At 71.8% G+C, this 57095-nt stretch carries 50 protein-coding genes, 1 pseudogene and 4 riboswitches (2 of these 55 cut by a window edge); of the genes and pseudogenes, 25 read left to right on the top strand and 26 right to left on the bottom strand.

From position 1 onward, the window contains the following. The 3 genes in view from DEJ43_RS28030 to DEJ43_RS28020 are tightly spaced (at most 18 nt apart) and all read right to left on the bottom strand, a layout consistent with a single transcriptional unit that may run on beyond the window. Positions 1–1127: the 5' portion of a bifunctional 2-methylcitrate synthase/citrate synthase gene (locus DEJ43_RS28030; RefSeq protein ID WP_015036765.1), read on the bottom strand. 7 nt of this gene lie to the left of the window's left edge; only the first 1127 of its 1134 coding nucleotides appear in the window; it begins with the start codon at positions 1125–1127; its stop codon lies beyond the left edge, outside the window. Between the two features lie 18 nt (positions 1128–1145). Further along, positions 1146–2051 (bottom strand): methylisocitrate lyase, encoded by a 906-nt coding sequence (gene prpB, locus DEJ43_RS28025; protein ID WP_015036764.1) that lies wholly within the window; start codon positions 2049–2051, stop codon positions 1146–1148. Continuing rightward, the gene (locus DEJ43_RS28020) at positions 2051–3571 is read right to left on the bottom strand and encodes an MmgE/PrpD family protein (protein ID WP_015036763.1); all 1521 of its coding nucleotides are present in this window, start codon (positions 3569–3571) and stop codon (positions 2051–2053) included. The genes prpB and DEJ43_RS28020 overlap by 1 nt, the downstream gene beginning before the upstream one ends. 183 nt (positions 3572–3754) lie before the next feature. On the opposite strand from DEJ43_RS28020, the gene DEJ43_RS28015 reads away from it, so the two are divergent. The 5 genes from DEJ43_RS28015 to folP all read left to right on the top strand — a co-directional run bounded on the left by DEJ43_RS28015 (position 3755) and on the right by folP (position 10806). Next, complete coding sequence (locus tag DEJ43_RS28015; protein WP_015036762.1) at positions 3755–5185, top strand: short-chain fatty acyl-CoA regulator family protein; 1431 nt, start codon at positions 3755–3757, stop codon at positions 5183–5185. A gap of 103 nt (positions 5186–5288) precedes the next feature. Beyond that, a riboswitch (cobalamin riboswitch) is annotated at positions 5289–5512 on the top strand. A 168-nt stretch (positions 5513–5680) separates the two neighbouring features. Beyond that, positions 5681–8005 carry a 5-methyltetrahydropteroyltriglutamate--homocysteine S-methyltransferase gene (gene metE, locus DEJ43_RS28010; protein ID WP_015036761.1) on the top strand — a complete coding sequence of 775 codons (2325 nt, stop codon included), beginning with the start codon at positions 5681–5683 and terminating at the stop codon, positions 8003–8005. A 110-nt stretch (positions 8006–8115) separates the two neighbouring features. Continuing rightward, positions 8116–8451: a hypothetical protein gene (locus DEJ43_RS28005; RefSeq protein WP_041662982.1), complete on the top strand. Its 336-nt coding sequence runs from the start codon at positions 8116–8118 to the stop codon at positions 8449–8451. A 79-nt stretch (positions 8452–8530) separates the two neighbouring features. After that, positions 8531–9913: an aldolase/citrate lyase/malate synthase family protein gene (locus tag DEJ43_RS28000; protein WP_015036759.1), complete on the top strand. Its 1383-nt coding sequence runs from the start codon at positions 8531–8533 to the stop codon at positions 9911–9913. A gap of 50 nt (positions 9914–9963) precedes the next feature. Beyond that, positions 9964–10806, top strand: a complete 843-nt coding sequence (gene folP / locus DEJ43_RS27995) for a dihydropteroate synthase (protein ID WP_041664258.1) — start codon at positions 9964–9966, stop codon at positions 10804–10806. Between the two features lie 113 nt (positions 10807–10919). On the opposite strand, the gene DEJ43_RS27990 is transcribed toward folP, so the two are convergent. The 5 genes from DEJ43_RS27990 to DEJ43_RS27970 are packed head-to-tail and all read right to left on the bottom strand — an operon-like array spanning position 10920 to position 16327. Next, on the bottom strand, positions 10920–11705 hold the full coding sequence (locus tag DEJ43_RS27990) for an enoyl-CoA hydratase (protein ID WP_015036757.1): 786 nt from the start codon (positions 11703–11705) through the stop codon (positions 10920–10922). Further along, on the bottom strand, positions 11702–12619 hold the full coding sequence (gene mmsB / locus DEJ43_RS27985; protein WP_015036756.1) for a 3-hydroxyisobutyrate dehydrogenase: 918 nt from the start codon (positions 12617–12619) through the stop codon (positions 11702–11704). Before mmsB ends, DEJ43_RS27990 begins: the two co-directional genes overlap by 4 nt. Then, positions 12616–13683 carry an enoyl-CoA hydratase/isomerase family protein gene (locus DEJ43_RS27980; RefSeq protein ID WP_015036755.1) on the bottom strand — a complete coding sequence of 356 codons (1068 nt, stop codon included), beginning with the start codon at positions 13681–13683 and terminating at the stop codon, positions 12616–12618. The genes mmsB and DEJ43_RS27980 overlap by 4 nt, the downstream gene beginning before the upstream one ends. Continuing rightward, positions 13680–14831 (bottom strand): acyl-CoA dehydrogenase family protein, encoded by a 1152-nt coding sequence (locus DEJ43_RS27975; protein WP_015036754.1) that lies wholly within the window; start codon positions 14829–14831, stop codon positions 13680–13682. Before DEJ43_RS27975 ends, DEJ43_RS27980 begins: the two co-directional genes overlap by 4 nt. After that, entirely contained in the window at positions 14828–16327 is a 1500-nt protein-coding gene (locus tag DEJ43_RS27970; RefSeq protein WP_015036753.1) for a CoA-acylating methylmalonate-semialdehyde dehydrogenase, read from the bottom strand. Before DEJ43_RS27970 ends, DEJ43_RS27975 begins: the two co-directional genes overlap by 4 nt. Positions 16328–16557: 230 nt before the next feature. Then, positions 16558–16737, bottom strand: a riboswitch (cobalamin riboswitch). A gap of 111 nt (positions 16738–16848) precedes the next feature. Here DEJ43_RS27970 and DEJ43_RS27965 point away from each other — a divergent pair. After that, positions 16849–17763: an ABC transporter substrate-binding protein gene (locus tag DEJ43_RS27965; protein WP_015036752.1), complete on the top strand. Its 915-nt coding sequence runs from the start codon at positions 16849–16851 to the stop codon at positions 17761–17763. Positions 17764–17771: 8 nt separating this feature from the next. Here DEJ43_RS27965 and DEJ43_RS27960 read toward each other — a convergent pair whose 3' ends face one another. Further along, positions 17772–19178 (bottom strand): short-chain fatty acyl-CoA regulator family protein, encoded by a 1407-nt coding sequence (locus DEJ43_RS27960; protein WP_015036751.1) that lies wholly within the window; start codon positions 19176–19178, stop codon positions 17772–17774. A 378-nt stretch (positions 19179–19556) separates the two neighbouring features. Between DEJ43_RS27960 and aceA the strand changes: the two genes are divergently transcribed. The 4 genes from aceA (at position 19557) to cobF (ending at position 24481) form a co-directional block, all read left to right on the top strand. Next, positions 19557–20846, top strand: coding sequence for an isocitrate lyase (aceA, locus tag DEJ43_RS27955; RefSeq protein ID WP_150253474.1), 1290 nt, complete (start codon positions 19557–19559; stop codon positions 20844–20846). A 95-nt stretch (positions 20847–20941) separates the two neighbouring features. Further along, entirely contained in the window at positions 20942–22540 is a 1599-nt protein-coding gene (aceB, locus tag DEJ43_RS27950; RefSeq protein WP_015036749.1) for a malate synthase A, read from the top strand. Next, on the top strand, positions 22537–23430 hold the full coding sequence (locus tag DEJ43_RS27945) for a 3-hydroxybutyryl-CoA dehydrogenase (protein ID WP_015036748.1): 894 nt from the start codon (positions 22537–22539) through the stop codon (positions 23428–23430). Before aceB ends, DEJ43_RS27945 begins: the two co-directional genes overlap by 4 nt. A gap of 268 nt (positions 23431–23698) precedes the next feature. Beyond that, entirely contained in the window at positions 23699–24481 is a 783-nt protein-coding gene (gene cobF, locus DEJ43_RS27940; RefSeq protein WP_015036747.1) for a precorrin-6A synthase (deacetylating), read from the top strand. A gap of 44 nt (positions 24482–24525) precedes the next feature. Here the strand turns inward: cobF and DEJ43_RS27935 are convergent, their stop codons facing one another. Next, positions 24526–24852, bottom strand: a complete 327-nt coding sequence (locus DEJ43_RS27935; protein ID WP_145953719.1) for a hypothetical protein — start codon at positions 24850–24852, stop codon at positions 24526–24528. Positions 24853–25037: 185 nt separating this feature from the next. After that, positions 25038–26450, bottom strand: coding sequence for a prenyltransferase/squalene oxidase repeat-containing protein (locus tag DEJ43_RS27930; protein ID WP_015036745.1), 1413 nt, complete (start codon positions 26448–26450; stop codon positions 25038–25040). Positions 26451–26585: 135 nt separating this feature from the next. Continuing rightward, positions 26586–26661, bottom strand: a riboswitch (cobalamin riboswitch). A gap of 115 nt (positions 26662–26776) precedes the next feature. Further along, positions 26777–26912: riboswitch (cobalamin riboswitch) on the top strand. A 109-nt stretch (positions 26913–27021) separates the two neighbouring features. Here DEJ43_RS27930 and DEJ43_RS37850 point away from each other — a divergent pair. The 11 genes from DEJ43_RS37850 to DEJ43_RS38855 all read left to right on the top strand — a co-directional run bounded on the left by DEJ43_RS37850 (position 27022) and on the right by DEJ43_RS38855 (position 38618). Next, positions 27022–29841: a prenyltransferase/squalene oxidase repeat-containing protein gene (locus DEJ43_RS37850; protein WP_015036744.1), complete on the top strand. Its 2820-nt coding sequence runs from the start codon at positions 27022–27024 to the stop codon at positions 29839–29841. Continuing rightward, positions 29838–30794 (top strand): hypothetical protein, encoded by a 957-nt coding sequence (locus DEJ43_RS27920; protein WP_015036743.1) that lies wholly within the window; start codon positions 29838–29840, stop codon positions 30792–30794. The genes DEJ43_RS37850 and DEJ43_RS27920 overlap by 4 nt, the downstream gene beginning before the upstream one ends. A 4-nt stretch (positions 30795–30798) precedes the next feature. Further along, complete coding sequence (locus DEJ43_RS27915; protein ID WP_015036742.1) at positions 30799–31983, top strand: energy-coupling factor transporter transmembrane component T; 1185 nt, start codon at positions 30799–30801, stop codon at positions 31981–31983. Further along, on the top strand, positions 31980–33635 hold the full coding sequence (locus tag DEJ43_RS27910; protein ID WP_015036741.1) for an ABC transporter ATP-binding protein: 1656 nt from the start codon (positions 31980–31982) through the stop codon (positions 33633–33635). The genes DEJ43_RS27915 and DEJ43_RS27910 overlap by 4 nt, the downstream gene beginning before the upstream one ends. After that, complete coding sequence (locus DEJ43_RS27905) at positions 33632–34456, top strand: ECF transporter S component (RefSeq protein WP_015036740.1); 825 nt, start codon at positions 33632–33634, stop codon at positions 34454–34456. The genes DEJ43_RS27910 and DEJ43_RS27905 overlap by 4 nt, the downstream gene beginning before the upstream one ends. A 40-nt stretch (positions 34457–34496) precedes the next feature. Next, on the top strand, positions 34497–34988 hold the full coding sequence (locus DEJ43_RS27900; protein WP_015036739.1) for a DUF4430 domain-containing protein: 492 nt from the start codon (positions 34497–34499) through the stop codon (positions 34986–34988). A gap of 470 nt (positions 34989–35458) precedes the next feature. Then, entirely contained in the window at positions 35459–37012 is a 1554-nt protein-coding gene (locus DEJ43_RS27895; RefSeq protein WP_015036738.1) for a prenyltransferase/squalene oxidase repeat-containing protein, read from the top strand. A gap of 160 nt (positions 37013–37172) precedes the next feature. Next, on the top strand, positions 37173–37709 hold the full coding sequence (locus DEJ43_RS27890) for a hypothetical protein (RefSeq protein ID WP_015036737.1): 537 nt from the start codon (positions 37173–37175) through the stop codon (positions 37707–37709). Positions 37710–37910: 201 nt separating this feature from the next. After that, on the top strand, positions 37911–38039 hold the full coding sequence (locus DEJ43_RS38865) for an adenine nucleotide alpha hydrolase family protein (RefSeq protein WP_459170939.1): 129 nt from the start codon (positions 37911–37913) through the stop codon (positions 38037–38039). 172 nt (positions 38040–38211) lie between these two features. Next, the gene (locus DEJ43_RS38860; protein WP_459170942.1) at positions 38212–38328 is read left to right on the top strand and encodes a hypothetical protein; all 117 of its coding nucleotides are present in this window, start codon (positions 38212–38214) and stop codon (positions 38326–38328) included. A gap of 89 nt (positions 38329–38417) precedes the next feature. After that, positions 38418–38618 carry a hypothetical protein gene (locus DEJ43_RS38855; RefSeq protein ID WP_015036734.1) on the top strand — a complete coding sequence of 67 codons (201 nt, stop codon included), beginning with the start codon at positions 38418–38420 and terminating at the stop codon, positions 38616–38618. 283 nt (positions 38619–38901) lie between these two features. Here the strand turns inward: DEJ43_RS38855 and DEJ43_RS27880 are convergent, their stop codons facing one another. Together DEJ43_RS27880 and DEJ43_RS27875 are read right to left on the bottom strand one after the other, a co-directional pair. After that, a complete protein-coding gene (locus DEJ43_RS27880; protein ID WP_015036733.1) occupies positions 38902–40230 on the bottom strand; it encodes a class I SAM-dependent RNA methyltransferase in 1329 nt (442 codons plus the stop codon). A 105-nt stretch (positions 40231–40335) separates the two neighbouring features. Next, on the bottom strand, positions 40336–42387 hold the full coding sequence (locus DEJ43_RS27875) for an APC family permease (RefSeq protein ID WP_041662978.1): 2052 nt from the start codon (positions 42385–42387) through the stop codon (positions 40336–40338). A gap of 234 nt (positions 42388–42621) precedes the next feature. Between DEJ43_RS27875 and DEJ43_RS27870 the strand changes: the two genes are divergently transcribed. Continuing rightward, a complete protein-coding gene (locus DEJ43_RS27870) occupies positions 42622–43290 on the top strand; it encodes a potassium channel family protein (protein ID WP_015036731.1) in 669 nt (222 codons plus the stop codon). Continuing rightward, positions 43290–43974 (top strand): annotated as a pseudogene (locus DEJ43_RS27865) (potassium channel family protein). Before DEJ43_RS27870 ends, DEJ43_RS27865 begins: the two are co-directional and overlap by 1 nt. 157 nt (positions 43975–44131) lie before the next feature. Here DEJ43_RS27865 and DEJ43_RS27860 read toward each other — a convergent pair. From DEJ43_RS27860 to DEJ43_RS27825, 8 genes are all read right to left on the bottom strand, one after another. Then, on the bottom strand, positions 44132–44869 hold the full coding sequence (locus DEJ43_RS27860; protein ID WP_015036729.1) for a DUF3159 domain-containing protein: 738 nt from the start codon (positions 44867–44869) through the stop codon (positions 44132–44134). 3 nt (positions 44870–44872) lie between these two features. After that, entirely contained in the window at positions 44873–45271 is a 399-nt protein-coding gene (locus tag DEJ43_RS27855; protein WP_015036728.1) for an OB-fold nucleic acid binding domain-containing protein, read from the bottom strand. A 57-nt stretch (positions 45272–45328) separates the two neighbouring features. Further along, a complete protein-coding gene (locus DEJ43_RS27850) occupies positions 45329–46015 on the bottom strand; it encodes a response regulator (protein WP_015036727.1) in 687 nt (228 codons plus the stop codon). Positions 46016–46297: 282 nt separating this feature from the next. After that, positions 46298–48841, bottom strand: coding sequence for a sensor histidine kinase (locus DEJ43_RS27845; protein WP_015036726.1), 2544 nt, complete (start codon positions 48839–48841; stop codon positions 46298–46300). Positions 48842–48997: 156 nt separating this feature from the next. Further along, positions 48998–49666, bottom strand: coding sequence for an ABC transporter ATP-binding protein (locus tag DEJ43_RS27840; RefSeq protein WP_202491729.1), 669 nt, complete (start codon positions 49664–49666; stop codon positions 48998–49000). A gap of 285 nt (positions 49667–49951) precedes the next feature. Further along, entirely contained in the window at positions 49952–50716 is a 765-nt protein-coding gene (locus DEJ43_RS27835) for a DUF3710 domain-containing protein (RefSeq protein WP_015036724.1), read from the bottom strand. Position 50717: 1 nt separating this feature from the next. After that, on the bottom strand, positions 50718–51230 hold the full coding sequence (dut, locus tag DEJ43_RS27830) for a dUTP diphosphatase (protein ID WP_015036723.1): 513 nt from the start codon (positions 51228–51230) through the stop codon (positions 50718–50720). Then, complete coding sequence (locus DEJ43_RS27825) at positions 51230–51814, bottom strand: PaaI family thioesterase (RefSeq protein WP_015036722.1); 585 nt, start codon at positions 51812–51814, stop codon at positions 51230–51232. The genes dut and DEJ43_RS27825 overlap by 1 nt, the downstream gene beginning before the upstream one ends. Before the next feature lie 58 nt (positions 51815–51872). Between DEJ43_RS27825 and DEJ43_RS27820 the strand changes: the two genes are divergently transcribed. Next, positions 51873–52403 carry a DUF3093 domain-containing protein gene (locus tag DEJ43_RS27820; RefSeq protein WP_015036721.1) on the top strand — a complete coding sequence of 177 codons (531 nt, stop codon included), beginning with the start codon at positions 51873–51875 and terminating at the stop codon, positions 52401–52403. A 17-nt stretch (positions 52404–52420) separates the two neighbouring features. Here DEJ43_RS27820 and DEJ43_RS27815 read toward each other — a convergent pair whose 3' ends face one another. The 4 genes from DEJ43_RS27815 to DEJ43_RS27800 form a co-directional block, all read right to left on the bottom strand. Beyond that, entirely contained in the window at positions 52421–53470 is a 1050-nt protein-coding gene (locus tag DEJ43_RS27815) for a hypothetical protein (RefSeq protein WP_015036720.1), read from the bottom strand. 11 nt (positions 53471–53481) lie between these two features. Continuing rightward, positions 53482–53778 carry a DUF4193 domain-containing protein gene (locus tag DEJ43_RS27810; RefSeq protein WP_003955561.1) on the bottom strand — a complete coding sequence of 99 codons (297 nt, stop codon included), beginning with the start codon at positions 53776–53778 and terminating at the stop codon, positions 53482–53484. Between the two features lie 396 nt (positions 53779–54174). Then, positions 54175–55413 (bottom strand): sensor histidine kinase, encoded by a 1239-nt coding sequence (locus tag DEJ43_RS27805; RefSeq protein WP_015036719.1) that lies wholly within the window; start codon positions 55411–55413, stop codon positions 54175–54177. A 4-nt stretch (positions 55414–55417) separates the two neighbouring features. Then, positions 55418–56071, bottom strand: coding sequence for a response regulator transcription factor (locus tag DEJ43_RS27800; protein ID WP_030146958.1), 654 nt, complete (start codon positions 56069–56071; stop codon positions 55418–55420). Between the two features lie 374 nt (positions 56072–56445). Here DEJ43_RS27800 and DEJ43_RS37580 point away from each other — a divergent pair, with 374 nt between their 5' ends. Continuing rightward, positions 56446–56619: a hypothetical protein gene (locus DEJ43_RS37580; RefSeq protein ID WP_015036717.1), complete on the top strand. Its 174-nt coding sequence runs from the start codon at positions 56446–56448 to the stop codon at positions 56617–56619. 203 nt (positions 56620–56822) lie between these two features. Here DEJ43_RS37580 and DEJ43_RS27795 read toward each other — a convergent pair whose 3' ends face one another. After that, positions 56823–57095 carry the 3' end of an inositol monophosphatase family protein gene (locus tag DEJ43_RS27795; RefSeq protein ID WP_015036716.1) on the bottom strand. 528 nt of this gene lie beyond the right edge of the window, so the window shows 273 of its 801 coding nt (coding positions 529–801); its start codon lies off the right edge, out of view; it ends in the stop codon at positions 56823–56825.

The raw sequence follows: 57095 nt of genomic DNA, 5'->3' as shown, positions 1-57095 counted from the left end.
CCGGGGAGGGGCCGCTGTTCAGGACCGTTGTACGCACCGAGAGGGCGGATCAGGGCGTTGTGTTCGAGTTGTTCGGTGATGTGGGCCGTCCAGCCGGTGATGCGGCTCATCACGAAGATGGGGGTGAAGGTGGGGATGTCAAAGCCCATGAGGTGGTAGGCGAGGCCGGCGGGGTAGTCGAGGTTCGGGTGGATGCCCTTGCGGCTGATCATGGCGTGGCGCAGCGAGGCGTGGAGGGTGGCGAGCCGGGTCACGTCGGGGTCGGCGGCGCGGGCGACGAGGCGGTCGGTGGCCTCCTGCATGATCGGGACCCGGGAGTCGCCGTTCTTGTAGACACGGTGTCCGAAGCCCATGATCTTGCGCTTGGTCGCCAACGCGTCGTCCAGCCACTCCCCCGCCTTCTCCGGGTCGCCGATCTCGTTCAGCATGTGCATCACGGCCTCGTTGGCGCCGCCGTGCAGCGGGCCCTTGAGGGCGCCGATGGCCGCGGTGACCGCGCTGTAGAGGTCGGAGAGGGTGGAGGTAACCACCCTGGCGGTGAAGGTGGAGGCGTTGAAGCTGTGCTCGGCGTAGAGGATGAGGGAGATCTCGAAGCAGCGGACCACCGCCGGATCGGGTACCGCGCCGAAGCACATGTGGAAGAAGTTCTCGGCATAACCGAGGGACGCGTCGGGCTGGAGCGGGGCGAGGCCGTGGCGGCGCCGGTGGTCGGCGGCGACGACGGTCGGGAGCTTGGCCAGCAGTGAGAGGGACTTGGTGCGGTTGGCGGCGATGCTGCCGTCGTCCTCGGTGGGGTCCTCCGAGCCGAAGAAGCTGACGGCCGTGCGCAGCACGTCCATCGGGTGGCAGGTCTCGGGCAGGCGGGCGAGTACTTCGGCGGTGGTGCGGTCCAGGGGGCGCAGGGCGCGCTCCTGCGCCTGGAAGGCGCGCAACTGTTCCGCGTCGGGCAGTTCGCCGTGCCACAGGAGGTGGGCGACTTCCTCGAAGGTGCAGCGGGCGGCGAGGTCCTGGACGGGGTAGCCGCGGTAGGTGAGGGAGTGGGTCTCCTGGATGACGGTGGAGATGGCGGTGGTGTCGACGACAACACCGGAGAGACCTCGGTGGATCTCGGGTGCGGTGGCGGTCATGGTGGCCTCCGGTGCGGGTCAGTTGCCGGGCGGAAGGGTGAAGTCGAAGACGGCTGAATCGAAGGTGCTGTAGTCCTCGTAGCCGAGCACCTCGTACAGGCGGGAGCGGGTCTGCATGCGGGGCAGCAGGGACTCCTGGGTGCCCTCGGCCGCGAGGGTGCGCAGGCCGTCCTCGACGGCTCCCATGGCGAGACGGAAGAAGGTGACGGGGTAGAGCGCGATGTTGTAGCCGAGGTTCTCGAGGGTGGCCGTGTCGAGGAGCCTGCTCTTGCCGAATTCGGTCATGTTGGCGAGCAGGGGTACGTCGATGGCCTTGCGGAAGGCTTCGAACTCGGACTCGTCGGCGAGGGCTTCGGGGAAGATCGCGTCGGCGCCGGCGTCCACGTAGGCCTTGGCCCGGTCGATGGCGGCGTCGAGTCCCTCGATCGAGCGGGCGTCGGTGCGGGCCATGAGGAGGAAGTCCGGGTCGCGGCGGGCGTCGACGGCGGCGCGGAGCCGCCGGACCATGTCCCCGGCGGATACGACGGTCTTCCCGTCGAGGTGACCGCAGCGCTTGGGATTGATCTGGTCCTCCAGGTGGAGGCCGGCCAGTCCCGCGTCCTCCATGATCTGGACGGTGCGGGCCGCGTTCATCGGCTCGCCGAAGCCGGTGTCGGCGTCGATGAGGACCGGGAGGTCGGTGACTCGGGTGATCTGCTGGGCGCGTGCGGCGATCTCGGTGGAGGTGGTGAGGCCGATGTCGGGCAGGCCCAGGTCGGCGGCGAGCACGGCGCCGGAGAGGTACGCGGCGTCGAAACCGGTCTCCTGGATGAGGCGGGCCGAGTACGGGTTGATCGCGCCCGGGATCGACAGCAGCCGTCCGGAGGCCAGCTGTTCGCGGAAGCGGCGGCGGCGGGACGCGGGTGTGGTGTGGGTGTGCAGCATCAGAACAGGCCCTTCGGGAGGGTCGCGTCGTACGCGGCGACCGCGTCGGTGTCGACGACCGGGAAGAGGCTCGCGAGCGCGTCGGTGTCCAGCTCCGCGAGCCGGGCGGCGGACCGGAGGAACGAGTCCTGGTCGGCGGGCGTGACGATGCCGTCGGTGAGGGTGCGGAACTTCGCGGTGTAGCCGGCCCGGTCGAAGGGGCGGGCGCCGGCGGGGTGCGCGTCGGCGACGGCGAGTTCGTCCTCGATCACGGTGCCGCCGTCGAGGGTGATCACGGCGCGGCCGCCGAACGCCCGGCGGGCCGGATCGGGGTCGTGGTAGCGGCGGGTCCAGGCCGGGTCCTCGACCGTGGTGATCTTCTGCCACAGGGCGACGGTGGCCGGGCACTGGGCGCGCTCGGGGGCGTAGGAGCGCTCGTGGTGCCAGCCGCCGTCCTCCAGGGCGACGGCGAAGATGTACGGCACCGAGTGGTCGAGGGTCTCGCGGCTGGCGGTGGGGTCGTACTTCTGCGGGTCGCCGGAACCGGAGCCGATGACGTGGTGCGTGTGGTGGCTGGTGTGGAGCACGATCGAGCGGACCTTGTCCAGCGGCCCGGCCTCCTCCCGCAGTCCCCGGGCCAGGTCGATGATCGCCTGGGCCTGGTACTCGGCGGAGTGCTCCTTGGTGTACGTGTCGAGGATCGCGCGGCGCGCTTCGCCGGGCTCGGGCAGCGTCACGGTGTAGGAGGCCTCGGGGCCGTCGAGCATCCAGGCGAGGAAGCCGTCCTCACCCTCGTAGATCGGCGAGGGCGACCCCTCGCCGCGCATGGCCCGGTCCACGGCCTCGATCGCGGCCTTCCCGGCGAAGGCCGGGGCGAACGCCTTCCAGCTGGAGATCTCGCCCTTGCGGGACTGCCGGGTCGCGGTCGTGGTGTGCACGGCCTGCTGGATGGCCTGGTACACGGTCTCGGTGTCCAGGCGCAGCATCGCTCCGATGCCGCCGGCGGTGGCGGCGCTGAGGTGGGCGACGTGGTCGATGCGGTGGGCGTGCAGGCAGATGCCCTTGACCAGGGCGACGTGGATCTCGTAGGCGGCGGTGATGCCGCGCAGGAGGTCGGCGCCGGAGCGACCGGTGTGCTGGGCGACGGCCAGCAGCGGGGGGATGTTGTCGCCGGGGTGGGAGTAGTCGGCGGCCAGGTAGGTGTCGTGGAAGTCCAGCTCGCGTACGGCGGTGCCGTTGGCCCAGGCGGCCCACTCCGGCGAGAGCGTGGTCCCGGCAGGGAGGCCGAAGGCCGAGGCGCCGGGGGCCGCCGGGTGGCCGACGGCCTGGGCGCGGGCGACGGCGACCGGGCGGCGGCGCAGCGAGGCCACGGCGACCGAGGCGTTGTCGATGATCCGGTTGATCACCATCTCCGACGCCTCGGCGTCGAGGTCCGGCGCTTCCTGGGTGCCAGTGGCGACGACGGCCAGCTTCCAGGCGAGCTGCTCCTCGCGGGGCAGGCGGTCGGCGCTGGGGTGGACGCGTACCTGGTGGTCGATCACGGGACTCCTCGCGGCGTGCGGTGGGAACGGCGTACGTCGGCGAGTCTTCCCCGCCGGAGGGGCGTGATCGAGGGCGCCACTGTGCGGAATCCGTCCACGCCACGGCTGCGAAACTGCGAATCTTGCAAAATCTGCGGATGCTACCTTCACAGACAGGGGGGAACGGAGAGGAGTCTGATCCGCATGGGACGGCCAGCCGGTCCGAAGATCTACGCGCACGCGAAACTGCGCAGGCTGCGCCGCGAGCGCGGCATGAACCAGGTCGAGCTCGCGCGTGCCCTGGGCCTGTCCACCAGCTACCTCAACCAGATCGAGCACAGTCAGCGCCCGCTGACCGCGCCCGTGCTGCTGCGGATCGCCGAGGTGTTCGGCGTCGACCCGGAGTTCTTCTCCGAGGCCGAGGAGGAGCGGCTGGCCACGGACCTGCGGGCTGCCCTCGGGGACGAGGCCTGCGGCGCCCCGATAGCGCAGGACGAGATCGCCGACGTGGCCCGCGACCATCCCGAGGTGGCCCGCGCCCTCGTCACCCTCCATCAGCGCTACCGGGACGCCTCCGAGCGGGTGGCGGCCCTTGCCTCGCCCGAGGACACCGCGGGGCTGCTGCCCGCCGAACCCCACGACGAGGTACGGGATTTCTTCTACGCCCACCACAACCACTTCGCCGCCCTGGAGACGGAGGCCGAGGCGATCGCCGAGGCCCTCGGCATCGGCCGCGCGGGCCGCGCGGCGGACGCCCTCACGAAACGTCTCGCGGTCGGGCACGGCATCAAGGTGCTCCGGTCGGGCCCGGAGCGGTCGGCCGACGCCCGGCGCTTCGACGCGGACAGCGGCGTGCTCCTGATCTCTCCCTGGCTCAGTGAAGGGCAGAGCGCCTTCCAACTCGCCACACAGCTGGCGTTTCTGGAGCACGGGGCGCTCCTCGACCAACTGGTCGACACGGCCGCGCTCACCTCACCCCAGGCGGAGGGCCTGGCACGCATCGGCCTCGCCAACTACTTCGCCGGCGCGGTCCTCATGCCCTACACCGCCTTCCACACGGCAGCCGAAGAGCTCCGCTACGACATCGAGTTGCTCCAGGCACGCTTCGGCGTCGGATTCGAGACGGTCTGCCACCGGCTGAGCACGCTCCAGCGCACCGGCCGCCGCGGGGTGCCCTTCTCCTTCCTGCGGGCCGACCGGGCGGGCAACATCTCCAAGCGGCAGTCCGCCACCGACTTCCACTTCTCACGCCTCGGCGGCACCTGCCCGCTGTGGACCGTGTACGAGGCGTTCTCGGCGCCCGGCCGGATCCTCACCCAGGTGGCGGAGATGCCGGACGGCAAGAAGTACTTCTGGATCGCCCGGACGGTGACCCGGGGAGGGTTCGGCCACCACGCGCCGCGCGCCGACTTCGCCGTCGCGCTGGGCTGCGAGCTGCGCCACGCGCCACGCCTGGTCTACGCGGAGGGAATCGCGCTGACCGACCCCCGCGCCGTCACCCCGATCGGCCTGGGCTGCCGGATCTGCGAACGGCAGGACTGCGCCCAGCGCGCCCGGCCGCCCGCCGGCGGTGTCCTCGCGGTCGACCCCGACCGGCGCGCCCTGGTGCCCTACCCGGTGGTGTCCGAGCACTGAAACCGTGCGGTACGCCGACCGGCGTCCCTCTTCACCTCCACCGCCTGTCTCATTTCTGGGTCCGTATGGTGGACAAGGGTCGCCGCTGGGCGATTCGGCACCCTAGTCTGGCCGGGCAGCTGGTTCGCCCCGTCCGCCAGGCGGGATGCGTCGTAAGAGGGAACCCGGTGGGAATCCGGGACTGCCCCGCAGCGGTGAGCGGGAACGACCGCCGTCATACGCACTGGGCCCGGACGGGTCTGGGAAGCGACGGCCAGTAGGTGTCCTCCGGTCGATCCGGAGAGCGTGCCCGCGAGTCCGAAGACCTGCCCGTTGCCCGCACGCGGACGATTCCGCGCGCGGACATTCCGGTGACCTCGTGGGCGGGTCGGCGTACACAGCGAGCGGCATGCACGGAGTCTTCCCGTGACGTGATCCGCGCGTTCTGTCGTTCCCTTCGCGTCCGCGTCTCGTCATCCGGGATGTTTCTGGACACATCTCGCGAAGGAGAGTTCCGTGACAGCGAAGCCCGCAGCCGCGGCAGCACGAGCCACCGTGTACGGCTACCCCCGCCAGGGTCAGAACCGCGAACTGAAGAAGGCCATCGAGGGCTACTGGAAGGGCCGCGTCACCGCAGACGCCCTCCGGGCCACCGCCGCCGACCTGCGTCGTTCGAACTGGCAGCAGCTGGCCGACGCCGGCATCCACGAAGTTCCGACCGGTGACTTCTCGTACTACGACCATGTCCTGGACACCAGTGTCATGGTCGGCGCTGTCCCCGCACGCCACCGTGCCGCCGTCGAGGCGGACGCGCTCGACGGCTACTTCGCCATGGCCCGCGGCACCCAGGACGTCGCGCCGCTGGAGATGACCAAGTGGTTCGACACCAACTACCACTACCTGGTCCCCGAACTCGGCCCGGACACCGTCTTCACGGCCGACTCCACCAAGCAGGTCGCCGAGCTGAAGGAAGCCCTCACCCTCGGCCTGAGCGCCCGCCCGGTCCTCGTCGGACCCGTCACCTACCTCCTCCTCGCCAAACCCGCCCCCGGCGTCGCCGACGACTTCGACCCGCTCACCCTCCTCGACCGACTGCTCCCGGTCTACGCCGAGGTCCTCGCCGACCTGCGCGCGGCGGGCGCCGAGTGGGTCCAGCTGGACGAGCCCGCCCTCGTCCAGGACCGCACCCCGGCCGAACTGAACGCCGCCACCCGCGCCTACCGCGACCTCGGAGCGCTCGCCGACCGGCCCAAGCTGCTCGTCGCCTCCTACTTCGACCGGCTCGGCGACGCCCTCCAGGTGCTCGCCTCGGCCCCCGTGGACGGTCTCGCCCTCGACTTCACCGAGCGCGCCGCCGCCAACCTCGACGACCTCGCCGCGGTCGGCGGACTGCCCGGCAAGCGCCTGGTCGCGGGCGTCGTCAACGGCCGCAACATCTGGATCAACGACTACCAGAAGTCCCTGGCCACCCTCGCCACCCTGCTCGGTCTCGCCGACCGGGTCGACGTGGCCGCGTCCTGCTCGCTCCTGCACGTCCCGCTGGACGCGGCCGCCGAGGGCGACATCGACCCGCAGGTCCGGCGCTGGCTCGCCTTCGCCCGGCAGAAGACCACCGAGGTCGTCACCCTCGCCAAGGGTCTGGCGAACGGCACCGACGCGATCAGCGCCGAACTGGCCGCCAACCGGGCCGACCTCGCCTCCCGCGCGAGCTCCGCCCTCACCCGCGACCCGGCCGTACGCGCCCGCACCGCCGCGATCACCGACGCGGACGGCCGCCGCTCCCAGCCGTACGCCGAGCGGGCCGCCGCCCAGCGCGCGCACCTCGGTCTGCCGCTGCTGCCGACCACCACGATCGGCTCGTTCCCGCAGACCGACGAACTCCGCGTGGCCCGCGCCGACCTGCGCGCCGGGCGCATCGACACGGCCGGCTACGAGGAGCGGATCAAGGACGAGATCCGCGAGGTCCTCTCCTTCCAGGAGAAGACCGGGATCGACGTCCTCGTCCACGGCGAACCCGAACGCAACGACATGGTGCAGTACTTCGCCGAGCAGCTCACCGGCTACGTCGCCACCCAGCACGGCTGGGTCCAGTCCTACGGCACCCGCTACGTCCGGCCCCCGGTCCTCGCCGGGGACATCTCCCGCCCCGAACCGATGACGGTGCGCTGGACCACGTACGCCCAGGCGCAGACCAGCAAGCCGGTCAAGGGCATGCTCACCGGCCCGGTCACCATGCTCGCCTGGTCGTTCGTCCGCGACGACCAGCCGCTCGGCGACACGGCCCGCCAGGTGGCACTGGCTCTGCGCGACGAGGTGAACGACCTGGAGGCGGCGGGCACCTCGGTCATCCAGGTCGACGAGCCCGCGCTCCGGGAGACCCTCCCGCTGCGCGCCGCCGACCACGCCGCCTACCTCGACTGGGCGACGGAGTCCTTCCGGCTCTCCACCAGCGGCGTCCGGCCCGACACCCAGATCCACACCCACATGTGCTACGCCGAGTTCGGCGACATCGTCCAGGCCATCGACGACCTCGACGCCGACGTCATCAGCCTCGAAGCCGCCCGCTCCCACATGCAGGTTGCCGGTGAACTCGCCGAGCACGGCTACCCGCGCGAGGCCGGTCCGGGCGTCTGGGACATCCACTCCCCCCGCGTCCCCAGCACGCAGGAGGCCGCCGCGCTGCTCCGCAAGGGCCTGGAGGCCATCCCCGCCGAGCGGCTCTGGGTCAACCCCGACTGCGGACTCAAGACCCGCGGCTGGACCGAGACCCGCGCCTCCCTGGAGAACCTCGTCACCGCCGCCCGCGAGGTCAGGGCAGGACTGACCACCGGCAACGGCTGACACCCCCGCAAGCCCGGACCGGACGCCTCGCCGTCCGGCCCGGGCAACCCGGCCGGACCGCAGCGACACGGCCTGGCCATCACGAAACGCGGGTGACGAAGGGTGCTCACGTGGCGAAGCCGAAACCCCGGCACATCACCGTCGACGGGCAGCCCATGGTGGCGCTGACACCCCAGGAATATGCCGCCCTCCTGTCCATGCGCCGTCAGGTCGGGGCGCTGGGATCCCGGCTGCGTATCGTCCGCGAGACGCTCCAGGTCACGAACGACCTGTTGTCGGCGCTGGTCACCGCACTCGAAGCGGAGCGCGTCACCGGGTGCGGGCCGGCCGCGGACGCTGGGCGTCCGGTGACCGCGCTGCTCTCATCGGCACCCGCCCTCATCGCGCGCGCCCATCGTGTGGCCGGGAAGAGCCGCGACCGTGCGGGGCCGCGGAGGAGGCGGTGACGGCCTGGACCCAGCGGCGAGACCGTTGCGGCGCGTCCTGGTATCCCGCGAAAGCGGCCTGATGACGGAGAAACACAGCATGTCCACCCCTGATACGAGCCAACACGTCGGGGTCCCCGGCCCCCCTGGTGACCACCACATCGAGATCCTGACCCCCGAGGCGCTGGACTTCGTGGCGCGGCTGGACGCCGAGTTCGCACGCCGTCGCCGCGAGATCCTCACGGCGCGCGGTCACCGTTCCGACAGCCTGGCCTCAGGTCGTCAGCTGGACTTCCCGCGTGCCACCTCGGCCGTCCGCGACGATCCGCACTGGCGGGTGGCGCCGCTGGCGCAGGGCCTGACCGGCCGGCAAAGGGAGTTCACGGGGCCGCCGAACGCCGAAGCGGCGGCGCACGCCCTCGCCTCCGGTGCCGACGTGTGGATCGCCGACTTCACGGAGGTCCCCTCCCCGCTTCGGGAGAACATCCTCGCCGGGCAGCGCACCCTCCTCGACGTCTGCCGACGCCGCACCGCCCCCACCCTCGTCGTCCGCCCCCGAGGCTGGCACCTGGAGGAGGAACGCTTCAGGGGCGACGGACCTCCTGTCTCCGCCTCGCTCGTCGACTTCGGCCTGTACTTCTTCCACTGCGCGCGGCTCCTGACCTCCGCTGGTTCCGTCCCCTGCTTCCACCTGGCCGGGCTGGAGAACCGGTTCGAGGCGCGCCTGTGGAACGACGTGTTCCTCCTGGCCCAGGACCTCCTCGGCATCCCGCGCGGCACGGTCCGGGCCACCGTCGTCATCGACACGGTCACGGCCGCGTTCGAGATGGAGGAGATCCTCTACGAACTGCGCGAGCACAGCTCCGGACTCGCCATCGATCCCTGGCACTACCTCTTCAGCGTGATCGGTGCCTTCGGCCACCGGACCCCCTTCCTGCTCCCGGACGGGTCCGATACCCCCCTGGCCGCGCCCTTCATGCGGTCGTACGCCGCGCTCATCGTCCGCACCTGCGAGCGCAGGAACGCCCGCGCAACGGGTGATCTCACCGAGATCACCCCTGTGACCGACGACGCGCCGGTGCGCGCCGCCGACCTGCTGGCCGTACGCCCGCCGGGTCCGGCGCAAGCACCCTCGCGGCAGCAGCTCCGGTCCGCCGTGGCCCTCGCGCTGCGGCACACCGAGACCTGGCTGCGCGGACGGGGGACGGCTGTTCCCGGCAGGCGGCTCACGGAAACCGCCACCGCCGAACTCACCCGTGCCCGGCTGTGGCAGTGGCGCAGACAGCGTCTGGTCTCCCCGTCCGACCTCCACGCCCTCATCGACGTCGCATCCGCCGCGATGGCCCGCGAACACCCCGGCGCGCTGGTCGCCGCGGCCCGGGAGGTCCTCGAAAGGACCCTCCTGGAGGACGAACTGCCGCCTCTGCTGACTCCGGACACGTACCGGCGGAGCCTGATCTGCCCTACGGGGGACTCGGCGTGAGCCCGCTCCAGGCCCGGACGGGCGTACCTCGGCAGCACGAGGACGAAGGCATGGGCATCGTCGCCGGATTGCCTCGATGGGATCGGTGCGCCGTCATGGGGGTGGTGAACGTGACCCCCGACTCCTTCTCCGACGGTGGCCGCTGGTTCGACCCGGCAGCGGCGGTGAAGCACGGGGTGGATCTTGTCGCAGACGGCGCCGACCTGGTCGACGTCGGTGGCGAGTCGACTCGGCCCGGTGCCTCCCGGGTCGATGAGGAGGAAGAGCTGCGGCGCGTCGTGCCCGTCGTGCGCGCGCTCGCGGCCGAAGGGGTGCTCGTGTCCGTCGACACCATGCGTGCGTCGGTCGCCGCACGGGCGATCGACGCCGGCGCGGTCCTCGTCAATGACGTCAGCGGGGGTCTGGCGGACCCCGGAATGGTCCCCGCCGTCGCTGCCGGCGGCGTCCCCTTCGTCGTCATGCACTGGCGCGGTTTCAGCCGCGACATGAACCGACGAGCGGTGTACGGGGACGTGGTGCGCGAGGTCGTCGCGGAACTCGACGCCCGGGTGGAGGCCGTGGTGGCCGCGGGCGTTCCCCGGGAGCGGCTGGTGGTGGATCCGGGGCTGGGGTTCGCCAAGCAGCCGGAGCATGATCTCCGTCTGGTCGCGGGACTGGCCGAGCTCCGTGCGCTGGGCTACCCAGTCCTGGTCGCAGGGTCACGCAAGAGGTTCCTGGGCCACATCCTGGCCGGCGCGGACGGCACACCTCCCCACGCCCATGACCGGGACGCCGCGACGGCCGCCCTCTCCGCGATCGTCGCCCACCGGGGTGCCTGGGCCGTCAGGGTCCATGACGTACGCGCCACGGCGGATGCGGTCAGGGTCGCGCACGCGCTCGCGTCCGCCTCCTGACGGGCGGCCGAGTCCGTCTCCTGACCGACACTCACGGCCGCCCCCGGCCCGGCAGCCACGTGCGCCGCCGGCGGCCGCTTCCTCTCCGTGGCGCGAGGAAGCGGCCGGGCGGGTCAGCGGTGGGTGAAGTCCGGGGCCCTCTTGTCGACGAAGGCCGACATGCCCTCCTTCTGATCGGCGGTGGCGAACACCGCGTGGAACAGGCGGCGTTCGAAGCGGACTCCTTCCGCGAGGGTGGTCTCGAAGGCGCGGTTCACGGCCTCCTTGGCCATCATCGCGACTGGCTTCGACATCCCTGCCACGGTCGCCGCGACCGCGAGGGCCTCGGGAAGGAGGTCGTCGGCCGGGACGATACGAGAGACGAGGCCCGCACGTTCCGCTTCTGCGGCGTCCATCGTCCGGCCCGTCAGGCACAGCTCCATGGCCTTGGCCTTGCCGACGGCGCGGGTGAGGCGCTGGGAGCCGCCGATGCCAGGGATGACGCCCAGCTTGATCTCCGGTTGCCCGAAGACCGCCGTGTCGGAGGCCAGCAGGATGTCGCAGAGCATGGCGAGTTCGCAGCCGCCGCCTAGGGCGTAGCCGGAGACGGCGGCGACGGTGGGGGTGCGGAGGTTCCCAAGCCGGTCCCAGGCGGTGAACCAGTCGGTGAGGTACATGTCCATGTACCCCTGCGGCTGCATCTCCTTGATGTCCGCGCCGGCCGCGAAAGCCTTCGCGGAGCCGGTGAGGACGACGCAGCCGATGTCCGGGTCCCGGTCGAGGGCCTCGGTGGCGGCCACGACCTCTTCCATGACCTGGAGGTTCAGGGCGTTGAGCGCCTTGGGCCGGTTGAGGGTGAGCAGTGCGGTGCGGTCGCCCGTACGCTCGACGGTGATCGTCTCGTAGTCGGTCGTGGTCATGCGGGGGTCGTTCCCTTCGGTGCTTCGGCGGCGGCGCGCAGGGCATGGACGATCCCGGAGAAGTCCTGGGCCGCTCCCGAACCCTCGGCGAAGGCGGTGTACATCTCGGCTGCTCGCAGGCCGAGCCCGGCGTCGATGCCGCCCGCGCGCAGGGCGTTCGCGGCGAGCCCGAGGTCCTTGGCCATGAGCGGTGCGGCGAAGCCGGGGCGGTAGTCGCGGTTGGCGGGACTGGTCGGTACGGGGCCGGGGACGGGGCAGTTGGCGGTGAGGGCCCAGCACTGGCCGGAGGCGGTGGAGGCGACGTCGTAGAGCGCCTGGTGGGAGAGGCCGAGGCTCTCGCCGAGGACGAAGGCCTCGCTCACGGCGATCATCGAGATGCCGAGGATCATGTTGTTGCAGATCTTGGCGGCCTGCCCGGCGCCCGCGCCACCACAGTGCACGGCCCGCTTGCCCATGGCCGCGAGCAGCGGTTCGGCCTCGTGGAACTCGGCTTCTCCGCCGCCCGCCATGAAGGTGAGGGTGGCGGCCTCGGCTCCGACGACGCCGCCGGAGACGGGGGCGTCGAGGGCACGGTGCCCGGCGGCTGTGGTGGCGGCGTGGGCGGCGCGCGCGTCGGTGACGTCGATGGTGGAGCAGTCGACGAACAGGGTTCCGGGACGGGCGGCCGCGAGGAGGCCCTCGTCCTGGTAGAGGGCGAGGACATGGCGGCCCGCGGGCAGCATCGTGATCACGACGTCCGCTCCGGCGGCCGCCTCCCGAGCCGAGCCGGTGGCCTCCACTCCGGCAGCGGTGGCGGTCGCCAGGGCCTCGGGGACGAGGTCGAAGCCGCGCACGCGGTGGCCGGCGGCGGCGAGGTTGGCGGCCATGGGGCCGCCCATGTGGCCGAGGCCGATGAAGCCGATGACGGTGGTCACCAGGGCACCTCCTGAAGCGGGTCGGGGGAAGGGAGCCGCAGCTCGCGGTCGGCCGCGAGCGGGGTGAAGTAGCGGGCCACGTCCTCGTCGGTGACGCCCGTCAGACGGGCCGGGGACCAGTGGGGGTCGCGGTCCTTGTCGATGACCTGGGCCCGGATGCCCTCGACCAGGTCGGGCGAGGTCAGGGCCGCGCACGAGACGCGGTACTCCTGTTCCAGTACGCGCTCCAGCGGTCCGAGCGAGCGGGCGCGGCGCACCGAGGTGAGCGTCACCTTGAGCGCGGTCGGTGATTTGGCGGTCAGGGTGGTGGCGGCCTCCTTGGCGGCCGGCACCCCGCTCGCGACGAGCCGGTCGATGATCTCCTCGACGGTGCCGGCGGCGTAGCAGTGGTCGATCCACCCACGGTGGGCGGCCAGTTCACCGCCGGGTGCCTGTCCGACGTGCGCGGCCAGGACGTCGTGCACGGAGGTCCGGGCGAGGTCTTCCATCAGCCGGTCGAGCCGTTCGGACGGTACGAAGTGGTCGGCGAGACCGCACAGCAGGGCGTCGGCGGCGCCGACGGCCGTGCCGGTCAGGGCGAGGTGGGTGCCGAGTTCGCCGGGTGCCAGCGCGAGGAGGTAGGTGCCGCCGACGTCGGGGACGAAGCCGATGCCGGTCTCGGGCATGGCGACGCGGGAGCGTTCGGTGACGATCCGCACGGTGCCGTGGGCGGAGACGCCGACGCCGCCGCCCATGACGATGCCGTCCATGAGGGCGACGTACGGTTTGGGGTAGCGGGCGATGAGGGCGTTGAGCCGGTACTCGTCGCGCCAGAAGTCCGCCGAGGCCGTACCGCCGTTCCGTGCGTCCTCGTGGATGGCGCGGATGTCGCCGCCCGCGCACAGGCCGCGCTCCCCCGCGCCGGAGATCACCACCGCCTCGACGGCGGGATCGTCCCGCCAGGCGGTGAGCGCCTCCTCGATGCGCAGCACCATGGCATGGGTGAGCGCGTTCAGTGCCCGGGGCCGGTTGAGGATCAGGCGGCCGGTGCGGCCCTCGGTGCCGACGAGGACGTCGTCGGTCATCGGAGGCTCTCCGTCAGGCCGCGGGCGACGATGACGTTCATGATCTCGTTGGTTCCTTCCAGGATCCGGTGGACGCGCAGGTCCCGGACGATCTTCTCGATGCCGTACTCGCTCAGGTAGCCGTAGCCGCCGTGGAGCTGGAGCGCCCGGTCGGCGACCGAGAAGCCGGTGTCGGTGGCGAACCGCTTGGCCATGGCGCAGAGTTGCACCGCGGCCGGGTCGCCGCGGTCGAGGGCGTCGGCGGCCTGGCGTACCAGGGCGCGGGCGGCGGTGAGTTCGGTGGCCATGTCGGCGAGGCGGAACTGGAGGGCCTGGGCGTCGAGCAGCGGGGCGCCGAAGGCCTCGCGGTCGGCGAGGTGGGTGAGGCTGCGGTCGAGGGCGCTCTGGGCGCCGCCGAGGGAGCAGGCCGCGATGCCGAGGCGGCCGCCGTTGAGGCCGTGCATGGCGATGCGGAAGCCCTCGCCCTCGGCGCCGAGGCGCCGGTCGGCGGGGATCCGCACGCCGTCGAGAACCACCTGGCGGGTGGGCTGGGCGTTCCAGCCCATCTTGCGTTCGTTCGCGCCGAAGGAGACGCCCGGGTCGCCGCGTTCGACGACGAAGGCGGAGATCCCGCCGGGGCCGCCTCCGCCGGTGCGGGCCAGCACGATGTACACGTCGGAGGTGCCCGCTCCGGAGATGAACTGCTTCACTCCGGTCAGGACGTAGTGGTCGCCATCCCGTTCGGCGCGGGTGCGCAGGGCGGCGGCGTCCGATCCGGCTCCCGGTTCGGTGAGGCAGTAGCTGCCCAGGGTGTCGGCGGCACAGAGGTCCGGGAGCCAGCGGGCACGCTGTGCGGGGCTTCCGTACCGGTCGATCATCCAGGCGACCATGTTGTGGATGGAGAGGTAGCCGGCGATGGAGGGGCAGCCGGTCGCCAGGGTCTCGAAGACGAGGACGCCGTCGGCCCGGGTCAGCCCGGAGCCGCCGTGCTCCTCCCGTACGTACACTCCGCCGAGACCGAGCGCGGCGGCCCTGCGGAGGACGTCGACGGGGAAGTGCTTGTCCTGGTCCCAGGCCACCGCGTTGGGGGCGAGCTGTTCCTGGGCGAAGTCGAGGGTGACTTCGGCGAGGGCCAGTTGGTCCTCGGTGAGGGTGGTCACGGCGCTCATCCCATCGTCGGCATGGTGAAGCTCGCGCCCTCCTTGACCCCGGAGGGCCAGCGCGAGGTGACGGTCTTGGTCCGGGTGTAGAAGCGGATCGAGTCGGGGCCGTGCTGGTTCAGGTCACCGAAACCGGAGCGCTTCCAGCCGCCGAAGGTGTGGTACGCCACCGGGACCGGGATCGGGACGTTCACGCCGACCATGCCGGTGTTGACACGTCGGGTGAAGTCGCGGGCCGTGTCGCCGTCCCGGGTGAAGATCGCCACGCCGTTGCCGAACGGGTGCTCGCTCGGCAGCCGGAGGGCCTCCTCGTAGTCGGCGGCCCGTGCGACGCACAGCACCGGGCCGAAGATCTCCTCCTGGTAGATCCGCATGGCCGGGGTGACACGGTCGAAGAGGGAGGCTCCCGCGAAGAAGCCGTTCTCGTGCCCGGGCAAGGTGAACCCCCGCCCGTCGACGACGAGTTCCGCTCCCTCGTCGACACCGATGCCGATGTAGCGGTTCACCCGGTCCAGGGCGTCCCGGCTGACGAGGGGCCCGAAGTCGGCGTCCGGGTCGTCGGAGGTGCCGATGCGCAGGGAGGCGATGCGCTCCTTCAGCTTCGCCACCAGAGCGTCCGCGGTCTCCTCCCCCACCGGGACGGCCACGGAGATGGCCATGCAGCGCTCGCCCGCGGAGCCGTAGCCGGCGCCGATCAGCGCCTCGGCGGCCTGGTCCAGGTCGGCGTCGGGCATCACGATCATGTGGTTCTTGGCGCCGCCGAAGCACTGGGCGCGCTTTCCGTGGGCGGCGGCGGTGGCGTAGATGTGCGCGGCGATCGGGGTGGAGCCGACGAAGCCCAGAGCCTGGACGCGGGGGTCTTCCAGGAGCGTGTCGACGGCCTCCTTGCCGCCGTTGACCACGTTCAGCACGCCCGGCGGCAGGCCCGCCTCCAGGAACAGCTCGGCGAGCCGCAGAGGTACCGAGGGGTCGCGCTCGGACGGCTTGAGGATGAAGGCGTTGCCGCAGGCCAGTGCGGGTGCGGCCTTCCACAGCGGGATCATCGCCGGGAAGTTGAAGGGGGTGATCCCGGCGACGACGCCGAGCGGGGAGCGCAGTGAGTGGACGTCGATGCCGGTGCCGGCGTTGTCGGTGAACTCTCCCTTGAGGAGGTGCGGGATGCCGGCGGCGAACTCGACGACCTCCAGGCCGCGTTGAAGGTCGCCGTGGGCGTCGGCGACGGTCTTGCCGTGCTCGGAGGAGAGCAGCCGGGCCAAGGAGTCCCGCTCCCCCTCCACGAGTTGGAGGAAGCGCAGCAGGACGCGGGCGCGGCGCTGCGGATTCCACCGGCCCCACTCCTGCTGGGCCGTCTCGGCGTCGGCGATCGCCGCCTCGGTGTCGGCGCGCCCGGCCAGGGGAACCCTGGCCTGGACGGCGCCGGTGTTGGGGTCGTACACGTCGGCGAAGAGACCGGACGTGCCGGCGGTGTGCTTGCCGCCGATGAAATGGGTGAGTTCGCGGACCATCGAAGCCTGCTCTCGTCAGGTACGGATCCGAGGAAGGCGCGGCGAGGACCGCGAGGACGCACCGATCGGGGTGCGCGCACGCGGGTGCCGCCGCGGGACAGGGGAAGGCGGGGACGCCTTCGTCGAGTCACGAACGCGGGGACAGGGCCTCGGGTTTCGGGTACTCCGCCGGATCACCAGGGCCGTGGTCACGTACCGGTGCCATGCGTGTCTGCTCCATCCTCGTGGACAACACGGAACACCCCGCGGCCGGTATCCTGACTCCCGGATCAGCGCATGCTCTCCGGCCTTCCCGACGGATGGTTTCCGTCAGTGGCCTGACCTGCTGGAAGAGCACACTCCCCGGTCACAGTGGCGGGACCGCGCCGGAATCACACCGGCTTCCCTGCACCGCGGGCTCGTCACGAACATATAGTTGGACGTCCTAGTAAGTCCACCCCCCACCCCGTCGCCACGAGGGCATCCGGACAGTCGACCGCGCGAGCCCGCGTGACCGGCGAGGAACCCCATAGGCTCGAACCATGCGCATCGTCTCCTTGCTGCCCGCGGCGACCGACATCGTGGCCGAGCTCGGGCTGGCCGCCGACCTGGTGGGACGGACCCATGAATGCGACTGGCCGCCGCGGGACGTGGCCGGGGTGCCGGTGGTCACCACCGCCGGGTTCTCGTCCGAGGACCTGACCAGCCGGGAGATCTCCGCGGCGGTCGGCGGCGCGGCGCACGGCGGCTCCTCGCTTTACACCCTCGACGCCGGGGCCCTCGCCGCTCTCGCGCCCGATGTCGTGCTCACGCAGGACCTGTGCGATGTCTGCGCGGTGTCCTACGAGGCTGTCTCACGCGCGGTGCGCGTGCTGGACGGCGGTTCCCGAGTCCTCAGCCTGGAGCCCCGCACCCTGGACGACGTCCTGGACTGCCTGGTCACGGTCGGTGAGCTCCTGGGCGTGCGTGAGCGGGCCGAGCGGCGGCGCGAGGAGCTGCGCGGTCGGCTGGCCGCGGTATGTGACCTCACGGCGGGCCGGCCCCGGCCCCGGGTCGTGGCGGTCGAGTGGCTCGATCCGCTGTGGCCCGCGGGACACTGGGTGCCCGAACAGATCACCTGCGCCGGCGGCGAACCGTTCCTCGCCGCTCCCGGAGAGCACACGAAGCCGATGACATGGGAGGCCGTCCAGGCTGTCCGCCCCGACGTCCTCCTGGTCCTGCCGTGCGGCTTCCCGCCCGAACGGACCGTGCGCGAGCGCGACCTGCTGACCTCCCTCCCCGGTTGGGACGATCTGCCGGCGGTACGGTCGGGCGCGGTGTGGGTGCTGGACGGGCCCGCCTACTTCAACCGGCCGGGCCCCCGGGTGGTGCGCGGCGCGGAGGTTCTCGCGCACGTCCTCCACGGGGTCCGGGCCGGGGACCCCGTGTCGACGGCCGAGGCGTTCCCGCTCCCCTGATCCCCGGGTCAGTCCGAGGGGTCGGCGACCGGATACGGGACGAAGGTGCTCGCGTTCTGGTCGATTCTGAGCGGTCGCCCGAGGGGCGGGGCCGCGCGCTGGGGGCAGTCGAGGCGTTCGCAGACGCGGCAGCCCATGCCGATCGGGGTGGCGGCGGCCGCGTTGTCGAGGTCGAGTCCGTCCGAGTACACGAGCCGGTGCGCGTGGCGGATCTCGCAGCCGAGGCCGATCGCGAAGGTCTTCCCGGGCTCGCCCCAGCCGCCCCGGTGCCGGGTGACGGCGCGGGCCGTCCACAGGTGGCGCTGCCCGTCGGGCATGGCGGCGATCTGGACGTGGATGCGGCCCGGCGCGGCGAACGCCTCGTACACGTTCCACAGCGGACACGTGCCGCCGGCCCGGGAGAAGTGGAAGCCGGTGGCGGACTGCCGCTTGGACATGTTGCCGGCCCGGTCGACGCGGACGAAGGAGAAGGGGACGCCGCGCAGGCGGGGGCGCTGGAGGGTGCTGAGGCGGTGGCAGACCGTCTCGTAGCCGAGCCCGAAGCGGTCGGTGAGTCGTTCGATGTCGTACCGGAACTCCTCTGCCGCCGTGTGGAACGCCGTGTAGGGGAGGATCAGCGCGGCGGCGAAGTAGTTCGCGATGCCGATGCGCGCCAGCTGGTGAGCCGGTCCGTCCGAGGGGAAGTCCTCGGCCGCCTGCCGGTCCAGGCCGTCCCCGTACTCCAGCAGCGCGAGCTGCGTGGCGAGCCGGAAGGCGCGCTGGCCGGGGCGGAGGCGGGCGGACAGCCGCAGGATGCGGGTCTTCTCGTCGTAGGAGTGCAGCCGGTCTCCCGTCTCGGTGGAGAAACGGACGCCGTGCCGGTCGGAGAGCCGCCCGCTCAGGGCACTGATGATCTCGCCGGGTCGGATGCCGATCTCCGCCGCAAGGGCCTCCGCCGCGAGATCGGTCTCGTGCAGGTAGTTCTGCCTGCGGTAGAAGAAGTCGCGGATCTCCTCGTGCGGGGAGCGCGGCAGCTCCGGGTCCGATCCCCTCGGGTCCGCCGCGTCGGCGATCCGTTCGGAGAGACGCTGGTTGCGCCGCCCCAGGTCGACCAGGACCCGGGCGACCGCCGGAATCCGCGAGGCCAGGTCGGCGAGGTCGGACGGGGAGACCCGGGCCGCAGCAAGCTCGCCGGAGAGGGCTTCACGGAGGTCCGCCACGAGACGACCGGTGTCCCGCTCGGAGAAGAAGCCGGGATCGACGCCGAAGGCCTCGGTGAGACGCAGCAGCACGGGCACCGTGAGCGGTCGGGCGTCGTGCTCCATCTGATTGAGGTAGCTGGGCGAGATGGCCAGGGTGCGCGCCAGCTCCGCCTGGCTCATTCCGCGATCCTCGCGAAGTCGCCGCAGCCGTGCCCCCGCGTACGTCTTGCTCACCCTCGCTCCTCCGATCGTTCGGAACCTCGGCGTCAGCGTATGCCAGCCGGACACGTCCACACCATTAGCAAGGTTGGCAAAGTGCTGCGGATTGATTCGCAAAACTTGGCATGGATCCACGGTTGATGGCACTGGGTGCCAGTGCCAGAGTCTGAGTGCGGCCCGCCGGACCCGACAGGTCCAGGGCAGGACCGGGACCCGATTCATGCCCTGACTTCGGCAATCCTGGCCTATGAAGACCCCGGATCGGCACAGATTGCTCACCTCCGCCCGTCCGGGCACCCGGCGGGCCGCACCCCTTGACAGGACACTTAGTGCCAGGCCGCGCAGATAGCTGACGGAATTGGCAAAGGACGACCGAAGGAGACGGTGACGGTCATGGCAGGCACGAACACGACGACGGCGGCCGCGGCGGACCTGGCCGCGCGCTGGGCGACGGACCCCCGCTGGGACGGGATTGAGCGCACGTACACCGCGGAGGACGTCGTACGCCTCTCGGGCAACGTCCGCGAGGAGCACACCCTGGCCCGGCGCGGCGCCGAGCGGCTGTGGCGTCAGCTGCACGACCTGGACTACGTCCACGCGCTCGGCGCGCTGACCGGCGGGCAGGCCGTGCAGCAGGTCAGGGCCGGCCTCCAGGCGATCTACCTGTCGGGCTGGCAGGTCGCCGCCGACGCCAACCAGGCCGGGCACACGTACCCCGACCAGAGCCTCTACCCGGTCAACTCCGTCCCGCAGGTGGTCCGCCGGATCAATAACGCGCTGCTGCGCGCCGACCAGATCGCCACCGCCGAGGGCGGCACCGACACCACGGACTGGCTCGCGCCGATCGTCGCCGACGCCGAGGCCGGATTCGGCGGCCCGCTCAACGCCTTCGAGCTCACCAAGGCCATGATCGCGGCCGGCGCCGCCGGCATCCACTACGAGGACCAGCTCGCCTCCGAGAAGAAGTGCGGCCACCTCGGCGGCAAGGTCCTCGTCCCCACCGCCCAGCACATCCGCACCCTCAACGCGGCCCGCCTCGCCGCCGACATCGCCGACACCCCGACCCTGATCATCGCCCGCACCGACGCGCTGGCCGCCACCCTGCTCACCAGTGACATCGACGAGCGCGACGCACCCTTCGTCACCGGCGAGCGCACCGCCGAGGGCTTATACCACGTCCAGAACGGCATGGGCCCCGTCATCGCCCGCGGCCTCGCCTACGCCCCGTACGCCGACCTCATCTGGGTCGAGACAGGCACCCCCGACCTGGCGCAGGCCCGGGAGTTCGCCGAGGCGATCCACGCCCAGTACCCGGACCAGATGCTCGCGTACAACTGCTCGCCGTCCTTCAACTGGAAGGCCGCCCTCGACGACGACCAGATCGCCAAGTTCCAGCGCGAACTCGGCGCCATGGGCTACAAGTTCCAGTTCATCACCCTGGCCGGCTTCCACTCCCTCAACCACGGCATGTTCGACCTCGCCCGCGGCTACGCCGAGCACGGCATGACGGCCTACGTCGACCTCCAGGAGCGGGAGTTCGCCGCGCAGGCACAGGGCTTCACCGCCGTCAAGCACCAGCGCGAGGTCGGCACCGGCTACTTCGACCTGGTGTCCACCGCGGTCAACCCGGCCTCCTCGACGACCGCGCTCGCCGGCTCCACCGAGGAAGAGCAGTTCCACTAAACACCACCGCGACCGGACAGTTCGCGTCCCGGCCGAACGGGGGCGAGCGACCGTCTCCGCCCGCCCCCGTTCCCCTCTCAGCCCAGGAGAGTCCGATGACCACCAGCGCCCCGACCCGTCAGGTCCGTGTCCTGGCCGCCCCCGGCGACCGCCACGACGAGATCCTCACCCCCGACGCCCTCGACTTCGTCGGCAGGCTGGCCGCCGCCTTCGGCGAGCGCCGCCGGTGGGTCCTGAAGGAGCGCCGCCGCCAGGCCATCCGGCTCGCCACCGGCTCCCCGCTCGACTTCCCCGTCGCCACCTCGGGCGTCCGCGCGGACCGCGCCTGGCGGGTGGCCCCGCCCGCGCCGGGCCTGACCGACCGCAGGGTCGAGATCACCGGCCCGCCCGAGCGCCGGATGGCGGTGAACGCGCTCAACTCCGGAGCGCGCGTGTGGATGGCGGACTTCGAGGACGCCACCGCGCCCACCTGGGACAACGTCATCGGCGGGCAGCTGGTCCTGCTCGACGCGATCGAACGGCGCATCGACTTCACCACGCCCGAGGGCAAGGAGTACCGCCTCGGGGAGCACCTCGCCACGATCATGGTCCGGCCGCGCGGCTGGCACCTCGACGAGGAACACCTGGAGTTCGACGGCCGCCCGGTCCCGGCCTCGCTGGTGGACTTCGGCCTGTACTTCTTCCACTGCGCGCAGCGGCAGATCGACGCCGGACACGGCCCGTACTTCTACCTCCCCAAGCTGGAGAACCACTACGAGGCCCGACTGTGGAACGACGTGTTCCTCCTCGCCCAGGAGCTCCTGGGCATCCCCCGGGGCACCGTCCGCGCCACCGTCCTGATCGAGACGATCACCGCGGCCTTCCAGATGGAGGAGATTCTCCACGAGTTGCGCGAGCACAGCGCGGGTCTCAACGCCGGCCGCTGGGACTACCTCTTCAGCTTGATCAAGACCTTCGGCCACCGCACCGACTTCCTCCTGCCCGACCGGGCGAAGGTCACCATGACCGCGCCCTTCATGCGGGCGTACACCGAACTCCTGGTCCGCACCTGCCACCGGCGGGGAGCGCACGCCATCGGCGGCATGGCCGCCCAGGTCCCCAGCAAGGACCCGGCCGCGCACGAGGCGGCTCTGGCCAAGGTGCGGCTCGACAAGGAGCGGGAGGCCGAGGACGGCTTCGACGGCTCCTGGGTCGCCCACCCGGGCCTCGTCCCCGTGTGTCGGGAGGTCTTCGACGGTGTCCTGGGCGACCTTCCGGAGCAGATCCACCGGACGCGTGACGACGTGGAGACCACGGCGGCGGACCTGCTCTCCGTCCGCCGGATCAGCGGCCCGCCCACGGCCGAGGGGGTGCGCACCAACATCGCCGTGTCCCTGCGCTACTTCGACGCCTGGCTGCGCGGTCAGGGGGCCGTGGCCATCGACGGTCTGATGGAGGACGCCGCTACCGCCGAGATCGCCCGCGTCCAGATCTGGCAGTGGCTGCGCCACCGGGTGATCGACCGGGAATCCGTGCTCCTGGTCCTCGACGAGGAGCTGGCACGACTCGGAGCGGAGTACCCGTGGGCCGCGCTCGACGAGATCCGCGAACTCTTCGAGCGGACGGCGCTCGCCGCCGAACTGCCCCTTTTCTTCACCCCCGAGGCCTACACACGCCATCTCGTCCGGACCTCCACCAAGGAAGTGACGGCATGAGCGCCACCGACATCCGCCGCGTGGGGATCGTCGGTGGCGGCCAGATGGGCGCCGGCATCGCCGAGGTGTGCGCGCGAGCCGGTCTCGACACGCTGCTCTGCGAAGCGAACGGTCCCGCCGCCACCGCCGCCCGCGAGCGGATCGCCGTCTCCCTCGAACGCGCCGTCCAGCGCGGCAAGCTCGACCGTCCCTCGGCCGAAGCCGCCCTCGACCGGATCACGACCACGGCGGAACTCACCGATCTGGCCGACCGGCAACTCGTCGTCGAAGCCGTCACGGAGGACGGCGACGTCAAGACGGCGCTGTTCGCGGCCCTCGACAAGATCGTGGAGGATCCGGCCGCGATCCTGGCCACGAACACCTCCTCCCTCCCCGTGATGCGCCTGGGCATGACCACCGGCCGGGCCGACCGGGTCGTCGGGCTGCACTTCTTCAACCCCGTACCCGTACTCCCTCTCGTCGAGGTCGTCACCACCCTGCACACCGCCGCGCAGGTGACCGCCGACGTGACGGAGTTCGCCACCGACACCCTCGGCAAGACCGTCATCCAGTCGCGCGACCGGGCCGGCTTCGTGGTCAACGCCCTGCTCGTGCCTTATCTGCTCTCCGCGATCCGGATGACCGAGTCCGGTTTCGCGACCGCCACGGACGTGGACCGCGGGATGGAACTCGGCTGCGCCCACCCGATGGGACCCCTCAAGCTCGCCGACCTGATCGGCCTCGACACGGTCGCGTCCATCGCCGAGTCGCTGTACGACGAGTTCAAGGAACCCCTGTACGCGCCGCCGCCCCTGCTCATGCGCATGGTGGAGGCCGGGCTGCTCGGCCGGAAGGCGGGGCGCGGGTTCCACACGTACGACCGGGAGGAGAGACCCGGTAGTCCGGGCTGAGGGGCCTGGGCGGCGCGCGAGCACCGGGTGAGGGTCCGGTGCCGTGTGCTGGGAGGGCGGGAAGCGTGGAGGCTTCCCGCCCTCCCTCGCGTTCTCCCGCGTACCACCCCACCGGCCGAGCGGCCGTCGCGGGCCACCCGTAACCTGGCCCGGTCCGCCCTGACCGGACCCGTTCCGGAAGCGGTCGCCCTGGCGTCGCCGGATCGGGCCCCGCGTACCCGACCGGTCCGCTGGGTGGTGGGAATCGATCGCAGTCAAGGGGAGAGCAGTGTCGGACGGTACGAAACACATCGCGGTGATCGGGATCGGTTCCGGGGATCCCGACCAGCTGACGCTCGGCGCCGTGAAGGCCATGCGGAGCACGGACGTCTTCTTCGTCCTGGAGAAGGGCGAGGAGAAGTCCTCCCTCACCCGCCTCCGACGGACCATGCTGGCTGAACACGTACCCGGTCCGCATCGCGTGGTCGAGGCCGAAGATCCGTGGCGCGACCGCGCACAGGGCTCCCGGGGCGGCTACGCCGACGCCGTCCACGACTGGCGGCGACGGCGCGCCGACATCTGCGAGCGGCTGATCCGCGAGGAGCTCGCGCCCGGGCAGCGCGGAGCTTTCCTGGTGTGGGGTGACCCGTCGCTGTACGACAGCACGCTCGCGGTTCTGGAGGAGATCACCGCCCGGGGGAACGTGACGTTCACCTACGACGTCGTCCCGGGGGTCAGCAGCGTGTCCACGCTGGCGGCGCGCCATCGCGTCGGCCTCAACCGGGTGGGCCGCCCGATCCACATCACTCCCGGACGCAGACTGGCCGAGACCGTGGGCAACGACGACGGGGACGTCATCGTCATGCTGGACGCCCACGAATCGTTCCGGCAGTTCGCCGGAGGTGGCACGTGGATCTACTGGGGTGCCTATCTCGGTACGCCGGACGAGATCCTGATCTCCGGCCCCGTCGAGGAGGTCGCCGAGGACATCCGACGGGCACGCGCCGCGGCCAGGGCGGAACACGGCTGGATCATGGACACGTATCTCCTGCGGCCCTGCGGCGACGCCTGACCGACGCGGTGGACGGCGGGAGTCGGGCTTCGCGCCCGACTCCGCTATCCGCCGTCCTGAGTCACAGCCGGGGGCGCCGTCCTCACGCCCCCCGCGCGCCGGGCGCGGTCGAGTCGGCGGTGCGCCTCACCGAGGAGGTCCTCCACGCCGCCTGCGTGCACCTCGTCCCGTTCACCCTCGTCGGCGGCCACCCGGTTGCGTCGCTCGACGAGGGCGGTACCGAGGGATTCGGCCAGCTCGATCACATCGAACAGCGCTTCTCGCACCTTCTTCAACCGGGAGATCTGTGGGCCCAATTGGCGCCGGGACGAGACCAGCGCCTCGTATTCCTGCTCGCTGAGCACCACCATCGGCCGGCCGTCGAGCAGCACGGTCCTCGGTTCCCCTTTCGAGGCCATGGATTACCCGTTCTCCTTGCTGAAGGTTCGTGCGACTCGGCGCATCGAAGGTGTTGCGGACCAGGGGCCGGGTCTCGGCCTCGAGTCGCGTCCAGCGTGCGCAGCGGTCCCGCTCCGCAGGGGCGGGGGCCCTGAGACAGGGCCCCCGCCCGCAGAGATCAGGCGCCCCAGCGCAGTGCGATGGTGTCGCCGACATTGATCGTCTTCTCGCGGAGGGCGCCGGCGAAGGCGGAGCCGTCGACGCTGACCTTCCAGGTGTTCGAGCCACTGTTGGCCTTGCCGTTGACCGCGGTGATCGCCCCGGTTCCAGACGACGGGGTCACACTGCTGACGCAGCCGGCCGGGGTGGCCGCGCTCGTGGCCGCGGCGAGGACGTCACCCAGGGTCGTGGTCGTACCCGTGGGCGTGAAGGACACCGCGCACACCTTGAGGTTCCCCGCGCCGTCGTCGACCGTCAGGGCCAGCTTGGTGGCGGTGCCCGCCGTGAAGGTGGGCTGGGCGACCCACTGCGGGGCACCGGGGGTGACCGGGACCGGCGGGGCGGAGGTGAAGCCGCCCCCGGCGACCGCGCGCAGCGCGTCGATGGAGGAGTACGCCGACGGGGAGGTATCCGCGGGCTTGTACTTGAAGCCGCCCGCCGGGTTGTACTGGTTGGCGAGGAGGAAGTCGACCGGCGTCTTGCCGGGGACCGTGGTGAAGTCGGCCGACTGCGGGTTGATGCCGCAGGCGTTCAGCCCCGCGATGCCCCAGCCGTTGGAACTGGTGTTGACCCCGTACACGGAGTTGAACGCGCCGGAGGAGGCGACCAGCTTGCCCTTGAGGAAGTTCTTGGCCTGCACGATGTCCGTGTCCGTGTTGGGGACGCCGGAGACGCAGAGGGCGGCCATCGCGGCACCGGTCATGTCGATGTCGCCGGCCGAGGCGAGGCCCGTGGCGTTGCCCTCGACCTTCTGGTAGGTCCAGCCGCCGTCGTTGTGCTGGTTGGCCCGCAGGCGGGCGACGATCGCGTCGGTGAGGGCCTGCGGGATGCGGGCGGTGCCCGCCTGGGTCTTCGCGCCGCGCAGCGCGAGGGCGGCGAAGACCGTGCCGTTGAAGTTCGCGGACGGGCCGAAGTAACCGGGCTCGGCCGTCTGCCAGTACGCGTAGGTGTCGGCGACGAGGTTGCGCGAGGCGGAGACGCGGGCCGGGTCGATGCCGGCGGCGTACGCGTTGAGCGTGCCGCGCTCGTAGTCCGTGACCACCGGGGTGGCCGAGGGCCAGGCGGCCGTGGACAGCAGGTTGCGGTAGACGGTTCTGGCGTTCTTGGTGGTGTCGCCGCCGGGGGCGACGTCGACGACGGCCGTACCTGCGGCCGCGAACGCGCTGAACGCCCATTCGTTGGAGAGACCCGAGCCGGCGTAGGAGCCGTCGGCGGCCTGAAGGGACTTGAGGTAGGCGACGCCGTTGGTCTTGGAGGTGGCTATCTGCGCGGGGGTGGAGGTCGCGAAGGCGGGCAACGTGCTGAGGGCGAGGGCGCCGAGCGCGGCGGGCACCGCGAGCGAGAGGCGTCGGGAGATGCGGGGAAGGGGCATGGCCTGCTCCTGGTTTCGGCGGACGCCGGCCGCCCCGGCGGACACCTCGCACCGCCGTACTGGAACACGGCCGGGCATCGCTGGGAGCCGCCGTCCGGAACGCGTGGTACGGCTTCGTGTACTGCATCGCCGTATGGGCATTCGGGCTCGGAGACGGCCCCCGCCGTCCCATACCGCTGCGCGTCAGCTCCGGATTCGCACCGGATTCCCCCACGTGGCAGCCCAGGACGCTACCCGAACGATCAAGGTACCGCCAGCACTGCCGAACGAAGCGGGTGTGAACGGCCTGTTCTCCGGGTGAGACGCACACCACCTTGACGGTCCGAACGGATCCGTGTTGCACTCCCGCTGATAAGCAATCAGCACCAGGGGAAGCCGGTCGAAATCCGGCGCTGACCCGCAACCGTAGGCCCGGCATCATCCCGGGCGAGTCGGAATGCCTGGAGCTGGGACTCAGCACGAAGATCGCCGTCGCGGACTACGGCGTGGTCGTCCCCGCCCTCCATGGCACCAGCCGCCGTGTGGGGCGCATCGCCACGCACTCCACCGCCCGGCAGAGACGAGGGCCGCGGTGGGGACCGAACAGCAGGCGATACGGCAGGGGAGAGCGGGGCAGCGGTTGCTGTCGCTCGTGACCGCCGCCGTTCTGGCGATCGGCGCGGCGATGGCGCTCGTCATGGCGGCCCCGCCGGCCCAGGCCGATCCGATCGCGAAGTGCACGCGCACCAAGGGCGCCATCGTCGCGGTGGACTTCGGCAAGTGGGGCGGCCCGGTCGTCCGAGGCTGCGACACCACCCCCACCACCGGCTACGACCTGCTGCACGCGGGCGGGTTCACCACCGAGGGCACCGGCCACGACGGCCCCGCCTTCATCTGCCGTATCGGCAACCGCTCCTTCAACGCCGGGAAGCAGTACCCCACTCCGGCCCAGGAGGACTGCGTCCTCACCCCGCAGGCCACCGCCTACTGGTCGTACTGGATCGCCTCCCCCGGCCAGAGGAAGTGGACGTACAGCCCGCTGGGCGCCATGTCCCGCACGCTCAAGCCGGGCGATGTGGACGCCTGGGTCTTCGGCGGCACGGATATCGGCGGCACCAAGGGCAGGCCCTCGTTCACACCCGACGACGTCCGCGCGGACGGCGGCGACCCGCCGGCCCCCGGCGACCCGCCCGCCCCGAACGTGCCCCCGGGCACGATCGATCTGCCCGCCGCGACCCGCTGGCTCACCGAGCGGCTGACCAACGGGCAGCGCGTCGTCAACGACGGCGACACGACGCCCAACTACCTCGCCACCACCGACGTCGCCTACGCCCTGGCGGCCACCGACAGCGAGCACCCCACCGCCCGCCGGATCGCGGCCTTCCTCGGCCGTCCCGAGCACACCGACGCGTACGCCTACCCGGCCGGCAAGGACGAGGCGCCGGACGCCACCGCCGCCGCCCGCCTCGCCCTCGTCGCCGAGGCCACCGGAAAGGACCCCCGGAACTTCGGCGGCCACGACCTCCTCGGCGATCTCCTGGCGAATGTCTGCACCAGCGGCTCCGACGCACCCCAGCCCGTCCCCGGCTGCGCGACCAAGGGCGACTTCCGTACGACCGGACAGACCGAGGGCCAGACCCTGGCCGTCATCGCGCTGCTGAACGGCGGCGTCACCCCGCCGGCCGAGTCGGTGACGCGGCTGGCCCAACTCCAGTGCGACGACGGCGGGTTCCCCAGCTTCCTCCTCCTGGACGGCCAGGTATGCGAGAGCGAGGCGCCGACCACCGCACTCGTCGCCCTCGCCCTCCAGCGCGCCGGCGGCCACACCCCGGTGGTCACCAAGGCCCGCTCCTCCCTCAAGAAGGCCCAGTTCAAGACGGGTGCCTGGCCGGCCGCCTCGTACAGCGTCCCGGGCAGCGCGTACGCCACCGGCTGGGTCGCCCAGACCCTGCGTGCCCTGGGCGACCGCGGCCACGCGAACGCGGCGGTCTCCTGGCTCTCCCGCCAGCAGCTCCCCGGCGGCGGCTTCGCCTTCGAGGAGGGCACCCCGGACCCGCTCCTGTACGCCACCACCGCGGCCGTCATCGCCGGCGCGAAGAGCGACCTGGTCACGCTCACGACGAAGGAGCCCGTCCCGCCGACCACGCCCCCGACGACGCCTCCCACCACCCCGCCCACCACGCCTCCCACGACCGGGCCCACCGCTCCCCCGGCCGGTGAGGGACCGGACCTGAAGAAGGGCTCGGCGTACCTCGCCGACCACAAGCGGCTGATCCAGGGCCGGTACTACGAGGGCAGCCCCCGCTTCGCGGACTACGGCATGACCATCGACGGCGCCTACGCGCTGGCCGCCACCGGCCACGACAACGCCACCCTGCGCAACATCGTCGACTTCCTCGACAAGGGCGGCAGGGACGCCTCGAACCGCGGCGTCCACGACTGGACGAAGATCGGTACGAAGTACGCGGGCGGCGGCTTCATCGGCAAGACCGCGGTGCTCGCCGAGACCGTGGGCCGCGACCCCCGGAACTTCGGTGGGAAGAACCTGATCGCCGCGCTCGCCCAGGGCACCTGCGCGGCGGCGACCCCGGCCGAGCCCCGCAAGTGCGCGGGCAAGGGCAACTACACGTACGCGAACTCGGTCTTCTCCCAGTCCCTCGGCATCATCGCCCAGGTCCGGGCGGGCGAGACGGCCGCCGCGGCCCAGCCGGTCACCTACCTGAAGAGCCTGCGCGACCCGGAATCCGGCGCCTGGCCCAGCCTCATCGGCGAGCCGAGCGACATCGAGGTCGACTCGACCGCGATGGCCGCCATGACCCTGGACCTGTTGCCCGACGCCGACTCCCGGGCGTCCGTGGACCGGGCGCTCGTCTGGCTGGCCGACCAGCAGCTGCCCGACGGCGGATTCCCCGGTGCCTCCGGTAACTCCGTGAACTCGGCGGCGCTCGCCGTCCAGGGCCTGTCGCTGGACGCCGAGAAGTACCGGGCCGAGATCGCGAAGGCCCGCAAGTTCCTCGCCTCGCAGCAGAACAAGGACGGCGGATTCAACGTCACCAAGGGCGGCCAGCCGGGATCGGACGTCCGCGCCTCCACCCAGGCGGTCGGCGGCGCCACCGGCATCTCCTTCGGCGTCCTGACCCGGGACATGAGCGGCACCACCCCGGAACCCGTCCCGAGCATCACCGGTCAGCCGGGCACCTCGACACCCGTGATCATCACCCCGGGCGAGGACGGCACTGGCTCCGGTTCCGCCGGAGGCCAGGGAAGCGGCACGGGAAGCGGCGGTAGCCTCGCCGCGACCGGCTCCCAGGTCACCGGCCTCGCCATCGCGGCCGCCCTCCTCGTCCTCACCGGCTGGGGCGCGACCCATGCCGCCCGGAGGCGCCGTGAGACCGACGGCGGTCAGGCATGACCGCCCGGCAGGGCGCCCGCGCCCTCGCCCGTACGACGGCCGCGCTGGGGCTCACCGTGGCGGCCTTCGCCGGCACCACGGCCCCGGCCGGGGCCGCCCCACAGCCGATGGGGCAGTGCACCACCTCGTCCGGAGCCGTGCTCGCCGTCGACTTCAGCCACTGGGGCGGGCCGATCTACCGCTCCTGCGGCACGACGCCCACCACCGGATACGAACTCCTCAACCAAGGCGGCTGGCGCACCACCGGCACCGGCCACGACGGCCCCGCCTTCATCTGCCGCATCGGCTACAGCGGCCACCAGGGAGGCAAGCAGTACCCGACGCCCCAGCAGGACGACTGCGTCCTCACCCCGCCCGCCTCCGCCTACTGGTCGTACTGGCACGCCGACCCGGGCCAGAACACCTGGACCTACAGCCAGCTCGGCGCCATGCTCTACAAGCCCCGGCCCGGCAGCGTCGACCTGTGGATCTTCGGCGGAACCAACATCGAGGGAACGGAAGGGCGCCCCACCGTCACCCCCGACCAGCTGCGCGCCAAGAACACGAAACCGACCGGCGGCAGCAAGCCCGTGCCCCGCGACACCCGGACCGCGGCCCCGCTGCCACCGAACGTCGACACCGGGCCCGCCCCGGAGAACCCGCCACCGGCCGACCCGACCACTCCATCCACTCCTCCGCCCTCCCGCTCGGGCACGGCTAGCCCGACCCCGTCGAAGAGCCCTTCGCCGAGGCCGTCGAAGACCGCCTCCCCGACCCCGTCCGCCCCTCCGTCGGCGACGACGGACTCTCCGACGATGGCAGCCACGGGCCCCAAGGTGGTCGACGCTGCTCCGGCCGCGGACGCAGCCCACGACACCGGCTCGTGGATTCCCGCCGTCGTCACCGGTGTCCTGGGTCTGCTGATCGGCGCCGCCGCCGTGTTCGCGGCCAAGCGCCGCCGTCGTACGGAGTAGCCGCGTGTCCCGCACCGATGCGGCGACCGCTCAGCCGTCCGCGTCCGGCCTCGCGCCGGACGCGGGCGGCCGCCGGCTGCCCCGCACCCTCCATCCCGTCGCCTGGTGGATCTGGGCCCTGGCGCTCGCCACGGCGGTCAGCCGCACCAACAACCCGCTGCTGCTCTTCCTGGTCCTGGCGGTCCTCGGCTACGTCATCACCATGCGCCGCACCGAGGCCCCCTGGGCGCGCGGCTTCAAGTACTACCTCTATCTCGCGCTCACCGTCGTCGCGATCCGGGTGGTGTTCCGCGCGGTCTTCGCCACCGGCATCACACCCCACGACCACTTCCTCTTCTCCCTTCCCCACCTGCCGACTCCGGACTGGTACGCCGGCATCCAGATCGGCGGGCCGGTCTCCCTGGAAGCACTGCTCTCCGCGGCCACCGACGGGCTCCGCCTGGCGTGCATGCTCTGCTGCATCGGCGCCGCCAACACCCTCGCCAACCCCAAGCGGGCGCTCCGCGTCCTGCCCGGCGCCCTGTACGAACTCGGCGTCGCCGTCACCGTCTCCATCAGCGTGGCACCCCAACTCGTGCAGAGCGTCCAGCGCGTCCACCGGGCCCGGCGCCTGCGCGCTGGACGGTCGAAGGGGCTGCGCGCGTTGCGCGGCATCATCGTCCCCGTCCTCGAAGACGCGCTGGAACGCTCCCTGCGCCTCGCCGCGGCCATGGACTCCCGCGGCTACGGCCGGGCCGGCACGGCCACCCGGCGTTCGCGCCGGGCAACGGGCGCGCTGATGCTGCTCGGCATGTGCGGCCTGTGCGCGGGAGCGTACGGACTCCTCGACGCCACCGCGCCCGTGCTCCTCGGCTTCCCGGCGCTGGCGGCCGGCGGGGTCCTGTGCGTGGCGGGGCTCCGCCTCGGCGGGCGGCGGATCACCCGGACCACCTACCGGCCGGACCCCTGGCGGGCCGCCGAGTGGGCCGTCGCAGGCTGCGGCGTCCTGTCCGCCGTACTCCTGTTCAGCAACGCGGGCTTCAACGCCGCGGAACTCAACCCCTCCATCTACCCACTCAGCTGGCCCACGCTCCCACTGGTTCCGGCCGCCGCGATCCTCCTCGCCGGGGCCGCCGGATTCCTGGCCCCGCCTCCCACCCCGCCGGTCCGTCCGGCCGTCCCCGCGCAGCGCACCGAGGAAGTCACGTGATCACCTTCGACCAGGTCACCGTCCACTACGAGGACACGGCCGAGCCCGTCCTGCGCGACGTGAACCTGACGGTGGAGGAGGGCGAACTCTGTCTCGTCGTCGGCCACACCGGCGTCGGAAAGTCGACCCTCCTCGGCGCCGTCAACGGCCTCGTCCCCCACTTCACCGGCGGCACCCTCCACGGCCGGGTCACCGTCGACGGCCGGGACACCGCCGACCACCCTCCGCGCGAACTCGCCGACGTCGTGGGCGTCGTGGGCCAGGACCCCCTCGACGGCTTCGTCACCGACACCGTCGAGGAGGAACTCGCCTACGCCATGGAACAGTTGGCGGTCCCACCCGCCACCATGCGCAAGCGCGTCGAGGAGACCCTCGACCTCCTCGGCCTCGCCGACCTCCGCCACCGGGCCCTCCACGAACTCTCCGGCGGACAGCAGCAGCGCGTCGCCATCGGCTCCGTCCTCACCGCACACCCCCGCGTCCTTGTCCTCGACGAGCCCACCTCCGCGCTCGACCCGACGGCCGCCGAAGAGGTCCTGGCCGCCGTCACCCGGCTCGTCCACGACCTGGGCGTCACCGTCCTGCTCGCCGAGCACCGTCTGGAGCGCGTCGTCCAGTACGCCGACCGCGTCATCCACCTCCCGGGCGACGGGCGCGTCGTGTCCGGCCCGCCCGCCGAGATCTTCCGTACGTCGTCCATCGCCCCGCCCATCGTCGAACTCGGACGCACCGCAGGCTGGTCCCCGCTGCCCCTGTCGATCCGCGACGCGCGGCGGGCCGCGGCGCCCCTGCGGACCCGGCTGAGCGGCGTCGTGCCCCCGGCGGTCCGCCCGGCGCCCGACGCGGACCGTCCGCGGCTGCTGACCGCGCGCGGCATCACGGTGACGTACCAGGGCGTGCCCGCCGTCCGCGAGGTCGACCTCGACCTCCGCAGCGGGGAGATCACCGCGCTGATGGGCCGCAACGGCTCCGGCAAGTCCTCCCTGCTCTGGGCGCTCCAGGGCTCCGGACCCCGCAAGGCCGGTTCGGTCTCTGTCGGGCAGCCCGGCGATCCGAAGGCCCCGGACCCCCGGAAGGTCTCGGCGACCGAGGCCCGCCGCCTCGTCGGTCTGGTGCCGCAGACTCCCACCGATCTCCTCTACCTGGAGAGCGTCAAGCAGGAACTCGACCAGGCCGACGCCGAGTCCGGCGTGGCGGCCGACGGAATCCCGGCGCGCACCCTGCTGGACCGGCTCGCTCCCGGCATCGCCGACACCACCCACCCCCGCGATCTGTCCGAGGGCCAGAAACTCGCCCTCGTCCTGGCCATCCAGCTCGCCGCAGCCCCACGGGTCGTCCTCCTCGACGAGCCCACCCGCGGGCTCGACTACCGGGCCAAAGCCGAACTGACCACAATCGTCGACGGTCTCGCGGCAGAAGGCCGCACCGTCGTCATCTCCACCCACGACGTGGAGTTCGTCGCCCGCGCCGCCGACCGGGTCGTCGTCATGGCCGAGGGGGACATCGTCGCGGACGGCCCCACCGCCGAAGTCATCGTGGCCTCCCCCGTCTTCGCCCCGCAGACGGCGAAGATCCTCGCCCCCTTGCCCTACCTCGCCGTGGACCAACTGGCCTCGGTCCTCGACTCCGACGGAACGGACCCGAGCGCGTGAGCACCTCCCCCGCCGCCATCCGCATCCGCCCACGAGCCGGGATCGTGATCGCCATGGCGGCCTGCCTCGGCGTCGTCGCGTTCTTCTGGCCGTTCCTCGTCGCACCGGGAAAGTTCGGCTCGAACTACGCCCCGCCCCTGATCTTCGGCGTGCTCCTCGTCATCGTGCTCTCCGTCGTCATCTCGGAGATCGCCGAAGGCGGCATCAACTCCAAGGCGCTGGCCATGCTGGGCGTGCTGTCCGCGGTCAACGCCGCGATCCGTCCCCTAGGGGCGGGCACCGCCGGCATCGAGACGGTCTTCTTCATCCTCGTCCTGGCGGGCCGCGTGTACGGGCCGGGCTTCGGGTTCACCCTAGGGTGCACCTCCCTGTTCGCCTCGGCGCTCATCACCGGCGGTGTCGGCCCCTGGATGCCGTACCAGATGTTCGGCTGCGCCTTCGTGGGCATGCTCGCCGGCTTCCTCCCAAAGGCCACCGGCCGCCGGGAGGTCGCCCTCCTCGCGGTGTACGGCTCGCTCTCCGGGTACCTGTTCGGCTTCCTGCTCAACCTCTCCTTCTGGCCGTTCTCGCTCGACCCGAACAGCTCCATCGCCTACCTGCCCGGACTCCCGTTCACCGAGCAGTTCCAGCGGTACCTCGCCTTCGACCTGGCGACCTCGCTCGGCTGGGACACCGGCCGCGCCGTCACCAACCTCGTCGCCATCACCCTGGCCGGCCCCGCCGTCCTCACCGTCTTCCGCCGCGCCGCCCGCAAAGCCCGCTTCCAGGCCCCGATCCGCTTCGCGGGCCGGGACACGAGCCCGGACGGCACCGCCGGATGAACCACGCACCGACCACGCATTCCTTACCGAAAGGAACCTCATGCGCACCACCCTGCTCCGCCGCGCCGCCGTCACCACCGCCGCGCTCGGTCTCGCCCTGACCACCGCACCCGCCGTCGCACAGGCCGAGACCACGGCCACGTTCACGAACGCGCCGGTGAGAGTCACCGTCACCGTCCAGGGCCCGGACGGCCTGCTCTTCCAGAAGAAGATCTTCACCTGGGGCCACGACGTCACCACCGCCACCGGCGGCACCCACAAGTGCGACGGCACCAACGGCAGCGCGCACGCCACGAAGGTCCCGACCCCGACGGCCGCCCTCGACCACGCGGCCAAGCGGAACGGCTTCACCTGGGACGGCACCTGGTACGCCTCCTTCGACGACTTCTCCGTCGACACCGTCAAGGGCGTGAACGGAGGCGGCTCGGCGTACTGGAGCATCTCGGTGAACGGCACCCCGACCCCGGTCGGCGGCTGCCAGTTCGAGATAGAGAACGGCGACCAGGTCGCCTTCACCTGGACTTCCTTCTGACGTTCGGCGTTCCCAGGGCGGCCCGGACCTTCCATGTCCGGGCCGCCCGTGTCCTCCCGTGCGGGACGCCGGTGCCTGAGGCGGTGTCCGACGCAGTGAACTGCGTTGTCGCGAGCGCAATGTGGCGTGTACCGCATGTATCAGGGTGGCCGAAATTGCTTTCACTTGCATAGGATTCGGCCGTTCCGCTTGATGGCGGACGCACAACTGAATGCGTACGCGAGGGAGAGAAGCCGGTGCGAGTCCGGCGCTGACCTGCAACCGTGAGCGGTGGAGTACTCCTTGCCGCGAGCCGGATCACTCTCTCGCGTCCGTGTACTGCTTCTCACTGTCATGGTCTGCAGCGTGGAGCCCGGTCACCGCTTCCCGGGCCCTGGTGTGTTCGTCCCACGGGCACCCTCCAGGGCTCTTCTCATGTCGTCGGCGTTCCGGGGAACATGCTGCGGCCCCTTGTCGAAGGGATCTGCGCCATGCTCGGCGTCAGACCACAGGTCAAGCTCGTCGCCGCGCTGGCGGCCAGCGGCTGCGTACTCGCCGCGGGCCTGGTCGCCCTCAGCCCCAGCGCCGCCGCCGCGCCGCGACACGACCCCGCCGTGGCCGCCGCCCGATGGCAGGCCGGTGAGCTCGACAACGGCGCGATACCCGGCTTCGCCCCTGGCATGTACGACTGGGGCCTGACGATCGACACCCTCATCGCCCTGAAGGCGACCGGCACGGACGGGGCGTCGGCCGACAAGGTCGTGGACACGCTGAAGGCACACGTCCGCGACTACAACAGCTTCGACGCCTGGGGCGAGCCCGGCCAGCGGGTGGCCGGCGCCACCGCCAAGCTCCTCTACGCGGCCGTGGTCGCGGGGGAGGACCCCGCCAAGTTCGGTGCGTACGACCTGCGACAGGAAACACTCGACCTGATCGCCGGACCCTCCGCGGGACTGGAGGAGGGTCGGGTGAAGGACAAGGTCGTCGGGGGCCGCGACGACAGCAACACCTTCGGTCAGTCCCTGGCCGTGCTCGGACTCGCGCGCAGCGGTGACGTGCCGCAGAGCGCCGTCGACTTCCTCATCGACCAGCAGTGCGCGGCGGGCGGCTTCCGCCTCTTCCCGTTCGACCTCGACAGCGGCGACACCACCGTGACCGGAGACTGCGACGCCCAGGGGGCGACCGTGGTACTGGACCCGGACTCCACGGCCATGGCCGTGCAGGCGCTGCTGGCCGCGGCCGAGGACGGTGCGGTGGGTGCCGCCGAGGCCGCCGGGAAGGGTGGTGACTGGCTGGCCAAGACCCAGGACACCGACGGCGCGCTGACCGGATCCGGGCCTACCGCCCTCGCGAACGCCAACAGCACGGGCCTCGGCGGCCAGGCTCTCGCGGCGACGGGGCACCAGGTCGAGGCCGACAAGGCGGCCGACTGGGTCGAGGCCCGGCAGATCAGCGCGTCCGGCGGAGGGGCCGCGGCGGCGGAGAGCGGCGCCATCGCGTACAACGACGCGGCGCTGGCCGACGCGAAGGCCGGCGGCATCGGCGAGTTCCGCGACCAGTGGCGCCGCGCCACACCGCAGGCCGTGCTCGCGCTCGCGCAGGTCCCTCTGGGGAGGATCGGCCTGACCGAGCCTGACCCCGGCCCGGACCCGACCGGCGACCCCACCGGTACCCCGTCGGACGACCCCAGCGACACCCCGACCGGCGACCCGACCGCAGACCCCACCGGTACCCCGTCGCAGGACCCCAGCGACACCCCGACCGGCGACCCGACCGCAGACCCCACCGGTACCCCGTCGGACGACCCGACCGACTACCCGTCGGACGATCCCGGTGCGACCGCGTCGTCCGACGGCACCCGCGGTCCGACGCCCACCGCAGCCGCGAACCCGAACACTGCCACCCCTCAGGGCGGCAGCGGCGGCGTGCTGGCCGCCACCGGCACCAGCGCCCCGGCACTCGCCGGCGTGGCGGCGGGACTCGCCGCGGCCGGCTACGCCGCGGTTCGCACCGCCAGGCGCCGCAGCGAGAGGCCGCGTGCATGAGCACCACCCCACCCGTACGGCCCGGCATGCGCCCGGAGCAGCCCGCCCTGGCCCTCGGCACGGCCTGACTCGGCTCGACCGCCGGGCCCGCCGCCCGAGCGCCGCGCCCGCACTCGGCCGCGACTCCTACGCGCGGCCTCGAACAGAAGGAACGACACGCATGACCAGATCCCCCTACGGCCACGCGATGCGCGCACTGCGCGCCGCTGTGCTGTCCCTCGCGCTGGTCCTGGGCCTGACGGGCCTCGGCCTGGCGTCCGCCCCCGAGGCCACCGCCCTGAACGGCAAGGGGACGGCCGGCTACTGCCCGAACAGCAACGGCGTGACCGTGGTCGTCGACTTCCAGGAGCTCGGCGGCGGCACCATCGTCCGCTGCGCGCCCGGCGACCAGGCCACCGGCCTCGCCGCGCTGGAGAACGCCGGATTCGACGTCACCGGGACCCAGCGCTGGGGCAAGGCCTTCGTCTGCCGCATCGAGGGCAAGCCCACCGCCGCCACCGAGTCCTGTGTGAACACTCCCCCTGCTTCCGCCTACTGGTCCTACTGGCATGCCCCCAACGGCGGCAATTGGACCTACAGCACGTCCGGCGCCTCGGCCCGCAAGCCGGCTCTGGGCAGCTTCGAGGGCTGGTCGTTCTCGCTGAACAAGACCGCGAGCACCAACCCGAAGCCGCGCGTGGCGCCCGTCCGCCCGTAAGACCTCCTCGCACAGGAACCCGCTCCCCCGCGGGTCCCACCCCGCCCGCGATCCAGGCCGCCGAACCCGGCCCGGACCGCGGGCGGGGCCGTTTCCCGACGCCGGGTCGCCTCCCGCGGACGCGTCCCCTTCCCTCGGAGGTGCGCACAGCGGGGAAACCTACGTGTCGGTCTGCCAGTCGCCTCCAGCGACCGGGCACTGGTGCTGCTGTCCGGCGGCCACGACTCCCCCGTCACCGCACACCGTGCCGTGCGCCGAGGCCCGGCCTGCGACTTCGTACAATTCAGCGGAGCGCCCTATACGAACCCGGCGCCCGTCTACAAGGCGTAACGCCCATGCCCGGCGGCTGAACGAGTTCCAGCCGCCGGGGATCCTGCACCTCATAGCCCTCGGCAAGGGGCAGAGGCAGCTCGCGGGCGAGGGGCGGCTCCAGGTGGTGGTCCAGCGCCGACGGATGACTTGAACCGCCTCCGCGCTCGCGGCCGGCACCGGCGCCGAAGCACTGGTCACGAGGGACAGCCTCAGGCAGGTGGCGAGCAAGACCCTGGCCAACCTCGTCCCCGTCGACGAAGCCGCGTCACTGCCCGCGCTGTGCCCGCTGATCGGGCGGGAGGGGTAGGAGATGATCGACGGGGCCAAGGCGATCGGGGCCGCGACCGTCTCGGTACTCCGGACGAGGACTGCGGCAGCCTGCTCGTCCCTCCCCGGGTGAGCACCGGCACCCGGGTGGCGGTGGAGAAGCGCCTGGAGCTGGATGAGCTGGTCCAGAACCTGCTCGCCTCGGTCGAGGTCCTGCGGCCGGGTGAGGACGAGGGGAGGACCGCCCCGCCCCGGCTGACCGACATCGCCGAACCGCGAGCCGACGATGTCAGGTCGCCTTCCGGTCACTGGAGTCTCCGCGGCCCCTGACACACCCCACACCGGTCACCTCATCCAGTGTCACGGAGCGTCACTACCGAGAGGCGGATGGGGCGGACCAGCCGACAGCTCGGCGACCAACACCCCCAGCCGGTTCAGGACGCCTCGGGCTGCACAGCCGAAGGCTCCCCCGACGATGACCCAGCACACATGACGACCCGTCAGGAAGTTCGCCGTCCGTGCGTCAAACGTGCGTCACGTGCGTCGAATATGCGTCAAGATATCGCACTTAACGCACGTAACGCCCCTAACGCACACTCGGAGAAACGCCAGGTCAGCGGCCCTTTTCGGCGGGCTCAAGGATCGCCACGCACTCGACATGATGGGTCATCGGGAACAAGTCGAACGCCCTCAGGGTCCGGACCTTGTAGCCGCGTTCTGCGAAGTAGGAGATGTCTCGGGCCAGGGCAGCCGGGTCGCAGGCTACGTAGGCGATGCGGCGGGCGCCGAGGGAGGCGAGGTGGTGGACGGTCTGCTTGCCGGCGCCGGCGCGCGGGGGGTCCAGGACGATGAGGTCGACCTCGGTGATGCCCGTGCGCGGGAGGACCGATTCGACCTTGCCCTGTTCGATGCGGACGCGCGGGAAGGCGGCCAGGTTGTGGCGGGCGTCCTCGACCGCGCGCTTGCCGGACTCGATGCCGAGGACCGCGCCCTTCTCGCCGACGCGGTCGGCGAGCGCGCCCGCGAAGAGGCCGACGCCGCAGTAGAGGTCGAGGGCGGTGTCGCCCTTGCGGGGGGTCAGGCCCTGCATGACGGCGAGCATGAGGGTCTGGGCGGCCTTCGGGTGGACCTGCCAGAAGCCGCCGTTGCCGACGCGGTAGGTGCGCTCGTCGGCGCGCTCGCGGACGAAGGCGCGGCCGTGGACGCGGTGGACTCCACCGTCGTTCTCGTCGACGCGGAGGACGGAGACCGGCTTATCCAGTTCGACCAGGGGGAGGCGGCCGCCGGGCTTGGGGGTGAGGACGACCTGGCGGTCGCCGGAGCCCGAGGCGGCGATGGCCTCGACCGAGGCCATGTTCTCCCAGGTGCGCTTCTCGATGCCGAGTTCCGAGACGCCCTGCGCCGCGATCATGCAGTGGTCGATCACCTCGACCTCGTGCGAGCGGTGCTTGCGCAGGCCCGCGTGGCCCTCGGCGTCGATCGCGTACTGGACGCGGGTGCGCCACTGCGGGACCTCGCCGGGCGGGAGCTTGTCGCCCTCGGCGGGCATGACGGTGCCGTCCCAGCCGGCCTCCTCCGGGGTGAGCCCGGCGAGGCGCTGGAGCTGTTCGGCGATGACCTCGCCCTTGAGCCGGCGCTGGGCGCCCGGCTTGGCGTGCTGCCAGTCGCAGCCGCCGCACTTGCCCGGGCCGGCGAAGGGGCAGGGGGCCGCCACCCGGTCCTTGGAGGCGTCCAGGACGGTGACCGCGTCGGCGCGCAGGAAGCGCGAGGTCTCCTCGCCCTCGGTGACGCGGGCCACGACCTTCTCGCCGGGCAGCGCGTGGCGGACGAAGAGGACGCGGCCCTCCTCGGTGCGGGCGATGCAGTGGCCGCCGTGGGCCACCGGGCCGACCTCGACCTCGTACTCTTCCCCGACCAACGACGCAACAGGGGTGTTCTGCATGGTGGGGAAGCTCCAAGGGAAGTGACTGTGGGCTGCCGTTTGGACGGCAGCCCACCAGTCTAGTTCGTCTTTTGTCGTTGTTCTTCGCGGTGGCCCGCGGTGGCGCTAGCCGTTCTTCGCCGTGGGTTCCTTCTGGCGCTTCTCCACGGGGCCGCGGCGGACCGAGCCGGGCGCGTTCCACTCCTGGCGCTTCCTCGCCCGCTTCTTCGCGGCCTCGGAGGACTGGAGCTGGTAGGGGACCGAGGTCACCATGACGCCCGGGGTGAAGAGCAGCCGGCCCTTGAGGCGCAGGGCGCTCTGGTTGTGCAGCAGGTGCTCGTACCAGTGGCCGACGACGTACTCCGGGATGTAGACGGAGACGGCGTCGCGCGGGCTCTCGCGGCGGATGTTCTTGACGTACTCGATCACCGGGCGGGTGATCTCGCGGTACGGCGAGTCGAGGATCTTGAGCGGTACGTTGATGCCGCGCCGCTCCCATTCCTCCTTGAGCGCCTTCGTCTCCACCGGGTCGACGTTGACGGTCAGCGCCTCCAATTCGTGCGCGTGCATGAGCTTGGCGTAGGCCAGGGCGCGCAGCGTGGGCTTGTGGAGCTTGGAGACCAGGACGACGGAGCGGACCCGGGAGGGGCGTACGTACTCGTCGGGGCGTTCCTCGGCGGCGGCGATCTCGGCGGCGACGGAGTCGTAGTGCCTGCGGATCGCGGTCATCGTGCCGTAGAAAATCACCATGCCGAGCAGGGCGACCCAGGCGCCGTGGGTGAACTTGGTGGCGAGGACGACGACGAGCACGAGGCCGGTGAAGAAGGCGCCGAAGGCGTTGATCGCGCGCGAGCGGATCATGTGGCGGCGCTTGGCCGGGTCGCGCTCGGTCGTCAGGTGCCGGTTCCAGTGCCGGACCATGCCGGTCTGGCTGAGGGTGAAGGAGACGAAGACGCCGACGATGTACAGCTGGATCAGCTTGGTCGAGTCGGCTCCGTAGACCCAGACGAGGAGGGCGGCGGCGCCGGCCAGGAGCACGATGCCGTTGGAGAAGGTGAGGCGGTCGCCGCGGGTGTGCAGCTGGCGCGGCAGGTACCGGTCCTGGGCGAGGATCGAGCCGAGGAGCGGGAAGCCGTTGTACGCGGTGTTGGCGGCCAGGAAGAGGACGAGCGCGGTGGCGGCGGCGAGGACCACGAAGAAGAACGTTCCGTCGCCGAAGACGGCGGCCGCGACCTGGGAGATGACCGGGTCCTGGACGTAGCCCTCGCCGACCGGCACGCCGTCGCGCAGCAGGTCGTGGGCGGGCTTCTCGGCCATCCGGACGTCGGTGGCCATGGCCAGGAAGATGATGCCGCAGAACATGGTGACGGCCAGGCCGCCCATGAGGGCGAGCGTGGTGGCGGCGTTCTTCGACTTCGGCTTGCGGAAGGCGGGGACGCCGTTGGAGATGGCCTCGACGCCGGTGAGCGCGGCACAGCCGGAGGAGAAGGCGCGCAGCAGCAGGAAGACGAGCGCGAAGCCGGCCAGGCCCTGGTGTTCGGCCTTGATCTCGAAGTCGGCGGTGGGCGCCTTCATGGTCTCGTCGAGGACGATCCCCTTGTACGCGCCCCAGGCGATCATGATGAAGACGCCGGCGACGAAGACGTACGTCGGGATCGCGAAGAGCGAGCCCGACTCCTTCACGCCGCGCAGGTTCATGACGGTGAGCAGCACGATCACGCCGACCGCGCAGGCCACCTTGTGTTCGACCACGAAGGGGATCGCCGAGCCGAGGTTCTCGATGCCCGAGGAGATCGACACGGCGACGGTCAGGACGTAGTCGACGAGCAGGGCGCTCGCGACGGTGAGTCCGGCCTTCGGCCCGAGGTTGGTGTTGGCGACCTCGTAGTCGCCGCCGCCGCTCGGGTACGCGTGGACGTTCTGCCGGTACGAGGCGACGACCGTGAACATCAGGACGACGACCGCGAGGGCGATCCACGGGCTGAAGTGGTAGGCCGACAGACCGGCCACGGAGAGAACGAGCAGCACCTCGCCGGGGGCGTACGCCACCGAGGACAGCGGGTCGGAGGCGAAGACGGGGAGCGCGATCCGCTTGGAGAGGAGAGTCTCTCCGAGCTTGTCGCTGCGCAGGGCCCGCCCGATCAGGATCCGTTTGGGAAGGTCGGTCAGTTTGGACACGGAGAGGATCGTAAGCGTTCGAAAAGAGCCACGCGCACCGGCACCCCCGATCGGCACCGAATCTCCCTGAGTACCACCTCGGATGCGGTCCCCGCCAGCGTTGCCGCTTAAGCTCGGACCGGGTGACCCGGCAGGGTGTCACCCGCCGCAACCCGGGCGCATCGGGTGAGGAAAGTTGTGAGCAGGGTGTTTTCGCAGGTCAGCAAGGCGATCAGGAGTGCGGGGTAAGGGGACGTGCACATCGTCATCATGGGCTGCGGGCGAGTGGGAGCCGCTCTCGCGCAGACCCTGGAGCAGCAGGGGCACACCGTCGCGGTCGTGGACCAGGACCCGACGGCGTTCCGTCGTCTGGGGTCGGGTTTCGGCGGTCGACGCGTCACCGGCGTGGGCTTCGACCAGGACACGCTGCGTGAGGCCGGCATCGAGGACGCGGGCGCCTTCGCCGCGGTGAGCAGCGGCGACAACTCGAACATCATCGCCGCGCGGGTCGCGCGCGAGATGTTCGGCATCGAGAACGTGGCGGCGCGGATCTACGACCCGCGTCGCGCCGAGGTCTACCAGCGCCTCGGCATCCCGACCGTCGCGACGGTCCGCTGGACCGCCGACCAGATGCTGCGCCGGCTGCTGCCCTCCGGCGCGGAGCCCCTGTGGCGGGACCCGAGCGGCGGCGTGCAGCTCGCGGAGGTGCACACCTCCCCCGCCTGGATCGGCCACAAGGTGAGCCGGCTCCAGGACGAGACCGGTGTCCGTGTCGCCTTCCTCACCCGACTGGGCGAAGCGATTCTGCCGACCTCGCAGACGGTGCTCCAGGAAGGTGACCTGGTGCACGTGATGATGCGTACGGACGAGATCGCGAAGGTCGAGGAGGCCTTCGCCGAGGGTCCTGAGGAGGGCGGTCACTGATGCGTGTCGCTATTGCGGGCGCGGGTGCGGTGGGCCGTTCCATCGCGGGCGAGCTCCTGGAGAACGGGCACGAGGTCCTGCTCATCGACAAGGCGCCCACCGCCATCTCGGTGGAGCGGGTGCCGCAGGCGGAGTGGCTGCTCGCCGACGCGTGCGAGATCACCTCGCTCGACGAGGCGGCGCTCCAGCGCTGCAACGTGGTGATCGCGGCGACCGGTGACGACAAGGTGAACCTGGTCGTCTCGCTGCTCGCCAAGACCGAGTACGGCGTGCCGCGGGTCGTCGCCCGGGTGAACAACCCGAAGAACGAGTGGCTGTTCAACGAGGCGTGGGGCGTGGACGTGGCCGTGTCGACGCCGCGCCTGATGTCGGCGCTGGTGGAGGAGGCGGTGAGCGTCGGCGACCTCGTCCGGCTGCTGCGCTTCAGCCACGGCGACGCGAACCTGGTCGAGCTGACGCTGCCGCCGGAGTCGGCGGTCGCCGGCACCGCGGTCGGGGACGTGGCCTGGCCGCAGGACACCTCGCTGGTGACGAACGATCATCCGTGGTTCGCGGGTGCTGACGCCGAGCGCCGAGGAGACCCTGGAGGCCGGCGACGAGCTGCTGTTCGTGGCCGCGCAGGCCCGTGAGGAGCAGCTGGAGGACCTGCTGCAGGTCCGCCGGGAGCCGACCACGGAGTCCTGAGCACCGGTCGTCGTACGCGGGAGGGCCCGGACCTGTTCGTCAGGTCCGGGCCCTCCCGCGTGACGCCGAGCTCGTAGGTGCTCTCGTACGGGTCTCAGCGTCCGGATGCCGTGCTCGTACGGCTCTCAGGCCTCCGGATGCCGTGCTCGTACGGGTCTCACGCCTCCGGGGGCGTCGAGGCGGCGGCGGCCGCCTTGCGCTCCTTCTCGGCGCGCTCCTCGGCCTCCATCTCGGCGAAGACGTCGATCGGCGGCGGAGCCTTGGCGAGGAACACCCAGGTGAGGTAGACCGCGAGCAGGAACGGCGGGATCTTCAGGGCCACCGAGACCCAGCCGAACTTGGTCGGGTCGGCCCACCAGTACAGCGGGAAGAGGACCGCGCACTTGCCGAGCAGGATCAGGCCCCAGGCCCAGCTCGCCTTGGTGTAGGCCTTCTTCCGGCCGGGGTTGCGCGTGCGCCAGGAGAGGTTCTCCTTGAAGACCGGGCCGAGGATGAGCCCGATCAGCGGCACTCCGGCGAGCGCGGTGACGATGTACGCGAGGGCGAGGCCCAGGGTGTACAGCATGCCGGGCAGGTAGAAGTCCTTGGCGTTGCCCGTCATCATCGCGAAGACGACGCCGAAGGCCACGCCGAAGACACCGCTGAACGCGTGCTTGACGGTGTCCCGGCGGATCAGCCGGACGGCGACCAGGACAAGCGAGACCGCGAGCGCGGCGATCGCCGAGACGTGCAGGTTCTTGTTGATCGTGAAGATCGTGACGAACAGCAGGCCCGGCAGGACCGTCTCGATCATGCCCCGCAGGCCGCCGAAGGCCTCGAACAGCGCGGCCTCGGTGACCTCCCTCGAGGCCTGGGCGTCCTGGTCCGTGCTGGTCGGCTTGTCGAGGGACGTCACCGGCTACTCCTGTCCGAGCGGTCGGAGCTCGTATTTGGGGTTGAAGAGGACCCGCCGGCCGTGGCTCATGGAGATCCGGCCGGAGGCGATCAGCTTGCGGCCCGGCTCGATGCCCACGATGGAGCGCCGACCCAGCCACACGACGTCGAGCGGTGCCGTGCCGTCGAAGAGTTCGGCCTCCAGCGCGGGCACACCGGCCCGGGGACGCAACGTGACCGTGCGCAAGGTACCAGTCACCTTGACTATCTGGCGGTCGGAGCAGTCGCTGATCCGCGTGCACCCCGACGCCTCGGCGTCCTCCTGGAGCTCCTCCGACTCCAGGTCCTCCGGCGAGGAGGAGAGCCGGTCGAGCATCCGGCGGAACCGACCGGCCGGCTTCTCTGTACGTGGTGCAGCACTCATACAGAAAGCGTACCGGCCACCGCTGTCACCCAGAGCGGCCCAGGACGCCTCGTCCGTTCAGCGTTCGAAGCGGTAGCCCATGCCCGGTTCGGTGACGAAGTGCCGCGGGTGCGAGGGGTCGCTCTCCAGCTTGCGCCGGAGCTGCGCCATGTACACGCGGAGGTAGTTGGTCTCGGTGCCGTACGAGGGTCCCCAGACCTCCTGGAGCAGTTGCTTCTGGCTGACCAGGCGGCCGCCGTTGCGGACCAGGACCTCCAGGAGGTGCCACTCGGTGGGGGTGAGCCGGACGTCCCGGCCGTCGCGGTGGACCTTCTTCGCCGCGAGGTCGACGGTGAAGCCCTCGGTCTCGACGACCACGACCCCGTCCTCGGCCCCGCCGACCGGCTCGGCGCGGCGCACGGCCGCGCGCAGCCGGGCGAGCAGCTCGTCCATGCCGAAGGGCTTGGTGACGTAGTCGTCGGCGCCCGCGTCGAGCGCCTCGACCTTCTCGTCGGACGTCTGCCGGGCCGAGAGGACCAGGATCGGCACCCGCGTCCAGCCGCGCAGGCCCTTGATGACCTCGACGCCGTCCATGTCGGGCAGACCGAGGTCGAGGACGACGACGTCGGGGTGGCGCTCGGCGGCCAGCCGGAGGGCGGTGGCACCGTCGGGCGCGGCGTCGACCTCGTACTTGCGCGCCTTGAGGTTGATCACCAGGGCGCGGACGATCTGCGGCTCGTCGTCGACCACGAGGACCCGGGTCATGGCGGGGGCCTTCCTTTCGGTCGCCCGTGCGGGCGGGAGCATGAGAGTACGGGAGAGGGACGGGGGTGGGTGGGGGGCCTGAGGATTCGGGCCCGGTCGGCCCGGTCTTGTGGCGGGATCCGCCGCGCGGGCCGGGGACCGGGTCACCGCGCGGGCCGGGGGCCAGGTCACCGCGCGGGCCGGGGCCCGGGTCACCGCGCGGGTCAGGGGCCAGGTCACCGCACGAGCCGGGGGCCAGGTGACCGCGCGGGCCGGAGGCCAGTTCGCCGCGCCGGCCGCGGGTCAGGTCACCGCGTGGGCCGGGAGGTCCGGTGGGGCCGGGGCGCCCGTCCGCGAGGCCTTGAGCGTGAGCACCATCGTCAGCCCGCCGCCCGGGGTGTCCTCGGCGCCCAGCGTGCCGCCCATGGCCTCGACGAAGCCGCGGGCCACCGCCAGCCCCAGACCGACGCCGGAGCCGCGCGGGGCGTCACCGAAGCGCTGGAAGGGCTCGAAGATGCCGTCCTTGGCCTCATCGGGGACGCCGGGGCCGCGGTCGACGACCCGCAGTTCGACCCGGTCGCCCAGGGTGCTGGCGGCGACGGCGACGGGCACGCCGTCGGGGCTGTACTTGACGGCGTTCTCCACGATGTTGGCGACGGCCCGCTCCAGCAGGCCCTTGTCGACCTCGACCATGGGCAGCGTCTCGGGGATGTCGAGTTCGGCGCTGCCGTCGGGCACGCCCCCGAGGGCCATGGGGACGACCTCGTCGAGGTCGACGGTACGGATCAGGGGCATGACGGTGCCGGTCTGGAGGCGGGACATGTCGAGGAGGTTGCCGACGAGGTGGTCGAGGCGGTCGGCGCCGGCCTCGATGCCCTCCAGAAGCTCGGCCCGGTCCTGCTCGGACCACTCGACGTCGTCGGAGCGGAGGGAGGAGACGGAGGCCTTGATGCCGGCGAGCGGGGTGCGCAGGTCGTGGCTGACGGCGGCGAGCAGCGAGGTGCGGATCTTGTTGCCCTCGGCGAGTTTGCGGGCCTCCTCGGCCTCGCCGACGAGCCGCTGGCGGTCGAGGACGACCGCGGCCTGGGCGGCGAAGGCGCCGAGGACGCGGCGGTCCTCGGCGGGCAGCACCCGGCCCGACAGGGCGAGCGCCAGATGGTCGCCGACCGGCATGTCCACGTCCGCGTCCTCGGGCCGGACCGCCGGGTGCGGGCCGACGCTCGCCGCCCGGGTCCACGGCTCGACCTCGTCCTGGCGTTCGAGCAGCGCGACGGACTCCATGGAGAAGGTCTCGCGGACCCGTTCGAGGAGCGCGTCGAGGCTGGTCTCGCCGCGCAGCACGCTGCCGGCCAGGTAGGACAGGACCTCGGACTCGGCGCGCAGCCGGGCGGCCTGGTGGGTGCGCCGGGCGGCCAGGTCCACCACGGAGGCCACCGACATGGCGACGCCGAGGAAGACGGCGATGGCGACGATGTTCTTGGGGTCGGCGACGGTGAGCCGGTGGATCGGCGGGGTGAAGAACCAGTTGAGGAGGAGGGAGCCGACGGCGGCCGAGGCGAGCGCCGGCAGGAACCCGCCGAGCAGCGCCGCCGCGACGGTCAGGGCGAGGAAGAGCAGCATGTCGTTGGCGAGACCGAGGTCGGCGTCGACATGGGTGAGGAGCAGCGCGAGCAGGAGGGGGCCGGCGACGCCGGCCAGCCAGCCGCCGATGATCCGGGAGCGGCCGAGGCGGGCGCCCCGGGAGACGGGGAGGCCGCGGCCCTTGGCGACCTCGCCGTGGGTGACGATGTGGACGTCGAGGTCGGGCCCCGAGTCGCGGGCCACGGTCTGGCCGACGCCGGGGCCGAACACGTACTGCCAGGTGCGGCGGCGGCTCGAGCCGAGGACGATCTGGGTGGCGTTGACGCCGCGGGCGAACTCCAGGAGCGCCGACGGGATGTCGTCGCCTATGACGTGGTGGAACGTTCCACCCAGGTCCTCGACCAGAGTGCGCTGGACGGCCAGCTCCTTCGGCGAGGCCGCGGTGAGGCCGTCGCTGCGGGCGATGTAGACGGCGAGGACCTCGCCGCCGGCGCCCTTCTCGGCCAGCCGGGTGGCGCGCCTGATGAGGGTGCGGCCCTCGGGACCGCCGGTCAGACCGACGACGATGCGCTCGCGGGCCTGCCAGGTGGAGCGGATGTTGTGCTCGCCCCGGTACTGCTGGAGGTACTCGTCGACCCGGTCGGCGGTCCAGAGCAGGGCGAGCTCGCGCAGGGCGGTGAGGTTGCCGGGGCGGAAGTAGTTGGAGAGGGCGGCATCGACCTTGTCCGAGGTGTAGACGTTGCCGTGGGCCATCCGGCGGCGCAGGGCCTCCGGGGACATGTCGACCAGCTCGATCTGGTCGGCCCGGCGCACCACCTCGTCGGGGACGGTCTCCCGCTGCCGTACGCCGGTGATCGCCTCGACGACGTCGCCCAGCGACTCCAGGTGCTGGATGTTGACCGTCGATATGACGTCGATGCCGGCCGCGAGCAGCTCGGCGACGTCCTGCCAGCGCTTGGGGTTGCGGGAGCCGGGCACGTTCGTGTGGGCGAGCTCGTCCACGAGGGCGACGGCGGGACGGCGGGCCAGGACGGCGTCGATGTCCATCTCGGTGAAGGTCGTCGCCCGGTACTCCAGGGTGCGGCGCGGCACCTGCTCCAGGCCGTGCAGCATGACCTCGGTGCGCGGCCGTCCGTGGTGCTCCACGAAGGCGACGACGCAGTCCGTGCCGCGCTCCACCCGGCGGTGGCCCTCGGAGAGCATCGCGTAGGTCTTGCCGACACCCGGCGCAGCGCCGAGGTAGATCCGAAGCTTGCCGCGTCCCATGGCATGACCATACGTCCAGCCAATCGGACATTCCGCACGCGGGGAGCGGGGGCGGTGCGGTCTTGACGTGTTTCTGATGTCGCGACCGCACCGGCTTCTGACGTCGGACGGCCCGGCTTCTGGTGTCGGAACCGCACCGGCCGCCGACCGGCCGCGTCAGTGCTCGATGATCTCGCCGTCGCTCAGTTCGAGGACCCGGTCCGCCAGGCCCAGGAGCTGCGGGTCGTGGGTGGCGACCAGGGCCGTACAGCCCTCGCTGCGCACCACCGCGCGCAGCAGCTGCATCACGGCGAGACCGGTCTCCTGGTCCAGCTGGCCGGTCGGCTCGTCCGCTATGAGCAGCGCCGGCCTGTTGGCGAGGGCGCGGGCGATGGCGACGCGCTGCTGCTGGCCGCCGGAGAGCTCGCCGGGCCGCTGGTTCGCGTGGTCGGCGAGGCCGACCAGGCCGAGCAGCAGGGACACCCGCTCCTCGCGCTCCTTCGGGTCCGCCTTGCGCAGCCGCAGGGGGACGCCGACGTTCTCCGCGACGGAGAGGATCGGGAGGAGTCCGAAGGACTGGAAGATGAAGCCGATCCGGTCGCGGCGCAGTTCCAGGAGGCCGTTCTCCCCGAGGGTCGAGAGGTCCGTGCCGTCGATGACGATGGAGCCGCCGTCGGCGCTGTCGAGGCCGCCGACGAGGTTGAGGAGGGTGGTCTTGCCGGATCCTGAGCGTCCCTTGAGGGCGACGAGCTCGCCGCGCGGGATGTCGAAGGAGACTCCGCGCAGGGCGTGGACGGCGGCTTCCCCTGTGCCGTACGACCGGCGCAGGTTCTCGACGCGGACCATCGGCGGGCCGGCCGGGTCCTCGGCCACGGCCGTCGCGGACCGCGTGCTGCTCTCACTCACCCTGTACTCCCCCTCCTCGAACACGTGCCCGCCAGTATGGTCCGCCGCCGTGCCGGAGGGCCAGAGCCGGAGGGCGGAACCTGTGGATAACGACCGATGGGCCGCTTCCCGTACGTCTCGTACGGAAAACGGCCCACGGTTCGAAGCAAGGGCGCGGCAGGCCCGGAGGCCCCTCGCCCGGCGCGGGGACGCAGCAGGCCCGGCGGCCTGCCGGTCATGCGGTGATCAACGGATCTCGGAGATCTCCGGACCGCGCTGGAGCTGGCCCATGCCCCCGGAGAAGCGGGAGTTCTCCTGCTCCTCCTGCTGCACGCCGTCCGGCACCATCTGCGCGTCGTTCGGCAGCTTGAGGACGATCGGGTCGCGCGGGGCCATCGGACCGTCGCCGCGGACGACCACGGTGTCCCGGACGATCTGCTCCAGCAGACCGGCGGCCTCGGGCTGGACCGCGCCCTGCCCGGAGATCACTCCGCGCAGGAACCAGCGGGGTCCGTCGACGCCGACGAAGCGGACCAGCTGCACACCGCGGTTGCCGTCCGGCAGCTGTACGGGGACCTGCGCGCGCAGCTCCCAGCCCAGCGGGCCCTCGACCTCGTCGATGACACCACCCTGCTGGACGATGCCCGTGGCGATCTCGTCGCGGACCTCGCCCCAGATGCCCTCGTTCTTGGGCGCGGCGAAGGCCTGCAGCTGCACGGCGCTGTCCCGCAGGACGACGGTGGCCGCGACGATCGCGTCGCCCGCCACCTCCACGCGCAGTTCCATGCCCTCCACGCCGGGGACGAACACGCCGCCCAGGTCGACGCGGCCGTCCTCGGGCTTGCTGACCTCGGAGATGTCCCAGGGTCCGTCGGGCCGGGGCGCCGGCGGAAGGTTCACACGGCGCGGGGCCGCGTCGTCCGCGTCCTCGCCGTCCACCGCGTCGACGACCTGCTCGGCCTCGCCCGCCGCGTCCTCTGCGGCACCGCTCTTCTTGCGACGTCCGAACACGTCACTGTCCTTCCCGGTCGGATACGACCGAAGCGTATCGATTCCCACCCGTTGTGCCGTCCACCGCGGCATGGCCGCCGGTGGACCCGAAGCCCCCCTCGGCCCGCGCCGAGCCGGGAAGCTCCGCCACCTCGTGGAAGCGCACCTTCTCGACCTGTTGGACGACAAGTTGGGCGATCCTGTCGAATCGCTCGAACCGCACGCTCTCGCGCGGGTCGAGGTTGACCACGATCACCTTGATCTCTCCACGGTACCCGGCATCCACCGTCCCCGGGGCATTCACGAGCGCCACTCCGCAACGGGCGGCGAGTCCGGAGCGCGGGTGCACGAAGGCCGCGTACCCGTCCGGGAGGGCGATGGAGACCCCGGTGGGCAGCACGGCGCGCTCCCCGGGGGCCAGCACGGCGGCCTCGGTGGTGACGAGGTCGGCCCCGGCGTCGCCGGGGTGCCCGTAGGACGGGAGGGGCACGTCCGGGTCCACGCGCCGGATCAGTACGTCGACAGGGTTGCTCATCAGGGGTTCACCTCGAAGGCGCGGGCGCGCCGGACCTGGTCGGGGTCGGACATGGCGGCCTGGATCTCCTCCGGGCGGCCGTTGTCGATGAAGTGGTCGACCTTGACCTCTATGAAGAGTGCCTCGGCGCGGACGGCGACGGGGCCGTCGGGCCCGCCGATCCGGCCGACGGCGGTCGAGAAGATCTTGCGGCCGTGCACGGCGGTGACCGCGGCCCGCAGATGGAGCACGGTGCCCACCGGGACGGGCCGCACGAAGTCGGTCTCCAGCCGTCCGGTCACGGCGATGACCCGCAGCAGCCAGTTCAGGGAGCCGAGGGTCTCGTCGAGCGCGGTGGCCAGCACGCCGCCGTGCGCGAGGCCGGGGGCGCCCTGGTGGTCGGGGGTCACCGTGAACTCGGCCGTGACGGTCACGCCCTCGCCCGCGCGCGCCTCCAGGTGGAGGCCGTGGGGCTGCCCGCCGCCGCACCCGAAGCAGTACTCGTAGTGCGCACCGAGCGGCTCGCCGGGGGCGGGCGCGTCGGGGTGGCGTACCGGCGGTATGGCGTCGGCCGGCGGGGTGAGGGCGGCAGATGTTGCAGTCACAGCCGCAGACCTTACCCGCGCGGGGGTGCCCTGGTCGCGCCGTGCCAAGCTTGGACGCATGCAGCCTTCCGCACCGTCCCCCGCCCCCTCCCCCACGCCGTCCGCGGCGCCGCAGTTCGACGAGCGGCTGACGGCGCCACGCTCGTGGTGGTTCATCGCGGGTCTGCTGGGCCTGTCCGGCGGTCTGATCATGTTCCCGCTGGGTACGGTCCCGATGCTGGGCGGTCTGATCGTGGCGGCGGTGCTCGCCGGTGCCGCGGTCTCCTCGTACGGCTCCGCCCGGATCCGGGTGGTGGCCGGCTCGCTGGTGGCGGGCGACGCGCGGATCCCGGTCTCCGCCCTGGGGGCGGCCGAGGTGCTCGATGCCGAGGAGGCGCGCGCCTGGCGCACGCACAAGGCCGACCCGCGCGCCTTCATGCTGATGCGCAGCTATGTGCCGCGCGCGGTGCGGGTCGAGGTGACGGACCCCTCGGACCCGACGCCGTACGTGTACCTGTCGAGCCGTGAGCCTGAGGCGCTGGCGGCCGCTCTGGACGCCGTGCGCGCGAACGACGGCGCCGAGCGCGCGAGCGATGGCACCGCGGACTGACGGCACCGGTCAAGGGGCTAGAACCCCAGTTCCTTGGGGTTCTCCGGCTGCTCCAGCGGGGGCAGCTCCCGGAGCGAGTCCCAGGGGACCTGTCGGCGGCGCAGGTCCTTGCGGATGTGGCCGGCGAGCTTCTTGGTGTCGCGGCGATTCATGACCGCGCCGACGGCGGCGCCCACCATGAAGGGCGTGAGGTTCGGCAGGTTGCGCACCATGCGCTTCATGATCTGCTGACGGAGCTCGCGCTTGAGCTGTCCGCCGAGGGCCGCGTTGACCGTGGTGGGCTTGGTGGGGTCGATGCCCCGCTCCTCGGCCCAGGAGGTCAGATAGGCCGCCGAACGCTGGGTGAGCCGGCCGGGGGGCCGCAGCCCGTAGACCTCGTGCAGTTCGGCGATGAGTTTGAGTTCGACGGCGGCGACGCCGGTGATCTCCGCCGCGAGTTCCGCCGGCATGGCCGGGGGGACGGGGAGCATGGCGGCGGCGCCGATGCCGGCGCCGATGGTCGAGCTCGCGTTCGCCGCACCGGCGACGAGCTTGTCGGCGATCGCCTCGGGGCCGAGCCCGGGGAACTGGGCGCGCAGGGTCGCCAGGTCGCGGACGGGGATCCGCGGGGCGATGTCGATCAACCGGTCGGCCAGGTGACCGATGCCGGCCTTGGCGCCGTCTCCGGTGCGCTTCACGCCCTGCGCGACGCCGCGGCGGACCGCGTCGATCCGGTCGGAGCCGATCTTGATCCTGTCGAGCTGGGCGCGCGCGGGATTGGCGAGGCGCTTGACGGGGCCGAGGCGTCCGTCACGCCGCGCCGGGTCGTTCGGCGCTTCGTCCGGCGCGCCGCTCCGCCCCGCTCCGCGCTCCGCCGGCGGGTGTGCCGGGTCCGGCTCGGTGACCGCCTCGAGCGAGGCCGGGAGGCCTCGCTCGTCGTCACGTGCGCCGAGGGAGGGCGGGGAGGCGGCGTGCTCGGCGTCAGGGGCCTCCTGGGCGCCCTCCGCCGGGCCTGTGCCGCCCTTGTACGTCCGGGGGCTCCCGGGGAGCCTCAGACGCCGCTTCCGGGACGGTGTGTCGCCTGCCACGGCCGCGATGCTCAGTCGCAGTCGCGGCAGATGGGCTGGCCGTTCTTCTCCCTGGCCAGCTGGCTGCGGTGGTGCACGAGGAAGCAGCTCATGCAGGTGAACTCGTCGGCCTGCTTGGGCAGGACCCGGACGGCCAGCTCCTCGTTCGAGAGGTCGGCGCCGGGCAGCTCCAGGCCTTCGGCGGCCTCGAACTCGTCGACGTCGACGGTCGAGGTCGACTTGTCGTTCCGGCGGGCCTTCAGTTCCTCAAGGCTGTCCGAATCGACGTCGTCGTCGGTCTTGCGTGGGGTGTCGTAATCCGTTGCCATGTCGCTCTCCCCCTCTGGGTGGTTGCGGTGTCTCCAGCGCACGTAACGCGTGAGAGGTCGGACTTGTGCCCGACCTGAGGCGGAGATTTTGCCTCACATCAAGGTCTGTTACTCAATCGACACCCGTCCCGTCCTCTCACGAGTGATCGGCTTCGGGTGGCGAACCGGACCGTACACGGTCCGGGGGGCGCCGTTCGCAAGCGCCACCCCGTGTACTTCCCGTCATTCCGCGCCCCGAAAACCCGGACTTTTCCTGGTTTTCCGAGGGATTTATCCGTCACGGAGAGTGGAGGTCCGGACACCCCGTCCTGTGATCGATCACACATGAGCGTCTCAGGATCAGGGCCCCGGAATTCCGCGCAAAGCGAACGGAACCGGGTCGGCTCGTGCAGTGTGTCAGATCGGCAGAGTGACGCGCATCACGAGACCACCGCCCTCGCGGGGCTCCGCGATGATACGGCCGCCGTGGGCCCGGGCCACGGACCGCGCGATCGACAGGCCGAGACCGACACCCTTGTCGCTGCCCGTGCGCTCCTGCCGGAGCCGCCGGAACGGTTCGAAGATGTTGTCGATCTCGTACGCCGGGACCACGGGGCCCGTGTTCGAGACGACCAGGACCGCCTGGCCGTGCTGGGTCTCGGTGGTGACCTCGACCCAGCCGCCCTCGGGGACGTTGTACCGGACGGCGTTCTGGAGCAGGTTCAGCGTGATGCGTTCGAGCAGGACGCCGTTGCCCTGCACGACCGCGGGCGCGCGCTCGCCCCGGATCTCGACGCCCCTGCTCTCGGCCTCGGCGTGCACCTGGTCGACGCCCCGCTCGGCGACCTCGGCGAGGTCGACGGGCTTGCGCTCGATGATCTGGTTGTCGCTCCGGGCGAGCAGCAGCAGGCCCTCGACGAGCTGCTCGCTGCGCTCGTTGGTGGCGAGCAGGGTCTTGCCGAGCTGCTGGAGCTCCACCGGGGCCCCGGGGTCCGAGAGGTGGACCTCCAGGAGGGTGCGGTTGATCGCGAGCGGGGTCCGCAGCTCGTGCGAGGCGTTCGCGACGAACCGCTGCTGGGCGGTGAAGGCCCGCTCCAGCCGGTCCAGCATCTCGTCGAAGGTGTCGGCGAGCTCCTTGAGCTCGTCGTCGGGGCCGTCGAGCTCGATCCGCCGGGACAGATCGGAACCGGCCACCTGGCGGGCGGTCCGGGTGATCCGGCCGAGCGGGGAGAGCACCCGTCCCGCCATGGCGTAACCGAAGGCGAAGGCGATGATGCTCAGGCCGAGCAGGGCGAAGAGCGAACGGCGCAGGAGGTCGTCCAGGGCCCGGTCGCTCTGGTGCCGCAGGCAGAGCGTGACGGCGTCGTTGAGCTGGTCGCCGGTGGGGTTCACGGGCAGCTGGCAGATGGCGCTGGTGGGCTGGACCGTGCCGTTGACGACCTTGAAGGGCAGCTGTGAGGTGCTGTCGCTGAGCGCCTGCGCGGTGAACAGGTAGATGATCGAGAGCAGCAGGATGCCCGCGATCAGGAACATGCCGCCGTACAGCAGTGTGAGCCGTATGCGGATGGTCGGGCGGAGCAGGGGCCGTACCGGGTCCCTGGGGTCCCAGGTCGGCTTCGGCGGCGCCTGGGGGTGGGGCGCTGGGGTGGTGGCCATCGGGTCAGATCCGGTACCCGGAGCCGGGCACGGTGACGATGACCGGGGGCTCGCCGAGCTTGCGGCGCAGGGTCATGACGGTGACGCGCACGACGTTGGTGAACGGGTCGGTGTTCTCGTCCCAGGCCTTCTCCAGGAGCTGCTCGGCCGAGACGACGGCGCCCTCGCTGCGCATCAGGACCTCCAGGACGGCGAACTCCTTCGGCGCCAGCTGGACCTCCTTGCCCTCGCGGAAGACCTCGCGGCGGTTCGGGTCGAGCTTGATGCCGGCCCGCTCCAGGACGGGCGGGAGCGGCACGCTGGTACGCCGGCCCAGCGCGCGCACGCGCGCGGTGAGCTCGGTGAAGGCGAACGGCTTGGGGAGGTAGTCGTCCGCGCCGAGCTCCAGGCCCTCGACCCGGTCGCTGACGTCGCCGGAGGCGGTGAGCATCAGGACCCGGGTGGGCATGCCCAGCTCCACGATCTTGCGGCAGACGTCGTCCCCGTGGACGAGGGGCAGGTCACGGTCGAGCACGACGACGTCGTAGTCGTTGACCCCGACGCGCTCCAGGGCCGCCGCTCCGTCGTACACGACGTCGACGGCCATGGCCTCCCGGCGCAGTCCGGTGGCCACCGCATCGGCGAGCAGCTGCTCGTCCTCGACGACGAGTACGCGCACGTCGTACATCCTTCCCGTTGAGCCCTGTCCGGGGTGGGGACCGGCTGAAACCTGAGCACTGACTGTGCGTGTCCATCCTGCCCCGTACGCGCGTAAACCGGCTGTAAGACGGCGGTGCGGGGCCGGGGGCGGGCGGGTGGCGGACCGGGGGCGCGCGGTGGGGCGCGGGGCGGTGATCGAAGAATTCACCGGAATTCCGGGCCAGTTGAGGTTTCTCTGAGGAAACGGTTGGGGAGGACGACTGCACACCCCGTGATCACGCCCTGTATGTGGCGCGCCACCTACCGCTCTCCGCTCCCGGAGGACCGCGGTGCGTGATCCACCCACCCTCGGCACACCCCCGTGCCACCGGACCCATGACGAGGGGGCGCACGATGGACGCTTTCACCGCAGGCCTGCTGCACCGCATCAGGACCACGCAGACCGACCTCACGCGGGCTCGTGAGACGGGCGACGACTACCTGGCGGAGGTCGAGCAGGCGGAGCTGGAAGACCTGCACCGACTGGCCGCCGAGCACGGCGTGGAGGTTGCCGCGCCGGGCGTCTGACCCGTCCCCACCCGCTGGACCGACCCGACCGATCCGACCGGCCCGCAGCACGTCCGAGGGCCCCGGCGCCGCTCCCGGCACCGGGGCCCTCGCGCGTGCCCGGCCGTACGGCCGTCGCGCTCACGTCGGCCATACGCCCTCGCCCGTACGCCGGTCGTACGCCCCACGCCCGTACGCCGGTCGTACGGGCGTTACACGCGGGCTCAGTCGTGCCAGGCGCCCAGTTCCTCCAGCAGCTCCTGGAGGGGCGCGAAGAGGCCGGGAGAGGCGGCCAGGGCCAGTTCGCCGGACTCGGGCTCTCCCGGGCGGCCGCCGGTCAGCCCGCCCGCCTCGCGGGCGATGAGGGCCCCCGCGGCGAGGTCCCAGGGGTTGAGGCCCCGCTCGTAGTAGGCGTCGAGGCGGCCGGCGGCGACGTCGCAGAGGTCGATGGCGGCCGAGCCGCCCCGGCGGATGTCCCGGACGCGCGGGATCACGCG

This window comes from Streptomyces venezuelae ATCC 10712, assembly GCF_008639165.1.
Taxonomy (GTDB): Bacteria; Actinomycetota; Actinomycetes; order Streptomycetales; family Streptomycetaceae; genus Streptomyces; species Streptomyces venezuelae.
The sequence above is the reverse complement of the archived record's forward strand: the minus strand, read 5'-3'. Positions and strand labels throughout refer to the sequence as shown.

What these genes read in the sequence shown, in the direction of transcription:
- prpB (WP_015036764.1), bottom strand. Translation starts at nt 2,051, where the DNA reads ATGCTGCACACCCACACCACACCCGCGTCCCGCCGCCGCCGCTTCCGC.
- DEJ43_RS28015 (WP_015036762.1), top strand. Translation starts at nt 3,755, where the DNA reads ATGGGACGGCCAGCCGGTCCGAAGATCTACGCGCACGCGAAACTGCGC.
- DEJ43_RS28000 (WP_015036759.1), top strand. Translation starts at nt 8,531, where the DNA reads ATGTCCACCCCTGATACGAGCCAACACGTCGGGGTCCCCGGCCCCCCT.
- folP (WP_041664258.1), top strand. Translation starts at nt 9,964, where the DNA reads ATGGGCATCGTCGCCGGATTGCCTCGATGGGATCGGTGCGCCGTCATG.
- DEJ43_RS27990 (WP_015036757.1), bottom strand. Translation starts at nt 11,705, where the DNA reads ATGACCACGACCGACTACGAGACGATCACCGTCGAGCGTACGGGCGAC.
- DEJ43_RS27980 (WP_015036755.1), bottom strand. Translation starts at nt 13,683, where the DNA reads ATGACCGACGACGTCCTCGTCGGCACCGAGGGCCGCACCGGCCGCCTG.
- DEJ43_RS27975 (WP_015036754.1), bottom strand. Translation starts at nt 14,831, where the DNA reads ATGAGCGCCGTGACCACCCTCACCGAGGACCAACTGGCCCTCGCCGAA.
- DEJ43_RS27970 (WP_015036753.1), bottom strand. Translation starts at nt 16,327, where the DNA reads ATGGTCCGCGAACTCACCCATTTCATCGGCGGCAAGCACACCGCCGGC.
- DEJ43_RS27965 (WP_015036752.1), top strand. Translation starts at nt 16,849, where the DNA reads ATGCGCATCGTCTCCTTGCTGCCCGCGGCGACCGACATCGTGGCCGAG.
- aceA (WP_150253474.1), top strand. Translation starts at nt 19,557, where the DNA reads ATGGCAGGCACGAACACGACGACGGCGGCCGCGGCGGACCTGGCCGCG.
- aceB (WP_015036749.1), top strand. Translation starts at nt 20,942, where the DNA reads ATGACCACCAGCGCCCCGACCCGTCAGGTCCGTGTCCTGGCCGCCCCC.
- DEJ43_RS27945 (WP_015036748.1), top strand. Translation starts at nt 22,537, where the DNA reads ATGAGCGCCACCGACATCCGCCGCGTGGGGATCGTCGGTGGCGGCCAG.
- DEJ43_RS27930 (WP_015036745.1), bottom strand. Translation starts at nt 26,450, where the DNA reads ATGCCCCTTCCCCGCATCTCCCGACGCCTCTCGCTCGCGGTGCCCGCC.
- DEJ43_RS27920 (WP_015036743.1), top strand. Translation starts at nt 29,838, where the DNA reads ATGACCGCCCGGCAGGGCGCCCGCGCCCTCGCCCGTACGACGGCCGCG.
- DEJ43_RS27900 (WP_015036739.1), top strand. Translation starts at nt 34,497, where the DNA reads ATGCGCACCACCCTGCTCCGCCGCGCCGCCGTCACCACCGCCGCGCTC.
- DEJ43_RS27895 (WP_015036738.1), top strand. Translation starts at nt 35,459, where the DNA reads ATGCTCGGCGTCAGACCACAGGTCAAGCTCGTCGCCGCGCTGGCGGCC.
- DEJ43_RS27890 (WP_015036737.1), top strand. Translation starts at nt 37,173, where the DNA reads ATGACCAGATCCCCCTACGGCCACGCGATGCGCGCACTGCGCGCCGCT.
- DEJ43_RS27880 (WP_015036733.1), bottom strand. Translation starts at nt 40,230, where the DNA reads ATGCAGAACACCCCTGTTGCGTCGTTGGTCGGGGAAGAGTACGAGGTC.
- DEJ43_RS27855 (WP_015036728.1), bottom strand. Translation starts at nt 45,271, where the DNA reads ATGAGTGCTGCACCACGTACAGAGAAGCCGGCCGGTCGGTTCCGCCGG.
- DEJ43_RS27850 (WP_015036727.1), bottom strand. Translation starts at nt 46,015, where the DNA reads ATGACCCGGGTCCTCGTGGTCGACGACGAGCCGCAGATCGTCCGCGCC.
- DEJ43_RS27845 (WP_015036726.1), bottom strand. Translation starts at nt 48,841, where the DNA reads ATGGGACGCGGCAAGCTTCGGATCTACCTCGGCGCTGCGCCGGGTGTC.
- DEJ43_RS27840 (WP_202491729.1), bottom strand. Translation starts at nt 49,666, where the DNA reads ATGGTCCGCGTCGAGAACCTGCGCCGGTCGTACGGCACAGGGGAAGCC.
- dut (WP_015036723.1), bottom strand. Translation starts at nt 51,230, where the DNA reads ATGAGCAACCCTGTCGACGTACTGATCCGGCGCGTGGACCCGGACGTG.
- DEJ43_RS27820 (WP_015036721.1), top strand. Translation starts at nt 51,873, where the DNA reads ATGCAGCCTTCCGCACCGTCCCCCGCCCCCTCCCCCACGCCGTCCGCG.
- DEJ43_RS27810 (WP_003955561.1), bottom strand. Translation starts at nt 53,778, where the DNA reads ATGGCAACGGATTACGACACCCCACGCAAGACCGACGACGACGTCGAT.
- DEJ43_RS27805 (WP_015036719.1), bottom strand. Translation starts at nt 55,413, where the DNA reads ATGGCCACCACCCCAGCGCCCCACCCCCAGGCGCCGCCGAAGCCGACC.
- DEJ43_RS37580 (WP_015036717.1), top strand. Translation starts at nt 56,446, where the DNA reads ATGGACGCTTTCACCGCAGGCCTGCTGCACCGCATCAGGACCACGCAG.